At 70.5% G+C, this 55,652-nt stretch carries 57 protein-coding genes and 1 riboswitch (2 of these 58 only partly in view); of the genes, 26 read left to right on the top strand and 31 right to left on the bottom strand.

Annotated elements, in window-relative coordinates; translation table 11 throughout:
• On the bottom strand, positions 1-97 hold the start of the coding sequence (locus ACM26Y_RS08765) for a hypothetical protein (RefSeq protein ID WP_416063229.1). It extends 1,178 nt beyond the left edge of the window; 97 of the gene's 1,275 nt are visible here — the first part of the coding sequence; it begins with the start codon at positions 95-97; the stop codon falls past the left edge of the window.
• A gap of 211 nt (positions 98-308) precedes the next feature.
• Between ACM26Y_RS08765 and ACM26Y_RS08770 the strand changes: the two genes are divergently transcribed.
• Positions 309-803, top strand: a complete 495-nt coding sequence (locus tag ACM26Y_RS08770) for a MarR family winged helix-turn-helix transcriptional regulator (protein WP_416063230.1) — start codon at positions 309-311, stop codon at positions 801-803.
• Positions 796-2,586, top strand: coding sequence for an AMP-dependent synthetase/ligase (locus ACM26Y_RS08775; protein ID WP_289381211.1), 1,791 nt, complete (start codon positions 796-798; stop codon positions 2,584-2,586). The genes ACM26Y_RS08770 and ACM26Y_RS08775 overlap by 8 nt, the downstream gene beginning before the upstream one ends.
• A 43-nt stretch (positions 2,587-2,629) precedes the next feature.
• On the opposite strand, the gene malQ is transcribed toward ACM26Y_RS08775, so the two are convergent.
• The 3 genes from malQ to ACM26Y_RS08790 are packed head-to-tail and all read right to left on the bottom strand — an operon-like array spanning position 2,630 to position 7,233.
• Positions 2,630-4,756 carry a 4-alpha-glucanotransferase gene (gene malQ, locus ACM26Y_RS08780; RefSeq protein WP_416063231.1) on the bottom strand — a complete coding sequence of 709 codons (2,127 nt, stop codon included), beginning with the start codon at positions 4,754-4,756 and terminating at the stop codon, positions 2,630-2,632.
• Positions 4,757-4,804: 48 nt separating this feature from the next.
• Positions 4,805-5,470, bottom strand: a complete 666-nt coding sequence (locus ACM26Y_RS08785; protein ID WP_416063232.1) for a response regulator — start codon at positions 5,468-5,470, stop codon at positions 4,805-4,807.
• Entirely contained in the window at positions 5,467-7,233 is a 1,767-nt protein-coding gene (locus ACM26Y_RS08790; protein ID WP_416063233.1) for a sensor histidine kinase, read from the bottom strand. Before ACM26Y_RS08790 ends, ACM26Y_RS08785 begins: the two co-directional genes overlap by 4 nt.
• A gap of 147 nt (positions 7,234-7,380) precedes the next feature.
• Between ACM26Y_RS08790 and ACM26Y_RS08795 the strand changes: the two genes are divergently transcribed.
• From ACM26Y_RS08795 to ACM26Y_RS08815, 5 genes are all read left to right on the top strand, one after another.
• Positions 7,381-9,048, top strand: coding sequence for a protein kinase domain-containing protein (locus ACM26Y_RS08795; protein WP_416063234.1), 1,668 nt, complete (start codon positions 7,381-7,383; stop codon positions 9,046-9,048).
• 355 nt (positions 9,049-9,403) lie between these two features.
• On the top strand, positions 9,404-9,877 hold the full coding sequence (locus tag ACM26Y_RS08800; RefSeq protein WP_416063235.1) for a hypothetical protein: 474 nt from the start codon (positions 9,404-9,406) through the stop codon (positions 9,875-9,877).
• 266 nt (positions 9,878-10,143) lie between these two features.
• Positions 10,144-10,335: a hypothetical protein gene (locus ACM26Y_RS08805; protein WP_416063236.1), complete on the top strand. Its 192-nt coding sequence runs from the start codon at positions 10,144-10,146 to the stop codon at positions 10,333-10,335.
• An 88-nt stretch (positions 10,336-10,423) separates the two neighbouring features.
• Positions 10,424-10,636: a hypothetical protein gene (locus tag ACM26Y_RS08810; RefSeq protein WP_416063643.1), complete on the top strand. Its 213-nt coding sequence runs from the start codon at positions 10,424-10,426 to the stop codon at positions 10,634-10,636.
• A 90-nt stretch (positions 10,637-10,726) separates the two neighbouring features.
• Complete coding sequence (locus ACM26Y_RS08815; protein ID WP_416063237.1) at positions 10,727-11,251, top strand: cold-shock protein; 525 nt, start codon at positions 10,727-10,729, stop codon at positions 11,249-11,251.
• Between the two features lie 318 nt (positions 11,252-11,569).
• On the opposite strand, the gene ACM26Y_RS08820 is transcribed toward ACM26Y_RS08815, so the two are convergent.
• Positions 11,570-12,952 (bottom strand): T3SS (YopN, CesT) and YbjN peptide-binding chaperone 1, encoded by a 1,383-nt coding sequence (locus ACM26Y_RS08820; RefSeq protein ID WP_416063238.1) that lies wholly within the window; start codon positions 12,950-12,952, stop codon positions 11,570-11,572.
• Between the two features lie 151 nt (positions 12,953-13,103).
• Positions 13,104-14,099 (bottom strand): alpha/beta hydrolase, encoded by a 996-nt coding sequence (locus tag ACM26Y_RS08825; protein WP_416063239.1) that lies wholly within the window; start codon positions 14,097-14,099, stop codon positions 13,104-13,106.
• A 284-nt stretch (positions 14,100-14,383) separates the two neighbouring features.
• Between ACM26Y_RS08825 and ACM26Y_RS08830 the strand changes: the two genes are divergently transcribed.
• Positions 14,384-15,766, top strand: a complete 1,383-nt coding sequence (locus ACM26Y_RS08830; RefSeq protein WP_416063240.1) for a WS/DGAT/MGAT family O-acyltransferase — start codon at positions 14,384-14,386, stop codon at positions 15,764-15,766.
• A 5-nt stretch (positions 15,767-15,771) separates the two neighbouring features.
• Here the strand turns inward: ACM26Y_RS08830 and ACM26Y_RS08835 are convergent, their stop codons facing one another.
• From ACM26Y_RS08835 to ACM26Y_RS08850, 4 genes are all read right to left on the bottom strand, one after another.
• Entirely contained in the window at positions 15,772-16,584 is an 813-nt protein-coding gene (locus ACM26Y_RS08835; RefSeq protein WP_416063241.1) for an ABC transporter ATP-binding protein, read from the bottom strand.
• Entirely contained in the window at positions 16,581-17,375 is a 795-nt protein-coding gene (locus ACM26Y_RS08840) for an ABC transporter permease (RefSeq protein WP_416063242.1), read from the bottom strand. The genes ACM26Y_RS08835 and ACM26Y_RS08840 overlap by 4 nt, the downstream gene beginning before the upstream one ends.
• Positions 17,356-18,384, bottom strand: a complete 1,029-nt coding sequence (locus tag ACM26Y_RS08845) for an ABC transporter substrate-binding protein (protein WP_289380236.1) — start codon at positions 18,382-18,384, stop codon at positions 17,356-17,358. Before ACM26Y_RS08845 ends, ACM26Y_RS08840 begins: the two co-directional genes overlap by 20 nt.
• Complete coding sequence (locus ACM26Y_RS08850; protein WP_289380234.1) at positions 18,381-19,100, bottom strand: TenA family protein; 720 nt, start codon at positions 19,098-19,100, stop codon at positions 18,381-18,383. The genes ACM26Y_RS08845 and ACM26Y_RS08850 overlap by 4 nt, the downstream gene beginning before the upstream one ends.
• Positions 19,093-19,191, bottom strand: a riboswitch (TPP riboswitch). Its footprint overlaps the gene before it by 8 nt.
• 112 nt (positions 19,192-19,303) lie before the next feature.
• Here ACM26Y_RS08850 and ACM26Y_RS08855 point away from each other — a divergent pair.
• The 4 genes from ACM26Y_RS08855 to ACM26Y_RS08870 all read left to right on the top strand — a co-directional run bounded on the left by ACM26Y_RS08855 (position 19,304) and on the right by ACM26Y_RS08870 (position 22,705).
• Positions 19,304-20,845: a carboxylesterase/lipase family protein gene (locus ACM26Y_RS08855; protein WP_371384014.1), complete on the top strand. Its 1,542-nt coding sequence runs from the start codon at positions 19,304-19,306 to the stop codon at positions 20,843-20,845.
• Between the two features lie 124 nt (positions 20,846-20,969).
• Complete coding sequence (locus ACM26Y_RS08860) at positions 20,970-21,704, top strand: FadR/GntR family transcriptional regulator (RefSeq protein WP_416063644.1); 735 nt, start codon at positions 20,970-20,972, stop codon at positions 21,702-21,704.
• Positions 21,701-22,372: a sterol desaturase family protein gene (locus ACM26Y_RS08865; RefSeq protein ID WP_416063243.1), complete on the top strand. Its 672-nt coding sequence runs from the start codon at positions 21,701-21,703 to the stop codon at positions 22,370-22,372. The genes ACM26Y_RS08860 and ACM26Y_RS08865 overlap by 4 nt, the downstream gene beginning before the upstream one ends.
• Positions 22,373-22,495: 123 nt before the next feature.
• Positions 22,496-22,705, top strand: coding sequence for a DUF2945 domain-containing protein (locus tag ACM26Y_RS08870; RefSeq protein ID WP_416063244.1), 210 nt, complete (start codon positions 22,496-22,498; stop codon positions 22,703-22,705).
• Positions 22,706-22,831: 126 nt separating this feature from the next.
• Here ACM26Y_RS08870 and ACM26Y_RS08875 read toward each other — a convergent pair whose 3' ends face one another.
• The 3 genes from ACM26Y_RS08875 to ACM26Y_RS08885 form a co-directional block, all read right to left on the bottom strand.
• Positions 22,832-23,908: an ABC transporter ATP-binding protein gene (locus ACM26Y_RS08875; RefSeq protein ID WP_416063245.1), complete on the bottom strand. Its 1,077-nt coding sequence runs from the start codon at positions 23,906-23,908 to the stop codon at positions 22,832-22,834.
• Positions 23,909-23,983: 75 nt separating this feature from the next.
• Positions 23,984-24,913 carry a glycoside hydrolase family 68 protein gene (locus tag ACM26Y_RS08880; RefSeq protein WP_416063246.1) on the bottom strand — a complete coding sequence of 310 codons (930 nt, stop codon included), beginning with the start codon at positions 24,911-24,913 and terminating at the stop codon, positions 23,984-23,986.
• A complete protein-coding gene (locus ACM26Y_RS08885; protein WP_416063247.1) occupies positions 24,910-26,034 on the bottom strand; it encodes a LacI family DNA-binding transcriptional regulator in 1,125 nt (374 codons plus the stop codon). The genes ACM26Y_RS08880 and ACM26Y_RS08885 overlap by 4 nt, the downstream gene beginning before the upstream one ends.
• A 102-nt stretch (positions 26,035-26,136) precedes the next feature.
• Between ACM26Y_RS08885 and ACM26Y_RS08890 the strand changes: the two genes are divergently transcribed.
• The 5 genes from ACM26Y_RS08890 to ACM26Y_RS08910 are packed head-to-tail and all read left to right on the top strand — an operon-like array spanning position 26,137 to position 30,954.
• Positions 26,137-26,505, top strand: a complete 369-nt coding sequence (locus ACM26Y_RS08890; protein ID WP_416063248.1) for a hypothetical protein — start codon at positions 26,137-26,139, stop codon at positions 26,503-26,505.
• Positions 26,445-27,485, top strand: coding sequence for an extracellular solute-binding protein (locus tag ACM26Y_RS08895; RefSeq protein ID WP_416063249.1), 1,041 nt, complete (start codon positions 26,445-26,447; stop codon positions 27,483-27,485). The genes ACM26Y_RS08890 and ACM26Y_RS08895 overlap by 61 nt, the downstream gene beginning before the upstream one ends.
• The gene (locus ACM26Y_RS08900; protein WP_003935186.1) at positions 27,482-28,429 is read left to right on the top strand and encodes a carbohydrate ABC transporter permease; all 948 of its coding nucleotides are present in this window, start codon (positions 27,482-27,484) and stop codon (positions 28,427-28,429) included. The genes ACM26Y_RS08895 and ACM26Y_RS08900 overlap by 4 nt, the downstream gene beginning before the upstream one ends.
• A 2-nt stretch (positions 28,430-28,431) precedes the next feature.
• On the top strand, positions 28,432-29,256 hold the full coding sequence (locus tag ACM26Y_RS08905) for a carbohydrate ABC transporter permease (RefSeq protein WP_054374513.1): 825 nt from the start codon (positions 28,432-28,434) through the stop codon (positions 29,254-29,256).
• 48 nt (positions 29,257-29,304) lie between these two features.
• Positions 29,305-30,954: a glycoside hydrolase family 13 protein gene (locus tag ACM26Y_RS08910; RefSeq protein WP_416063250.1), complete on the top strand. Its 1,650-nt coding sequence runs from the start codon at positions 29,305-29,307 to the stop codon at positions 30,952-30,954.
• Between the two features lie 77 nt (positions 30,955-31,031).
• On the opposite strand, the gene ACM26Y_RS08915 is transcribed toward ACM26Y_RS08910, so the two are convergent.
• Entirely contained in the window at positions 31,032-31,682 is a 651-nt protein-coding gene (locus ACM26Y_RS08915) for a hypothetical protein (protein WP_416063251.1), read from the bottom strand.
• Between the two features lie 447 nt (positions 31,683-32,129).
• Here ACM26Y_RS08915 and ACM26Y_RS08920 point away from each other — a divergent pair, with 447 nt between their 5' ends.
• The gene (locus tag ACM26Y_RS08920) at positions 32,130-33,260 is read left to right on the top strand and encodes a hypothetical protein (protein ID WP_416063252.1); all 1,131 of its coding nucleotides are present in this window, start codon (positions 32,130-32,132) and stop codon (positions 33,258-33,260) included.
• A 17-nt stretch (positions 33,261-33,277) separates the two neighbouring features.
• On the top strand, positions 33,278-36,112 hold the full coding sequence (locus ACM26Y_RS08925; protein ID WP_416063253.1) for an FtsW/RodA/SpoVE family cell cycle protein: 2,835 nt from the start codon (positions 33,278-33,280) through the stop codon (positions 36,110-36,112).
• Here the strand turns inward: ACM26Y_RS08925 and ACM26Y_RS08930 are convergent, their stop codons facing one another.
• From ACM26Y_RS08930 to ACM26Y_RS08940, 3 genes are all read right to left on the bottom strand, one after another.
• On the bottom strand, positions 36,113-37,102 hold the full coding sequence (locus ACM26Y_RS08930; protein WP_040781454.1) for a rod shape-determining protein: 990 nt from the start codon (positions 37,100-37,102) through the stop codon (positions 36,113-36,115).
• A 167-nt stretch (positions 37,103-37,269) separates the two neighbouring features.
• Positions 37,270-37,548, bottom strand: a complete 279-nt coding sequence (locus tag ACM26Y_RS08935; protein ID WP_003935193.1) for a GNAT family N-acetyltransferase — start codon at positions 37,546-37,548, stop codon at positions 37,270-37,272.
• Between the two features lie 162 nt (positions 37,549-37,710).
• Entirely contained in the window at positions 37,711-38,232 is a 522-nt protein-coding gene (locus ACM26Y_RS08940; RefSeq protein ID WP_416063254.1) for a hypothetical protein, read from the bottom strand.
• 128 nt (positions 38,233-38,360) lie between these two features.
• Here ACM26Y_RS08940 and ACM26Y_RS08945 point away from each other — a divergent pair, with 128 nt between their 5' ends.
• Positions 38,361-38,678, top strand: coding sequence for a hypothetical protein (locus ACM26Y_RS08945; protein WP_054374522.1), 318 nt, complete (start codon positions 38,361-38,363; stop codon positions 38,676-38,678).
• Between the two features lie 16 nt (positions 38,679-38,694).
• On the opposite strand, the gene ACM26Y_RS08950 is transcribed toward ACM26Y_RS08945, so the two are convergent.
• Genes ACM26Y_RS08950 through ACM26Y_RS08975 form a run of 6 tightly spaced genes read right to left on the bottom strand, consistent with a single transcriptional unit; the run spans position 38,695 to position 41,951 of the window.
• Positions 38,695-39,318 carry a Type 1 glutamine amidotransferase-like domain-containing protein gene (locus ACM26Y_RS08950; protein WP_054374525.1) on the bottom strand — a complete coding sequence of 208 codons (624 nt, stop codon included), beginning with the start codon at positions 39,316-39,318 and terminating at the stop codon, positions 38,695-38,697.
• An 11-nt stretch (positions 39,319-39,329) separates the two neighbouring features.
• Entirely contained in the window at positions 39,330-40,202 is an 873-nt protein-coding gene (locus ACM26Y_RS08955; protein ID WP_416063255.1) for a maleylpyruvate isomerase family mycothiol-dependent enzyme, read from the bottom strand.
• Entirely contained in the window at positions 40,199-40,639 is a 441-nt protein-coding gene (locus tag ACM26Y_RS08960) for an HIT family protein (RefSeq protein ID WP_003935198.1), read from the bottom strand. Before ACM26Y_RS08960 ends, ACM26Y_RS08955 begins: the two co-directional genes overlap by 4 nt.
• A gap of 4 nt (positions 40,640-40,643) precedes the next feature.
• Positions 40,644-41,414 carry an NAD-dependent deacylase gene (locus tag ACM26Y_RS08965; RefSeq protein ID WP_416063256.1) on the bottom strand — a complete coding sequence of 257 codons (771 nt, stop codon included), beginning with the start codon at positions 41,412-41,414 and terminating at the stop codon, positions 40,644-40,646.
• A 4-nt stretch (positions 41,415-41,418) separates the two neighbouring features.
• Positions 41,419-41,589 (bottom strand): hypothetical protein, encoded by a 171-nt coding sequence (locus tag ACM26Y_RS08970; protein WP_003935200.1) that lies wholly within the window; start codon positions 41,587-41,589, stop codon positions 41,419-41,421.
• The gene (locus ACM26Y_RS08975) at positions 41,586-41,951 is read right to left on the bottom strand and encodes a DUF488 domain-containing protein (protein WP_003935201.1); all 366 of its coding nucleotides are present in this window, start codon (positions 41,949-41,951) and stop codon (positions 41,586-41,588) included. The genes ACM26Y_RS08970 and ACM26Y_RS08975 overlap by 4 nt, the downstream gene beginning before the upstream one ends.
• Positions 41,952-42,228: 277 nt before the next feature.
• Between ACM26Y_RS08975 and ACM26Y_RS08980 the strand changes: the two genes are divergently transcribed.
• From ACM26Y_RS08980 to ACM26Y_RS08995, 4 genes are all read left to right on the top strand, one after another.
• Entirely contained in the window at positions 42,229-43,323 is a 1,095-nt protein-coding gene (locus ACM26Y_RS08980) for a Re/Si-specific NAD(P)(+) transhydrogenase subunit alpha (protein ID WP_416063257.1), read from the top strand.
• Positions 43,324-43,668: an NAD(P) transhydrogenase subunit alpha gene (locus ACM26Y_RS08985; protein ID WP_289378465.1), complete on the top strand. Its 345-nt coding sequence runs from the start codon at positions 43,324-43,326 to the stop codon at positions 43,666-43,668.
• Complete coding sequence (locus tag ACM26Y_RS08990) at positions 43,665-45,095, top strand: NAD(P)(+) transhydrogenase (Re/Si-specific) subunit beta (protein ID WP_416063258.1); 1,431 nt, start codon at positions 43,665-43,667, stop codon at positions 45,093-45,095. Before ACM26Y_RS08985 ends, ACM26Y_RS08990 begins: the two co-directional genes overlap by 4 nt.
• A gap of 159 nt (positions 45,096-45,254) precedes the next feature.
• Positions 45,255-45,878: an NADPH-dependent FMN reductase gene (locus ACM26Y_RS08995; protein ID WP_416063259.1), complete on the top strand. Its 624-nt coding sequence runs from the start codon at positions 45,255-45,257 to the stop codon at positions 45,876-45,878.
• Here ACM26Y_RS08995 and ACM26Y_RS09000 read toward each other — a convergent pair.
• The 4 genes from ACM26Y_RS09000 to pdhA all read right to left on the bottom strand — a co-directional run bounded on the left by ACM26Y_RS09000 (position 45,875) and on the right by pdhA (position 50,449).
• Positions 45,875-46,981, bottom strand: coding sequence for an MFS transporter (locus ACM26Y_RS09000; RefSeq protein ID WP_416063645.1), 1,107 nt, complete (start codon positions 46,979-46,981; stop codon positions 45,875-45,877). The two genes, ACM26Y_RS08995 and ACM26Y_RS09000, sit on opposite strands and share 4 nt — an antisense overlap.
• Positions 46,982-47,077: 96 nt before the next feature.
• Positions 47,078-48,355, bottom strand: coding sequence for a dihydrolipoamide acetyltransferase family protein (locus ACM26Y_RS09005; protein ID WP_416063260.1), 1,278 nt, complete (start codon positions 48,353-48,355; stop codon positions 47,078-47,080).
• 10 nt (positions 48,356-48,365) lie between these two features.
• Complete coding sequence (locus ACM26Y_RS09010) at positions 48,366-49,349, bottom strand: alpha-ketoacid dehydrogenase subunit beta (RefSeq protein ID WP_054375112.1); 984 nt, start codon at positions 49,347-49,349, stop codon at positions 48,366-48,368.
• Complete coding sequence (gene pdhA / locus ACM26Y_RS09015) at positions 49,346-50,449, bottom strand: pyruvate dehydrogenase (acetyl-transferring) E1 component subunit alpha (protein ID WP_416063261.1); 1,104 nt, start codon at positions 50,447-50,449, stop codon at positions 49,346-49,348. Before pdhA ends, ACM26Y_RS09010 begins: the two co-directional genes overlap by 4 nt.
• 167 nt (positions 50,450-50,616) lie before the next feature.
• Here pdhA and ACM26Y_RS09020 point away from each other — a divergent pair, with 167 nt between their 5' ends.
• Positions 50,617-51,087, top strand: a complete 471-nt coding sequence (locus ACM26Y_RS09020; protein WP_003935210.1) for an Lrp/AsnC family transcriptional regulator — start codon at positions 50,617-50,619, stop codon at positions 51,085-51,087.
• A gap of 91 nt (positions 51,088-51,178) precedes the next feature.
• Here ACM26Y_RS09020 and ACM26Y_RS09025 read toward each other — a convergent pair whose 3' ends face one another.
• The 3 genes from ACM26Y_RS09025 to ACM26Y_RS09035 all read right to left on the bottom strand — a co-directional run bounded on the left by ACM26Y_RS09025 (position 51,179) and on the right by ACM26Y_RS09035 (position 54,105).
• Complete coding sequence (locus tag ACM26Y_RS09025; protein ID WP_289380770.1) at positions 51,179-52,351, bottom strand: thiolase family protein; 1,173 nt, start codon at positions 52,349-52,351, stop codon at positions 51,179-51,181.
• Between the two features lie 93 nt (positions 52,352-52,444).
• The gene (locus ACM26Y_RS09030) at positions 52,445-52,921 is read right to left on the bottom strand and encodes an acyl-CoA thioesterase (RefSeq protein WP_416063262.1); all 477 of its coding nucleotides are present in this window, start codon (positions 52,919-52,921) and stop codon (positions 52,445-52,447) included.
• Positions 52,918-54,105, bottom strand: a complete 1,188-nt coding sequence (locus ACM26Y_RS09035) for a benzoate/H(+) symporter BenE family transporter (protein ID WP_416063263.1) — start codon at positions 54,103-54,105, stop codon at positions 52,918-52,920. The genes ACM26Y_RS09030 and ACM26Y_RS09035 overlap by 4 nt, the downstream gene beginning before the upstream one ends.
• Positions 54,106-54,184: 79 nt before the next feature.
• On the opposite strand from ACM26Y_RS09035, the gene ACM26Y_RS09040 reads away from it, so the two are divergent.
• The gene (locus ACM26Y_RS09040) at positions 54,185-55,021 is read left to right on the top strand and encodes a sulfurtransferase (RefSeq protein ID WP_416063264.1); all 837 of its coding nucleotides are present in this window, start codon (positions 54,185-54,187) and stop codon (positions 55,019-55,021) included.
• A 10-nt stretch (positions 55,022-55,031) separates the two neighbouring features.
• Here ACM26Y_RS09040 and ACM26Y_RS09045 read toward each other — a convergent pair whose 3' ends face one another.
• Positions 55,032-55,652 carry the 3' portion of a shikimate 5-dehydrogenase gene (locus ACM26Y_RS09045; RefSeq protein ID WP_416063265.1) on the bottom strand. The gene runs 204 nt beyond the window's last position, so only the last 621 of its 825 coding nucleotides appear in the window; its start codon lies beyond the right edge, outside the window — the gene reads right to left on this strand; its stop codon occupies positions 55,032-55,034.

Here is a 55,652-nt window from a genome sequence, read left to right on the forward strand (position 1 = left end):
CCGGCGTCGCCAGGGCGTGCGCTGCCGCGAGCAGGCCGACGAGCACGGTGGTCACGCGACGGCCGCGTCCGGCCGTCGAAGGAGCGCGTACGGCCATGGGAACTCCTCAGTCGAGGGAGAATCCTGTCGCATCATCTGTACCCGACACGGGCCGGCTGCACCGGCGGTTCGGGCGGATTCGCGGTGGACGGTGCGGCTCGTCGACGGAGCCGGCGACGTAGTGCGGGATCCGGTCGTCGAGTCGTCTGTGCGGCGCCGCGGGTAGAGGCGATTGGGGTGTCGAGCGGCACAGGGCTTACAGTTGCGTTGTGCAACACAAACGGGAGGTTGCGGCGCAGTCCGCAGCGACCGGTGTATCCGAGGTCTACGACGAGTTCGTGTACCTGGTTCGCCATCTCACAGCGGGGGAGCGCGCCCATGACGACGTGCTGTCCCTTGCGCAGCATTCGATGCTCGGATTCATCGACCGCAACCTGGGCTGCCGAGCCACCGACATCTCGGATGCGTTCAGCGTGAATCGGTCGACCGTCTCCCGTCAGCTGCGCAGCTGCATCGACGCCGGCTGGGTCCAGGCCGAGGCCGGACCCACCCGGCTCGGCCATCCCCTCCGGCTCACCGACCGGGGCCGCGAGATCCTCGCCCGCACCGTCGCCGGGCGCCACGACGAGATCCGCGCGGCGCTGACCGGCTGGGACCGGGACGACATCGATCGGTTCGTCGACATGCTGCGCCGATTCCGCCAGGGAGTGGAACACCGGTCCACTGCCCGCCCCGACCACAACGAGGGAGACGCTCGTGCGTGAGTACACCACCCCCGCCCAGTTCACCGTCGGCGACGACGAATCGGTCGTCCGCACGGTCTTCACGCACGCGGAGAAGACCCCGCACCGCGTGATGTACTCCCGCCCGGAGGGCGAGGACTGGGTCGCCGTGACCGCACGGCAGTTCGCCGAGCAGGTCTCGGGGGTCGCCAAGGGTCTCATCGCGGCGGGTGTGCAGCCCGGCGACCGGGTCGCCCTGCTCTCGGCCACCCGGTACGAGTGGGCGTTGTTCGACTACGCCATCTGGGCCGCCGGTGCCGCCACCGTGCCGATCTACGACTCCTCGTCCACCGAGCAGATCCGCTGGATCCTGCAGGATTCCGAGGCCGGCATCGCCGTCGTCGAGACCGCGCGCCACGAAGCGCTGTTCGTCGACATGCCGGACACGCTGCGTCGCACCCTGCGGATCGACGGGGGTGCGGTGGACACGCTGATCGCCGAGGGCGCCGCCGTCGACGACGCGACCCTGCAGGCCCGCCTCGACGGCATCCGCGCCGACGACCTCGCCTCGCTCGTGTACACCTCGGGTACCACCGGCCGGCCCAAGGGCTGCATGCTCACCCATCGCAACTTCTACAGCGAGGTCCGCGGCATCCTCACCGCCTCGATCGGTGAGGTCGCCAAGCCGGGCAGTCGGGTCCTGACCTTCCTGCCGCTCGCGCATGTGCTGGCCCGGGCCGTGTCGCTGGCCGTCTTCGAAGGCGGTGCGGCGCAGGCACACTGGTCGGACTTCGGCACCATCTCCGCCCAGTTCGAGCGGTACGCCCCCAACACGATCCTCGGCGTGCCGCGCGTCTTCGAGAAGGTGCGCGACGCCGCGGCCCGCAAGGCCGCGGCCGGCGGCCGATTCAACGCGGCGATCTTCGCGTTCGCGGAGGAGACCGCCATCGCCTACAGTGAGTCGCTCGACCACGGCGGTCCGTCGTTCGCCCTCAAGGCCAAGCGCAACATGGCCGACAAGCTCGTCTACGCCAAGCTGCGGCAGGCGATGGGCGGCGAGTGCTGGTTCGCGATCTCCGGTGGCGGTGCCCTGAGCCCCCGCCTCGGCCACTTCTTCCGCGGCGTCGGGGTCCCGATCTACGAGGGCTACGGCCTGACCGAGAGCACCGCCGCGCACAGTGTGAACGTTCCCGGTGCCCAGAAGATCGGCACCGTCGGACAACCGATGGGCGGCAACAGCACCCGCATCGCCGACGACGGCGAGATCGAGCTGCGCGGCGGGGTCGTGTTCCGGGGCTACTGGCGCAACGAGAAGGCCACCGCCGAGGCCTTCCACGACGGCTGGTTCCGCACCGGCGATCTCGGCGAGATCGACGACGACGGCTATGTGCGTATCACCGGCCGCAAGAAGGACCTCATCATCACCGCCGGCGGCAAGAACGTCTCCCCGGGTCCGCTCGAGGACCGGATGCGCTCGCACACCCTCGTCTCGCAGGCCGTGGTCGTCGGCGACGGACGCAGCTACATCACCGCGCTGCTCACCGTCGACCCCGAGGTGCTCGACAACTGGAAGGCCGAGAACGGCAAGCCCCCCACGGCCACCATCGCCGACCTGCGCCGCGACCCGGCCCTGCACGATGCGCTGCAGTCCATCGTCGACGACGCCAACTCGATGGTCTCGCACGCCGAGGCCATCAAGAAGTTCGTCGTCCTCGACCGGGACCTCACCGAGGAGACCGGTGAGCTGACGCCGACGCTGAAGATCAAGCGCAACGTCGTGACCGAGCGTTTCGCGGCCGACATCGAGAGCATGTACGCGAAGTGACGCGCGGCCGGCTGCCGGGTTCCCGGCAGCCGGCCCGAGGCGTTCAGGCCTTGTCGGCGGACGGCTCCGGGGCTGCCGCGTCGAGCAGGGCCGCGAACCGCTCGTTGCCGGGCAGGTCCTCGAGCAGCACGGTCCGGCCGTTCTCGTCGGCCAGCGGGATCCGCCAGTTCGGGTACTCGTCGGACGTGCCCGGCTGATTCTGGCTGCGTCGCTCCCCGACGGCGTCGGCCAGCGACACCCCGATCAGCGCCGACGGGCTCGCGGCGACGAACCGGTGCAGTGCCTCGACGGTGCGCTGCTCGTCGGCATCCGCGTCGAGCAGCCCGCGCTCGCGCAGCACCGCCAGCACGGCGTCGCGTTCGGCGGCCGCATCGGCGGCCTCGGTCTCCAGGTCCCGCTCCAGCAGACCCAGCTCGGAGCGCAGCGTGATGTGTTCTCCGGCAAGGAAACCCGCCGTCGGCGGCAGGTCGTGCGTGGTGACCGATGTCAGGCACAGCCGGCGGTAGCTCTCCGGTGGCCGCGGATCGTTGCCGTCGCGCTCGAACCACAGGATCGACGTCCCGGCGATGCCGCGGCGCGACAGGTACTCCTGCACCCAGCTCTCGAACACGCCGAGGTCCTCGCCGATCAGCACGGCGCCTGCCCGGTGCGCCTCGAGTGCCAGGATCCCGATGAAGGCGTCGTGGTCGTACTTGACGTACGTGCCCTGATCGGGCGTGCAGCCCTCGGGAATCCACCAGGTGCGGAACAGGCCCAGGATGTGGTCCACGCGCAGACCCCCCGCGTGGCGCAGCGCGGTGCGCACCACGTCGCGGTAGGGGCGGTAGCCGAGCTCGGCGAGCCGGACCGGATGCCAGGGCGGCTGGGTCCAGTCCTGGCCCTGCCGGTTGAAGTCGTCCGGCGGTGCCCCGACGGTCATATCGCGGATCAGCGCGTCGCCGAGCGTCCAGGCATCCGCACCGTCGGGCCGGACACCCACCGCCAGGTCGTGGACGATCCCGATGTCCATGCCGGCCGCGCGCGCCGTCGCCTGCGCCTCGGCGAGCTGCTCGTCGCACAGCCACTGCAACCAGCAGTGGAACTCGATGCGCTCGGCCAGCTTGGTCCGCTGCCGCGTGACGTACGGCTCGTCCGGGGTGGCCGCCGACGTCTGCCAGCGGGTGCTGCGCTCACCGAACTTCTCGCTGAGGGCGCACCACAACGCGAAGTCGGTCAGCGCGTCGCCACCGGCGGCACGGAACGCGTCGAACTGCGCCTGCCGCGCCGGGCTGCGCGGCACCCGGAACACGTGCCCGAGCACCTCCAGCTTGGCCCGGTACGCGGTGTCGCGGTCGATGCGCTTGTCCTTGCGGTTCGACTTGGCGAACTTCCCGGTGTACGCCTCGAGCGTCTTGCGGTGCTTGCGCGGCAGGAACGCCGCCTCCCGGATGTTCTCCACGCGCAGGTAGATCGGGTGCACGAACCGCCGTGAACTCGGCAGGTACGGCGACGGCTCGAGCGGCGGCTCCGGTTCGCCCGCGTGGACGGGATTGACGAGCACGAAGTCGCCCCCGTGCACGGAGGCGGTGATCGCCGCGAGGTCCGCGAGGTCCGCGAAGTCGCCGACGCCCCACGACCGCTTCGACCGCACCGAGTACAACTGCGTGGCCAGGCCGCGGCGGCGTCGCTCGAGGAGCCGGTCGGCGGTGGCGAGCCGGGCGGGGGTCACCACCAGGGTGGCTTCGGCCTCGGTGTCTTTGCTGCGGGCGTGCAGGGTGTGCCACCCGAGCGGAAGGTCCGGGACGGCGAACGTCGCGCGGCCGACGAGCCGGCCGTCGACCTTCCGGGGATCGACCCACACGTCCCGCTGCGCGACCTCGACGACGTCGCCGTCCTCGGTGCGCACCTGCACCTGCACCGGGTCACCGTGGGGCACGTGCACCGGGAAGGTGTGTTCCTCGCCCTGCACGACCACCAGCACGGGCGGCAGCATCCGCCGCCACGGCCGATTCGGCACATCCAGCAGGGCGGCGTCGATCTCCGCCTCGGTGCCGGCGGGCACCCCGAGGGAGACCAGGACCCGGCGCAGCGTGTCGTTGCTCGCGTAGTGGTCCTGCTGATCCCACCCCACGTACGTGGTGGCGATCCCGAATTGCTCGGCCAGTTCCCGCAGCTTCACCGTCGATGTCACGACACCCGATCATGCCAGGTCGCGGACCGCCCGGCAGACCTGCCGGGATCAGCTGCGGACGGTGGGGCCGAGGTAGGCGAGCACGGCCCGGACACGCTGGTGGTCGTCGGGTTCGGGTGGCAGGCCGAGCTTGTCGAAGACGGCGCGCACGAGCACGTCGACGGAGCGTTCCCCGAGGGACAGGGCGGCTCCGATCATCCGGTTCGAACAGCCTTCGACCATGAGGGTCAGGACCTCCCGCTCCCGGGAGGACAGGTCGTCGAGGGCCACCCGGTCGCGGTGCGGCCGCGAGATCAACCGGCCGGCCACGTCGGGATCGAGTGCCGTTCCACCCGCCGCGACGCGGTGCAGCGAGCCGAGGAACCCGTCGATGTCGGAGAGGCGGTCCTTGAGCAGATATCCCAGACCGGCGGTCCCGCCGGCGAAGACGTTCATGACGTTCTCGGTTTCCACGTACTGGGACAGCAGCAGCACGGCGGTACCCGGGAAACACCGCCGAACGGTGAGGGCGGCGTCGATCCCTTCCGTGGTGTGGGTGGGCGGCATCCGGATGTCGACGACGGCGAGGTCCGGGTGGTGCTCTCCGACCAGTTGCAGCAGACCCTGCCCGTCCGCGGCCTGGCCGACCACCTCGATCCCCTCGTCGCGCAGCAGGCCGGCGATGCCCTCGCGGAGCACCGCGGAGTCGTCGGCGAGCACCACCCGCAGGTTCATGACGGCTCCCCGGGTTCCCCGGCGGTGAGGGGAAGGGACAGCGTCAGGGTTGTGCCGCCCCCCGTGGGACTGTGCACATCGAGCACCCCACCGAGAGCCGCGGCCCGGTCGCTCAGCCCGCTCAAGCCGCCGCCGGCGGTCAACGTCGCACCGCCGCACCCGTCGTCGGTGACGACCATCCGCAGCATGTCGCCGTCCCGGCGGAGGTCGATCCCGATGTGGGTGGCGCCGGAGTGCTTGGTGGCGTTGGCAACCGCTTCCGCGGCGATGAAGTAGGCGGCGAGTTCGACCGAGGCGGGAGCCCGCCCGGTCAGGGTGTCGACGATCTCCACCGGCAGCGGAGCGCGCTCGGCCAGAGCGGTCAGCGCGGCGGCGAGACCGTGTTCCTGCAGCACCGGCGGATAGACGCCCCGGGCCAGTTCCCGCAGCTCCACCAGCGCCGAGTCCAGTTCGGCCGTGCCCTCGGTGAGCAACTCCTGCTTGCGCTCCGGCTGGGACGTCCGCTGCGCACGCCGCAACAGGATCGTCGCAGCGACCAGGCGTTGCTGCGCACCGTCGTGCAGGTTGCGTTCGAGCCGCCGCCGCTGCGCGTCCCCGGCGGCGACGATCCGCTCCCGGGACCTGCGGACCTCGGCGAGCTGAGCCTGCAACTCGGACTGGAGCCGCTGGTTGTCCAGCGCGAGGGTCGCCGCGCTGCGCACCGCCGCGAGCAGTTGCGGCTGATGCCGCAGCGACCGGTCGTACACGAGCGCCCCGACCGGGACGCCGTCGCGTTCCAGGACGGTCGCCGCCCGGGGGGCGTCGCCGTCCGGCAGGCGCTGCGGGTCCCCGTGCGCGTCGAGGTACTGGTTCGACTGCGGCGACCACGACCACAGGACCAGCCCGGGGTCGCGCAGCGCCTTGCGCAGCGCGTGGACGAACTCCTCCCCGAGCGGGGCCGCACCGACCTCGATCATCACGTCGCTGACCGCGCCGCGGGCGACCCGGTAGCGCCACAACCCCACCAGCACCGCGATCGGAAACAGCGCCGTCGCCAGGTAGCCCACGTAGGCCGTCCCCACGTTCCCCATACCCGACGACTGCGCGGTGAACAGTCCTGTTCCGATGACCGTGGCGAACCCGAGAATCCCGGCGACCCACAGGGGCGCGAACGCGGCCCGATAGGCCGGAGATCCCGCCCGCCACCGGGCCAGCAGCACACCGATCACGACCACACTGACGCCGGCGGCCACCGCACCGAACACCAGCTGCAGGACCCGGAAGATCGCCGGGTCGTCCCGGACCAGCAGGAGGTTGGGCGCGGTGAACCATTCGGTGCCGATCATCACGGACGGGTTGTAGAACATCAGGTCGAGCAGCACCGAGACCAGGAAGAACACATAGCAGCCACCCACGAACCACCGTTCCCACCGCCGGGTCAGTCGCCCCGTCGGAAAGCCCAGCAGTATGTGGATCAACACCGGCAGGTACATCACCGTCAGCGCCGCCCCGAGGGTGAAGACCACCGGATTGCGGGCCGCGGCGCCGCCCTTCACCAGCCACAACACCCCGGCCAGCACCATCAGCCGTCCCGTGTTGTCGTCCGGTCGGCTCTGCCACGCGACGATGCCCGCCGCGACGAAGGCGACACCGACCGCGAGGAACGCCACCAGCTCCACCGGTCCCGCGGGCGGACCTCCCGGCCAATCGACCGACACCAGCACCACCCCGACAACCAGCAGGGTGGTCACGGCGACGACCGCCGGCAATGTTCGACGACTCACGACGAGGCCTCCGATCCTCGCTCTCAGCATCCCGCTCCGGGCCCCGGCCGACCACCGTGCTGGCACTGTTCGACCATCCGTGATTCCGCCTCGGTTCCGCCGACGATCCCCGAGGGGTTGAATAGAGGAGACGGGCCGCTTCGGGAGGTGGTGGCGGTGAGCGGAAACGGGGCTCCCGGGCCGGGTTCGGTGTTTGCCGGGTACACCATCGAGCGGCTGCTCGGCGCGGGCGGCATGGGGGCGATCTACCTGGCGCAGCACCCGCACCTGCCGCGCAAGGTGGCCCTCAAACTGCTCCATCCGGTCCTGACCGCCGACGACAGTGTCCGGGCCCGCTTCGAACTCGAGGCCGACCACGCTGCGCGGCTCGAGCACGCCAACATCGTCCAGGTCTACGACCGCGGCTGCGAGGACGGCCGGCTCTGGATCGCGATGCAGTACGTCCCCGGCACCAACGCCGCCGCGCTGCTCCGGCAGGGCCCCGTCCCGCCCGAGCGGGCAGTGCACATCGTCTGCGAGATCGGCAAGGCCCTCGACTACGCCCACCAGGCCGGGGTGCTGCACCGGGATGTGAAGCCGACGAACATTCTGCTGGCCGAGCCCGCCGGTCCGGGCGAGCCGGAACGGGTCCTGCTCACCGACTTCGGCATCGCCAAGGCCCTCGACGAGGCGAGCGGGCTCACCCGCACGGGGACGTTCGTCGGCAGTCTGCAGAACGCCGCACCCGAGCAGTTCGACACCACCGTCGCGCTCGACCGCCGCACCGACATCTACTCGCTCGGCTGCACCCTCTACCACCTGCTCACCGGCCGGCCCCCGTACTCCGGCGACACCCTGCCCAAGCTGTGGCACGGACACGTCCGCAGCCCGATACCCCGGCCGAGCGAGGCCCGGCCCGACCTGCCGAAAGCGTTCGACGCCGTCGTCGCGCGCGCCCTCGCCAAGGACCGCAACGACCGCTACGGGACCTGCCGGGAACTCACCGCCGCCGCCCGCGCTGCCCTCACCGGAGAGACCACGACCACCGCCCCCGCCCCGGTTCCCACCGCGGCGGGTGACGACACCCTGGCCCGCACGGTGGCGGTGGACGCCGCCGCGGAACCGACCCGGGTCGCCGCACCGCGGCGCGCCGCACGGCGCGGCGACAGCGCGGCACCGCTGCGGGTGGTGCTCGCCGACGACTCCGTGCTCCTGCGCGAGGGCATCTCCCGGCTACTGAGCGACGAGGGAATCGACGTCGTAGGCGAGGCCGGTGACGCTGCCGCCCTGCTCGCTCTCGTCGCCGACGAACGTCCCGACATCGCCGTCGTCGACATCCGGATGCCCCCGACCCATACGACCGAGGGAATTGTCGCCGCCGCGACCATCCGTGCCGACCACCCCGACACCGCGGTGGTCCTGCTGTCGCAGTACGTGGAAACCGACCACGTCATGAACCTGATCGCCGACGGGGCCGCCGGCCTGGGCTATCTGCTCAAGGATCGGGTCGCCGACATCGACGAGTTCGTCGACACCCTGCACCGGGTCGCCGAGGGCGGTTCGGCCATCGACCCCAGCGTGGTGAGCCGACTGGTGACCCGGCCGCACCGCGACAGCCGTCCCATCGACACGCTGTCCACCCGCGAACGCGAGGTCCTCGCTCTCATGGCCGAGGGCCGCTCGAACCGGGCGATCGGGGCGGCCCTGTTCCTCGGGGAACGCACCGTCGAGGCGCACGTCAGGGCGATCTTCCTCAAGCTGGGGCTGCACCCCGAACCCGAAGACCACAGGCGTGTCCTGGCCGTGCTGAAGCACCTCGAGGCGACCACGCCCTGAGCCGTCCCGGACGCCATGTCGGGCGCGCGCCGCCCGTTCGCGGCACGCTGTCCTGGGTGTACTGGCGAAGCGTCAGGAAAGTGAGGCCGAGTCGCGCAGAAGGTCGTAGGTGCAAGATCAGGGCTGAGGTCGACTACCGTCGTGCCGGCCATGACGAGCAGGCAAGCATCGGGTCACAACTGAACTTCTTCGACAAGCTGGGGCCCGGCACCTCATCGACCAGGAGCCTATGGGGAATCCGATCGGCACCCTCGCTGACCCATGAGCGTCAGCGAGGAAATCATGATCTGGCATGCTCTGCGGGAAGGCCGGTGCACGACCCCAATCGGCCCTACCGAGCAGGATCGAGGACTCTGTGAAGACACTCATGGGCCGAGCAATCGCATCCGTCTTTGCGGCTTCGGCCGTGGCCGTGTTCACTGCGGGGCCTGCTGCCGCAGCACCGGACGACGTCACGCTGACGGCCGCCGCCCGCGGCCAGACTGTGACAGCAACGATCACTAACAACACTGGGGCGGACATCGGGTGTGCGGTGATCGGCATGCCCCCGGGTCTGCACCCTGAACACGATCCGATCGCCTTTTCTGTGGGGTTCGTCGACAACGAATTCGAGCCGGTAACGATCAGCCCGGGAACTCATGCGATTGCCTTCCAACGTGTCCCGGAAGGTGACTACGTGGTCGACTGGGGTTGCACGGACAATGTGCGTGAGGTGTGGGGAACGCCGCTCATGTACAGCCTCAGTGCGACCGCGGAACCGGTCTCGGTCACCGTTGTTGCAGAAGACTGCTTCGGTTCGGCATGCCTGCCGCCCGCATTCGGCCTCTGACGGCAGCCACCGGCCATCGACTGAGCCGAGGTCGCCACCGTACTCGGCTGCAGGGCCGCTGCTGACCCGCAGGCGATGATCTTGCTGGTGTTCTGCGAATAGTTGTGACCTGCGGATTCTGCTTTCGTACTTGGCCGATGTGAAGATCGAGCCGGTCGACACGTCCGCGGCAGGGCTTCGTATCCGCATTTGCGCGGTGTCTGAGGACGCTTCGGGTTCACCGAGTTCCTACTGTGCGGCTCAACGACGGAGAGACTTTCGCGGCCATGCTCTACGAAGAAGTTCGGACGATGGGGTTTCGTGGCAGCTACACCACCGTCCGGACCAATCTTCGCCTGCTGCGGCAGGCCGGGGTCGCACCGGTGACAAGGCCGCTCCCGAAGTTCCCACAGATCACCTTCTGGATGCTGCGCCGCCCCGACGGCCTGAAAGATCGGACTCAATCAGGTCTTGGCTGACTGCAAGCATCTCGAGGCCACCGCCATTCATGTCACCGCCTTCGCGCATATGCTCACCGAATACCGCGGCGAGACGCTCAACGCGTGGATGGCTGCGGTCCGCGCCGATGATCTGCCACACTTGCAACGCTTCGTCCGAGGCCTGGAAACCGACCACGATGTGGGGCGCAACGGTCTGACCTTGCCCTACAGTTCCGGCGCGGTCGAAGGTGACGTCAACCGCATTGAGACGCTCAAGCGGCAGGTGCACGGCCGGGCTGGCTTCCACCTGCTCCGCAAGCGAATCTTGCTCAGTCACTGACACGACCAGGAACGTTCGGTAGCGAGGGATGTGAGAAATACTGAGCTGGTGGCGAGTCGAGGAGTGGTCCGCAGTTGGGATCTCGAGCGCATGCAAGGTGTCATCGACAGTGACGATGTCCCCGGTGGCTGTCTCGTGCGGTTCGCTGCGGTAGCGGTCGACGGGTTTCCCGCACTGCACCAGGGCGATCACGTCGAATTCGAGTGGCACCTGCTCGATCAGCCGAAATTGGGTTACGCCTACGAATGCACCCGGGCGTGGCCCGCCGGGCAGCACCCTGTTGCGCGAGGAGGGCGGCCGTTCCGCTCCGGACTGTGGAGGATGCGCGCCGACGGCACCGCCGAGAAGGTGACGATCGAGTCGTCCGAACAGGCTCTGCCCACACCGAAGTCCGACGGACAGACGACCGGCACCGTACGAATGTGGAACGACGAAGAAGGGTGGGGAGTGATCGATTCTCCTCAGACCCCTGGCGGGTGCTGGGCGCACTTCAGTCACATTGTCGCCGAAGGGTTCCGGACGTTAGAAGTAGGTGCCACCGTCAGCCTCGACTGGCAACAGGTCACCAACCAGGACGGCTATCGGTACTGCGCCACCCGTGTTGAGCAACGGTGACCACTCAGAATTTCAACCACTGCACTCTTCGGGGCCGCTGGTGTACGGCCATCACGTAAAGCGGGTAAGAACCAGCCTCCATATGCTGCCCCCGAACGGCGCCGGGTTGCAGGCTCGGTGTCTGTTGGCTGCGTTCGGCCCGTATGCGAACGGCTGCGGTAGCGGCATGGTGGTTGAGCCGCCGTTGTCCGAGTTGGATCGCCGTGTCGGTGGCGGATCCGGGACATGCGACGCCTGACCTCGCTCCGGGCACGGCGGCGCGGATCGCCGCGTCGGCAGCCATCCGTCCCGCGGCAGCGGCACGCCCGCCCGAGGTGCTCAGTCGGAGAGTTCGTCGAACAGCGTGGGCTCGTCCGGGTTCTCGAACAGCTCGGTCTGCTCGGGAGGGGACGACCGGCGCCGGCGCCGGCGCTTCCCGGTGCTGCCGGCCGGGGGCACGAGCAGCCGCATCGCTGCGGTGAGCGAGCGGCAGGTCGATTCCCATTCCCGCGCCTTCGCCTCGGCCCGCGCGGTACCGGCGTCGTCCCCCGCCGCGGCGCGGCCCATCGCCTCGGCCTGCCAGCACACCTGCGCGTCCACACTCAGCCGCAGGAAACGCAGCAACTGGTCCGGTTCGTCGTCGGCCATGCGGGCCACCGTGCGGGGCTCGACCGACACCTCTCCGTCGAGATGGAGGTCGCGCAGTGCCAGCAGCGTCAACGGAAGATCCGCCTCGGACTCGGTCGTCCACGGCGGCAGCTCGTCCGCGGGCGGCGGCACACAGTCGTGGTCGGTCTCGTGCAGCAGCTCGCCGCCGAGGCTGGTGCCGAACCCCTCGTCCAGCCCCTCGAGGAACTGCGCGACCAGGTCGAGTGTGGCCAGCAGGTGGGCCGGCACGAACGGCGACGCGGGCAGGTGCGCCGCCACCGCGACCCGGTCCTCGACCAGCACGAACTTCAGGTGCGGCCACCGCCGGTTGAGGTCGGCGACGACCTCGGCGGCGCGGGTACGTCCGGTGATGTGGTGGACGATCGGGGCGAACACGTCGACGGTGCGCTCGTGCGGCCCGACGCCGACGAACACGAGCATCCCCGCGACCCGAACCGCCAGATCGCCGTCCTCGTCCCACAGCGGGACGTCGCCGATCCGCTCGCGCAGCGTCGACTCGATCAGCTCGCGGACATGGTCCTCGCCCGCCGTCTCGACGGCGAGGGGGAGCGCAGCCTGCGGCGGGATCTCCTCGGCCGGCGGGGGCAGTTCGAAGTCGGCCCGTCCGGTGCCGAACGTCTCGGTGCGCAGGAACAGCGGATGCGGCACCCCCCACACCCGGCGCAGCGCCGTCACCGCGACGGCCGCGAGCTGGTCGGCCCACGCCGCGGGCCGGTCCATCCAGTAGGCGGGCGACCCGCCGTCCTCCGGGTCTTCGGGTCCCCGGGACGGTTCGCGCCAGCCCAGCTCGGCGAGCAGCGCCTCGTCGCCCGGCCGGAGACGACGATCGGGGTCGAGGTGGGCATTGGACGGCACCTCGCACCGGACCTGGCCCTCACCCCACGCGTAGAACTGCACGCACGGTCCGGCGGGGCCGGTGTCCTCCTCGACGAGCGGTTCGAGGACCAGCCCGTCGCCGTCGCGCATCGATGCCACATGGTCGGCGAGACGTGCCCGGAATTCGCTCCAGGACCGGTCGACGTCGCGGTCGAATCGGCTCTCGGTGTCGGTCACGATCCACCCCCTTTCCGCGGTCGCGGGACCGTGTGAAGACACTAGCCGGGGGGACCGACAGGCGCCGCGCGGGCAGCATCGCGCGGTTGCGGGGCCCGGGACGTCCGGCCACTCGGGGGGTCGTAGTCGGCGCCCCCCTCCGGCCGACCCGTCAGTCCAGGCTGCGGACGAACACCCCGATCGAAGCGACGGCCCGTCCCGCCTCGGGCACGATGCCCGCCGCGGCCTGGAACACGTGCACCTGCCGCTCCCACACCTGCAGTTCGCAGTGCACGCCCGCGCTCGCGAGACGTTCGGCCATCAGCTCGGCGTCGACGTACGTCATCTCCTCCGAACCGGTCTGGATGAGGGTGGGGGGCATCGCGGTCAGGTCGGCGTCGACCGGCGACACCGCACGCGGGCCCGACCCACCGGCGGCGGCGTCGATGCGGGCGATCACGTCGGCCAGGGCCGGAACGGCGCGGCGCGGGAACAGGGCGCACCGATACGAATTGGGATGCGCGAGCTTGCCGCGAGTGTCGAGGTCGGTCAGCGGCGAGAGCGCCACGTTGCCGGCCGGACGGCCGAGACCGAGCCGCAGCGCCGCGAGCGTCACCTGGAAGGTGAGGAATCCGCCCGCCGAGTCGCCGGCCACCACGATGCGCTCCGCCGGGTAGCCGTGCGCCATCAACCACCGCAGCCCCTCGATGCCGTCCTCGACCGCGCTCTCGATCGGGTGCCCCGGCAGCATGCGGTAGGCGACGCTGAGCACGGGAGCCCCGGCCGCCGACGAGATGCGGGAGACCATCTGCCGGTGGGTGGCCAGCCCGCACACCAGGAACGCCCCGCCGTGCAGGTACAGGATCGCGGTGGCGCCGTCGGCACCCGGGGCGGCGAGGAACTCGGCGCGGCAGGACGGCAGCCGCACCGGATGCCGGTGCGTGCCGGGGACCGGCTTGAGGGGGAACGCGAGCCGGTCGACCACGCCCGTCGGCCAGGGCAGGTGCGGGGCACGCGCCCACGCGTCGATGACCGGCTTGACGGTGCTGCGCACCGAGAACGTCAGGGCCTGCGACGGCATGCTCACCCCGGCGATCTCACGCCGCAGCACCGGCCGCGGCACGGGCGGATACGACAACGAAGGATGGTTCGACGCGGTGCTCGTCATCGGGGCCTCCTCGTCCTCGTCCGCTCGGGCGGAGCTGCTCTCGTCGTCGGCTCCGGCTCGTCCTCCGCGGCCCTTCCGCCGTGGCTTTCGCAACGTTCGTCCGGGTCGGTTGATCGACAGTACGACGACGATCCGCCGGGGCGAAGCACCGTGACTCGATGGAGACCGGACATCGAGGTTTTCGCAGGTCGCGGGCCTTTCTGTTACCGATTCGGTACGGCATGCGCGGGGCCGACGTACGATCCATCCCAGCATGCGACGGCGGACGAAAGGGGGCAGTCCCCGTGGGGTACATGCCGGTGACGGACTCGATGTTCCTGCTCGCCGAGTCGCGGGAGCGCCCGATGCACTTCGGTTCGCTGGAACTGTTCACCCCGCCGCCCGACGCCGGTCCGGGGTACGTCACCGACCTCTACAACCGGCTCGTCGCCGACGCGCACGTCGACGAGCTGTTCCGCAAGCGACCGGCCGATCCGGTGTCGAGTCTCGGCTACACCTGGTGGACCGTCGACGACGAGATCGATCTCGAGTACCACGTCCGGCACTCGGCGTTGCCGGCACCGGGGCGGATCCGCGAACTGTTCACCCTCGTCTCCCGCCTGCACAGTGGGCTGCTCGACCGGCACCGGCCCCTGTGGGAAGCGCACGTGATCGAAGGGCTCGCCGACGGCCGGTTCGCCGTCTACACGAAGATGCACCACGCGCTGCTCGACGGGGTCTCCGGGCTGCGGCTGCTGCAACGCACCTACACCGCCGACCCGAGCGTGCGCGACTTCCCGGCGCCGTGGCACCTGCCGCCCCGCCCCCGATCCGGGAACGGATCCGGGACCGCAGAGCGGACGTCGACCATTGGTACGGTGCGCTCCGTGGCCGGCGACGTGATCGGCGCGGCGCCCGTTGCGCTGCGGATCGCGCGGACCGTGCTCGGCGGCCGCCGCGTCGCACTGCCGTACGAGGCCCCGCGGTCGATGTTCAACGTCCCGATCGACGGCACGCGACGTTTCGCGGCGCAGTCCTGGAGCCGCGCACGCATCACTCGGGTGCGGCGCGCGGCCGGCGTGTCGAGCAACGACGTCGTCGTCGCCATGTGCGCCGGGGCCATCCGCGCGTACCTCCTCGAACGGCAGGCGCTGCCCGAGACCCCGCTCATCGCGATGGTCCCGGTGTCGCTACGCGCGAAGGACACCCCCGAATCGGGCTCGGGCGGCAACAGCGTCGGGGTCACGCTGTGCAACCTCGGCACCCATCTCGAGGACCCGCTCACCCGGCTGTCGACGGTCAGCGACTCGATGGCGGAGGGCAAAACCCTGTTCGGCGGCATGACACCGCTGCAGGCGACGGTGTGGTCGGCGCTCAACATCGCCGGACTCGCGCTGGCGCCCATCTCGGGCGCGGTCGCCCTGGCGCCGCCACCGTTCAACCTCATCATCTCCAACGTGCCGGGACCGCGGGAACCGGTGTACCGCGGCGGATCCCGGCTCGACGGGATCTACCCGGTATCGGTCGTGCTCAGCGGTCAGGCACTCAACATCACGCTGACCAACACCGCGGACACCGTCGACTTCGGCGTCGTCGGGTGCCGCCGCACCGTCCCCGCGCTGCAGCGACTGCTCGGGCATCTCGAGGACGCCCTCGCGGAACTCGAACTTGCACTCGATATTTCGTGAGGGCATCAGTCCCGCAGCGACGAGCCGCGCGAGTCCTGCGGTGTCGAGTCGCACGAGTCCTGCGGTGTCGAGCCGCGCGCCCCCGTGCTGTGCAGGACGTCGACGAGTTCCCCCTCGAGCGCCACGAACTCCGGTGACGTCAGCGTGTCCAGACCGCGGGGACGCGGCAGCGGCACCGACACCTCGTGGCACACCCGCGCCGGGCGGGGGGTGAGCACCAGCACCCGATCCGACAGCAGCAGCGCCTCCCGCACGTCGTGGGTGATCATCAGCACCGTCCAGCGGTCCCGCTGCCACACCTGCTGCAACCACAACTGCATCTCGGTGCGGGTCAGCGAATCCAGCGCGCCGAACGGTTCGTCCAGCAGCAGCACGTCGCGGCCCTGCAGCACCGTCCGCGCGAGCGCCGCGCGCTGCCGCATCCCACCCGAGAGCTGCCGCGGGGCGGCATCCTCGAAACCGGCGAGACCGAAGGCGGGGAACAACTTCCGTGCCCGGTCCCGCGCCTCACCGCGGGGTGTGCCCTGGACCTCGAGGCCGAGCGCGCAGTTGTCGAGCACACTGCGCCACGGAAACAGCAGATCCTTCTGCGGCATCAGCGCGGCCCGTCCCGGTGCGGCCGGCCGCCCGGCGACCGTGACGGCGCCGGTGTCGGGCACGTCGAGGCCGGCGATCAACCCGAACAGGGTGGACTTGCCGCAGCCGCTCGGACCGATGAGCGAGACGAACTCGCCCTCGGCCACCGCGAACTCGGCGCCGTCGAGCACGGTGCGCCCACCGAACGCCTTGTGCACGCCGGTGACGGCGACGGCGTTCACCGGGGGCTCCTCGTCGCCAGCGCCCACGGCGCCACCACCCGCTCCGCGGCGTAGGTGAGCAGGTACAGCGCGAGTGAGAGCATCGCGGTGACGAGCACCGCCGCCAGCACCAGATCGGTCCGGAACGAGTTCTTCTGGGTGCTCATGTAGATCCCGAGTCCCGACGTGGCGCCGACGTACTCGGCGAAGACCGCACCGACCACGGCGTAGGTGATCCCGATGCGCAGCGCCGTGAAGAATCGGGGCAGCGCCGAGGGGAGCCGCACGTATCGGAACTCCTGACGGCGCGAGGCACCCATGCTGCGCAGCAACGCGCCCGCCTCCCGGTCCGCGGCGGCGAAGCCCTCGATCAGGCCGATCGCCATGGGGAAGAACGTGGCGAGCGCGATCACCAGGATCTTCGGCAGCAGCCCGAAGCCGAACCAGATGATCATCAGCGGCGCGATCGCGATGATCGGCAGGGTCTGCGACACCACGAACAACGGCACCAGGGCGCGGCGCAGCCACGGCGAGAAGTCCACGACGATCGCCAGGGCCCAGGCGACCGCCAGGGACACCGCGAAGCCGACGAGCGTGACCTGCAGGGTCGACCAGGCGTGACCGGCGATGTCGGCGCGGTGCGCCCACCCCTGCCCGAGGACCCGGGCGGGGGAGGGCAGCACCTGCGGGCGGATGCCGCTGACCGCCACGTACAGCTGCCAACCGAGGGCCAGCGCGGCGACGGTCACCGCGGCCGGGGCGACGCGCCGCAGCCAGGGGTTCCGGGTCGGGTCAGGGCGTGAGGTAGTCATCGGTGAAGTAGGTCGACCAGTCCGGCTCGGTGGTCAACGGTGCGCCGTCGGGACCGGCGAGCAGGCCCTTCTCGAACAGGAACCGGGAGTACCCGGTCCATCGCTCGAGGGTGAGGGTGCCGACACGGCCGTTCTCGTCGCGCATGTAATCGGCCGACAGCATCCGCTGACTCTCGTAGACGAGTTCCTCGTCGGAGAACGCCCCCGGGTTGGCCTCGATCAGGGCGCGCGCGCCGCGGTCGGGATCCTGCGCGGCGATCTCGTAGCCGCGCTGGACGGCCTGCACGAACGCGCGGGCCTGGTCCGGGTGTTCGGCCAGCCAGTCCTCGTTGCCGTCGATCACGATCGCGTAGGCGTCGGGGAACCCGTAGTCGGTGTAGCGGAAGTACCGCATCGGCAGCCCGCGGTGCTCGGCCTCGATGCCCTCCCACGCCAGGTAGGAGACGGTGAAGTCGGCGGTGCCGGAGTACACGGCCTCGTAGGCGGAGGTGCCGAGGGTGACGGAGGTGAAGTCGCCGCGCCCGCCGTCGTTGCGGATCACCTGGGCGAGCGTCTCCTCGTCGCCCGGGTCGCCGAAGCCGGCGTAGGTGCGGGAGTCGAGGTCCGCGGGCCGGGTCAGGTCGGCGCGGTCGGCCTTGACGGCGATGCCGGTCGCCCAGTGCTGCAGCGGCGCGAGCACCGAGACGGTGCGCGAGCCGGCCGCCCGGGAGAACGTCGCCTGCGCCTGCGTGGAGATGCCGAACTCGGCGTTGCCGGCATCGACGAGGGTGTCCGGGGTGGTGTTGTTGTAGGGCAGGAACTCGACGTCGAGACCGGCGTCGGCGAACAGGCCCTCCTGCTGGGCGACGTACAGGCCGGTGTGGTTGGTGTTCGGCGTCCAGTCCAGGGCGAATCGGATGGTGTCACCGGAATCGTCGCTGTTCCCGGCGCAGGACGCGGTGAGCAGCAGCGCGGCGGTGACGGCGGCCAGGACGGTGAACCGGCGGCGCAGCCGAGGGAGCGTGGTCATGAGGCCGGCCACTCCTGGGTGTTGAGCGCGGTGTCCCAGAACAGCAGCTCGTAGCGCGTGGCGATGGTGAACGCCTCGGCCATGGCGTCGCGCTCGACGTCGGTGGCGGCCGCCGCCGCGGCGTCGACGAGGTCGCGGGCGCCGGCGACCGCGGCGTGGAACTCGGGCGCGTCGTAGGTGGTGACCCACTGGGCGTAGGGGTGGGCGGGATCCGCGGCGAGCACGTCGGCGGCGCGGACGGCGAGATCGCGGCCGACCTCGGCGTAGATCCAGAAACAGGGGAGTACCGCGGCGGCGCCGACTGGATACGGGTCGGTGGCGACGGTGGCGGTGAGATAGGAGACGTAACCGAGGCAGGCGGGCGAGTGCGCGGGGGCGCCCTCGGCAGGCGGCAGGACCCCGCCGGTGAGCAGCCCCCGGTGCAGGGCGGATTCCTCGGTGGCGGCCGTGGCCGCGCTGTTCGCCCAGAACGCGGCGGTGCCCGGGTCCGGGGCCTTCGCCGCGAGGAGGGCGAGTGCCTTGGCGTACCCGGCGAGGTACAGGGCGTCCTGCTCGATGTAGAAGCGGAACGCGTCGAGCGGCAGCGTCCCGTCGCCGAGGCGGCGCAGGAACTCGAGGTCGTCGATGGACTCGCGCAGGACCTTGGTCCGGTCCCACAGCAGATCGGTGAAGCGGTCGGTCCCTGCCGGGACCGACGCGCGGGCAGGCATGGTCATGCCAGGACATCCCTTCGTCAGCATTACCTGATCAGGTTCGACGGGTGTGATCTCAGCCCCGCGCATGTGCGGAGCACCCCGTGTCTACGGAGCCGACGATAGCACTCGGCGCAGACTGCCTCCGTCGCCCGGGTCGGCGGGGTCCGCATGCAACCTGTCTGTTGTTGGTACCTTGGCCCCAGACCGTTCGTTCGGGAGGGACCGTGGACGCCGAGACGCTCATCGTCGGCTGCAAGTACGGCGACGTACGCGGCTACCGCGACGGCTCCGTCTACACGTGGAAGGGCGTCCCGTACGCCGCGCCGACGTCCGGTGACCTCCGGTTCCGCGCCCCCGAACCGCCGGAGCCGTGGACCGACGTGCTCGACGCGCGGCGCTTCGGGCCCATCGCGCCGCAGGGACGCAACAACCCGATCCCCATCGATCCGGGGCTGACGATCGGTGAGGACTGCCTCTCGCTGAACATCTGGGCGCCGGAGCCGGACGGGGAGCCGCGGCCGGTGATGGTGTGGATCCACGGCGGTGCCTACGTCCTCGGCTACTCGGGGCAGCGGATCTACGACGGACGGTTGCTCGCCGAGCGCGGCGACGTCGTCGTGGTGACGGTCAACTATCGGCTCGGTGCGCTCGGCTTCCTCGACTTCTCGTCGTTCTCCACCGCCGGAACTACCTTCGAATCCAATGTGGGACTGCGGGATCAGATCGCCGCCCTCGAGTGGGTACGCGACTGCATCTCCGCGTTCGGGGGCGACCCCGACCGGGTCACCGTGTTCGGCGAGTCGTCGGGCGGTGGGTCGCTGACCACCCTGATGACCGTGCCCCGCGCGGAGGGGCTGTTCCACCGGGCCATCGCGCAGAGTCCGCCGGCGACGTCGGCGTACGGGTCCGAGCGGGCCGCCCGGGTCGCCGAGCGGTTCCTCGAGATCCTCGACCTCACCCCGGCGCGGGTGTGGGCGCTGCGGGACATGCCGCACGAGACGCTGACCGACGCGGGCGACGTGCTCGTCGGGGAGATTCCCACGAAGTTCCCCGGCACGCTCGCGATGGCGCCCGTGGTCGACCGCGACCTGGTGCCGAAGTACCCGGTGGCGGCGTTCCAGAAGGGGCTCGCGCACCGGATCCCCCTGATCATCGGCTCCAACAAGGACGAGCCGTCGATCTTCCGCTTCATGAAGTCCCCGTTGATGCCGGTGAGCGATGCCTCCGTGCAGGCGATGCTCGACGCGCTCGCCGAGGATCACCCGGAATTGCCGCCGGACCGCATCGCGGAGATCATCTCCGCGTATCCGGATGTCACGAAAACGTCGGGGGCAATGGCTCTTTCGCGCGACGCCGGGTTCCGGATGCCGGTGGTGTGGATCGCCGACGCGCACAGCGCCCACTCGCCGACGTGGGTGTACCGGTTCGACCATGCGACCCCGATGCTCAAGGCGGCGCGGATCGGTGCCGGTCACGCCACCGAACTGCCGTACGTCTTCGGCAATTTCGGGACGCTCGATCGTGACCCTACGTTCTGGCTCGGTGGCCGCAAGGCTGCGACGACGATCTCGGGCCGGATCCAGCGTCGCTGGCTCGCCTTCGCGCACCACGGCGTGCCGGCCGCCCTGGACGGATCCCGGCACTGGGCGCCGTACGACACCGACAAGCGCATGACCCTGCTGATCGACAACACCGACACCCTCGTCCCGGACCCCGACAAGGTGCTGCGTGAGGTGTGGGGCGACCAGGTGATGGGCTTCAGCTGACCACTCCGGGTGGCCGAATGTCACATTCCGTCGGTCTGACCGATGGAATGTGACATTCGGCCGCAAAGGGAACTGGTCTTACCACTTGACCTCTGTCCGGACGGTGGCCTACGGTCGGGTCGTGATGTTCGAGCCGATCACCCGCAAGTCCGCCTCCGGTGAGGTGTACGACCAGATCGCCGCCCGCGTGCTCGGCGGCGATCTCGCCGCCGGGGCGTCGTTGCCGAGTGAGCGCCACCTCGCCGAGGCCTTCGGAGTGTCGAGGCCCGCTGTCCGCGAAGCTATTTCCCGGCTCGCACACGCCGGCCTGGTGGAGGTGCGTCAAGGGGAGGCCACCTCGGTACGGGACTTCCGCACCCAGGCCGGGCCGGAACTGCTCCCGCGACTGCTCGTGCGCGACGGGCGACCCGACTGGGACGTCGTCCGCAGCGTCCTCGAAGCCCGGCAACTCATCGGCCGCCAGGTCGCCCGGCTCGCGGCCGCCCGCGCGACCGAAGAGACGGAACTCCGACTGCGCGAGTCCGTGGCACGTCTCGCCGCGGGGGACGACCCCGTCGCATTGCAGGTCGCCGCCCTCGGATTCTGGGAACACGTCGTCGACGCCGCCGACTCCCTCGCGTTCCGGCTGATCTTCAACAGCCTGCGCAACGCGTACGAGCCGGCCATGACCGCGATGGCCGGGGTGCTGATCGCCGAGGTCGGACGCGCCGACCTCTACGAACGGCTCGCCGGCGCCATCGTCGCGCGCGACCAGGACGGCGCCGAACGCAGTGCCGGCGAACTGCTCGACCTGGGCACGTCGGCCCTGACCACCGCCATCGAGCACGCCGAACACGGAGATGCGAGGAACCGGACATGAGCACGAATCGGACCGAAGGGCGGGGCCGTCGCGCCTCGATGGGCCTGCGGGACGCCGCCGCCGAGTTCGTGCGGCACCCGTCGCCGTGGATGATCGGCGCAATGCTCGCCGCCGCGGTCGTCGCACGGGTCCTCGTCGGCGACTGGCAGGTCACGGACGCGTTGGTCCCACTGGTCGCCCTGCTGGTGTTCCCGCTGGTGGAGTGGGTCATCCACGTCGGCATCCTGCACTGGCGGCCACGCCGGGTCGGTCGGCTGACGCTCGATTCGCTGCTGGCCCGCAAGCACCGCGAACACCACAGCGACCCGCGCGACGTGCCGCTGGTCTTCATCCCCTGGCAGACCCTGGCGTGGCTGTTGCCGGTGCTCGTCCTCGTCGCGTGGCTCGTCTTCCCCAGGCCCGGACTGGGACTGACGTTCCTCGTGACCCTCGGTGTCCTGGGCTCGATCTACGAGTGGACGCACTACCTCATCCACACGGACTACCGACCCGGCTCGCGGCCCTACCGCGCGGTGTGGCGTCATCATCGGCACCACCATTTCAAGAACGAGCACTACTGGTTCACCGTCACCACCGCCGGCACCGCCGACCGGATTCTCGGCACCGAACCGGACCCGGCGACGGTCGAGACCTCGCCGACCGCCCGGAACCTGCACGCGACCCGGTGATCCGGTGCCCGAACCGCGCTCGCGGGGAGGTCGCCGGCGAGCGGCGGTGGCCTTGCGATGCCGTCGCCGAAACCGTGCACCGGGTAGCATCTCCGGAACCAGCATCCAGACCAGGGAGGGGCTGTGGCGACTGACTTCTCCGTCGGCGACCATGTCCGATGGAACTCCGAAGCCGGATACGTCGAGGGCGTCATCGTCAAGAAGCACACCGAGGACGTGGAGTTCAAAGGACGTACTCGGCGGTGCTCCGAAAGTCACCCTCAGTACGAGATCAAGAGCGACAAGACCGATCACATCGCGATGCACAAGGGCGACGCGCTGACCAAGCTGTAGCGCCCGAGTCTCGATGGTCACTCGCATCCCGATGGTCGGTCACTCGAGACGAGATGAGCATCATCGACGGTGAGCAGCCTGTCGAAGGTGGCGACAGCGCGGTGCCGAGCTTGCTCGCTGCGGCGCCTACTGCGACAGTCGTGCGCCGCCGGGAGTGGTGGCAAAGACGTGGACGTGCGACGGGTCGATGCGCACGTGCACGACCTGCCCCTTCGCCGGTGGGTTTCGCCAGTCGACCCTGGCCACAATCGGTTCGTGCCGTGCGCCCACCCGGATGCGCCCGAAGACGAACGCTTCCGAACCGAGTTCCTCGACCACGTCGATCTCGAGTTCGAGTCCGTCGTCGGCGAGTTCGACGTGCTCGGGCCGGATCCCGAACACCACCTCACGTCCGGCCGCCGACAGCGTGGCCCGCGGCACCGGAATCACCTGATCGCCGAAGCTGATCCCCCCGTCGGTGACGGGCACGGTGAACAGGTTCATCGAGGGCGAGCCCATGAAACCGGCAACGAAGACGTTTGTCGGCCGCCGGTACAACTCGCGCGGGCTCGCGCACTGCTGCAGGACGCCGCCCCGGAGCACCGCGACCCGGTCGCCCATCGTCATCGCCTCGACCTGGTCGTGCGTGACGTAGACGGTCGTCGTGCCCAGCTGGCGCTGCAACTTGGCGATCTGCGTCCGGGTCTGCACCCGCAGCTTCGCGTCGAGATTCGACAGCGGCTCGTCCATGAGGAACACCTGCGGCTGGCGGACGATGGCGCGGCCCATGGCAACTCGCTGCCGCTGGCCGCCCGACAACGCCTTCGGCTTACGGTCCAGATACGCGCCGAGGTCGAGCATGTCGGCGGCCTCGCTCACACGGCGTCGGATCTCGGCCTTGTGGGTACCGGCGAGTTTCAGTGCGAAGCCCATGTTCTCTGCGACGCTCATGTGCGGGTAGAGGGCGTAGTTCTGGAACACCATTGCGATGTCGCGTTCCTTGGGCTCGGCGTGCGTGACGTCGCGGCCGCCGATGGTGATGCGACCGCCGTCGACGTCCTCGAGACCGGCGAGCATGCGTAGCGAGGTCGACTTACCGCAACCGGACGGGCCGACCAGGACGAGGAATTCGCCGTCCTCGATGTGCAGGTCGAGCCGGTCCACCGCGGGGCTGTCCGAACCGGGGAACAGCCGGGTCGCGTGGTCGTACGTGATGGTTGCCATGAGAAAAGTGAGTCCCTCCACCGGCAGGAACGTGCCGGACGATCCGAGTGAGTGAGGTGAGTGGTGCGGGTGGTGTCAGTGCGTGGTTGTCGAACTGGCGGTGTCGATGAGCGGCACGCGGCTCGAGGACGAGATGGTGCCGAATTGCGGTCCGTGGCCGTTGTCGAAGCCCCACGTCGTCCAGGTGCCGTCTCGTGTCCGCCGCATCTGCACCGCGTACAGGTCGGTGGTGTCGACGTTCGCCGCCTCGGTGATCTTCCACGGCCCGAGCAGGGACTGCCCTTCGGCGATCCAGGTCCCGGACTGGTGTTCGGCGTGAACGCTGGTGTTCTTGGGTGCGCAGGAGAACACCAGGATCGGTTTCCCGTCGACGACGTGCGTTTGCAGGACTTCCATCTCGCCGAATCCGGCGGGCGTCGAGAGTGGGGGTCGGACGTGCCAGCTGCTCAGGTCCTCGCTGGTGGCGTGGCCGACGACGGCGCGGCCCTCGGGATCGCCGGAGTTGGCGCGGGCGGTGATCAGCATGTGCCACCAACCGGCGTGTTCGAAGACGTAGGGGTCGCGCCAGGCCTCGTCCGGCCAGCTTCCCTCGCCGAGGCGTTCGTACCAGCGGCCGTCGGCCTCGAGGACGAGGTCGGGGTCCTTGGTCCAGGTGAGCAGGTCCGAGGAGGTGGCGCGGCCGATGCGTTGTGTGAGGCCGTTCTCGGCCCGGCTGACGCCGGTGTAGAACATGCTCCAGAGTCCGTCGGTGTCGCGGACGACGGAGCCGGTCCAGGTCGCGAGGTCGTCGAAAGCGGGGGCGTCGGAGGGCGCCAACGCGTCGGCGGTCAGGGTCCATTGCGCGCCGTCCCGTGACGTCGCGTGTCCGATGGTGGCACGGTAGTGGCGGCGTTCGCGGTCCTGCAGGGCGCGCGAGGCGCGGAGGAAGAACAGGTGGTAGTCGGTGCCGTCGTCGGCCATCCAACTGTCCCAGACCCAGTGGTCGGGAAGGGCGAGTCGCATCATGTCTCCTGGGGATGTTCGGCCGCCGGGCGGTCGTGTTCTCGGCGCGAAGGGCCGTCCGAGGTCGCCGCAGGCGGGCGCCTCCGGTCCGGTGCCGGGCCGGTGCTGGCGCGGACGGTGAGTGTGACCGGGGCCGTGACGGAGGTGGGTACGCCACCGTCCGCAGTGGGGCCGGGATTCAGCGTGTCCAAGACCAGGCGGGCGGCGATCTCGCCCTGCTCGCGGACGGATTGGTGCACCGTGGTCAGGTCGGTGAGTGCGGCGAGGGGATGATCGTCGATTCCGACCACGGAGACGTCGTCGGGTATCCGCAGGCCCCTGCGGCGCAGGGTTCTGATCGCGCCGAGGGCGAGTTCGTCGCTGTGCGCGAACACAGCCGTGGGGGCGTGCTCCGGGTTCGCGTCGAGAATGTCGGCCATCGCCGAGGCGGCGTGGAGGCCGCCCCAGTCGACGTCGCGGATGAGAGTGTGATCGACCGCGATCCCGGCTTCGGTCAGGGCATCGACGTACGCCGCCGAGCGGCCGGAGCGGGCCGGCCAGCCGGGCTGGTCCGGGTCGTGGGCGGCGATCATGGCGATACGCCGGTGGCCCAGTTCCAGAAGGTGATCGACGGCCAGGCGGCCCGCGCGGTAGTCGTCGATGCACACGTAGGGGTAGTCGGCGTTCTGGCCGCCGGCGGCGATGATGCTGACGCCCATCAACGCGAGTCGTTCCTGTTCGTGCTGGTCGACCGGGAATGCGACCACCACGACGGCGTCGACCTTTCGTCGGGCGGGCAGCCGGGTGAAGAAGTCGTGGCGGTCGTCGGCGTCGCCGACCTGGTACAGCAACAGGTCGAAGTGGGCCGCGGAGAGTACCGTCTCGATGCCGCTCACCATCTCACCGAAGAACCAGCGCTCGAGGTGGGGGACCGCCAGCGCCACCCGTCGGGTCGGGCCGCCGGCGAGGCGGACCGCATCCGGGGAGACGACGTAGTCGAGACGGCGGGCGGTGGCGAGGACCTTCGCCTTCGTCGCCGCCGAGACGCCGTACGAGTCGTTGAGGGCGCGTGAGGCCGTGGTCAGCGAAACCCCGGCCTCCCGGGCGACGTCGCTGAGGCTCAACGAAGCAGGTCGATTGGACACAAGCCCGATGGTAGACCGATCTCCCTTGATTTCGGAAGCGCTTCCGACATACGCTTCGGAAGCGCTTCCGAAATGTGATGCGCATCTCAATGCGGAGGAGTTATGAACTCACACCACTCGACCCCGGCCCGGTGGGCGCGCAGATTCGCAGCCCTCGCCGGCGCCGCGGTCCTGCCGACGGTGGTGGCGTGCGCGCCGCCGGGCAGCGGCAACACCGCGACCGTACCGACTGATCCGGGGCCAGTGAGCATCGATCTCGGCACCGATCCGATCGAGTTGACCCTGTACGACGGTGCAGGGTTGAAGAAGATCGACGAGGCTCTGATCGCGGCGTTCACCGAGCGCCATCCGAACGTGACCATCACCCCGCGCTACGACCCCGACGACGTGCAGGCCGTCAACGCCCCCGGGTGCTCGCGTCGGAGAATCCGCCGGACATCGCGCGGATCATCGCACTGCCCGCCGCGGTAGCCAACCGCCAGCTCACGGAACTCGATCCGTGGGCCGACGCCTACGGCTGGAACGCGCTACCGCCGGGACAGATGGCCATGTACCGGGTCGATGCGAACGGGGTCCGCGGCACCGGCCCGCAATACACGATGGCCAGTGGGTTCACAGTAACCGGCTTCTACTACAACAAGGAGCTCGCCGACCGGATCGGGATGGCCGAGCCTCCCGCTACCGTCGCGGAGTTCGAACAGACCCTGGCGTCGGCGAAAGCTGCCGGACTCGTCCCGATCATGGCCGGCAACAAGAGCTCGCAGGTCACCTTCCTGGTCCAGATGATGCTGAACACCGCCCTCGGCCCGGAAGCGGTCGACGACTGGGTCTTCAACGCGCCCGGCGCCACCCTCGACACTCCCGCCGGGGTCGACGCGGCCGCGGTGGTGGCCGACTGGGCAGCGAAGGGCTACCTCCCCGCGGACACCAACGGCACCGACGCCACCGCCGCCGCCGGGCGGTTCGCCGCGGGCGAGGCCCTGTTCTATGTCTCCGGGAACTGGGATGCCGCGACCCTGCAGGCCAAGATGGGCGAGAACGTCGGCTTCACCCTTCCGCCCGTGCCCGCCGGGTCACCCGTGGCGGCCATGTCCGACCCGGTGTCGAACTTCGCGATTCCCTCGGGCTCGGACGACAAGAACGCCGCCGCGGCCTTCCTGGACTTCCTCCGCTCCGACGCCGGCCGGCAGGTCGTGGTCGACGCCGGCTTCGCCCCGTCCGGTACCGGCCCGGTCCCGGCCACCGCACCCGGATCGCTGGGCGCCGAGATCCAGGCGGCCTTCGACGAACTGGTCGCCGCCGACGGCCAGGTCCAATTCGTGCAGAACGCCACCAACGGCATGTCCGGCACCTGGCTGCCGCAGGTCCAGATGCTCGTCGCCGGCCGCACCACACCCGGCGAGATGATGGCCGCCGTCCAATCCGCATACGAGCAGGACCTGCTGAGATGACCTCTACCGCACACGCCCCCCAGGCATCCCCCACGCAGGCGTTTCCGCATCGCGCCGCTACCCGGCCGGGGCGGGGCCGCCGCGCCAGGCGAGCCCTGACCGGGTGGCTGTTCGTCCTGCCCGCCGCGGCGATGTACACCGTCTTCGTCCTCCGGCCGCTGCTGGCCACCCTCTGGTACTCCCTCTACAACTGGGACGGCATCTCCGTCGGCAGCTGGGTGGGGCTCGGCAACTACCGCCGCGTGCTCACCGACCCGCAGTTGCTGTCCTCGATCGGGCACGCGTTCTTCCTCATCTTGTTCTTCACCGTTCTTCCGGTGATCGGCGGCCTTCTCGTCGCCGCCATGCTCCAGGAGATCCGCATCCGCGGCCTCGGTACCCTCGCCCGCACGTTGCTGTTCCTGCCGCAGATCATTCCCGGCGCGGCCGCGGCGGTCGCCTGGGTGTGGATGTTCTCGACCGACGGCACCGTGAACCAACTGCTCTCGGCCGTCGGCCTGGGTGGGCTCACCCGCTCCTGGCTCGGCGACTTCGACTGGGCCCTGCCCGCCGTCGGTGTCATCGGCACGTGGCTCGGCCTCGGATTCTGCACCATCCTGCTGATGGCCGGCATCGGGAAGATCGACGTCTCGATCTACGAGGCCGCCCGGCTCGACGGCGCCGGCTTCTTCAGCACCTTCCGGTGCGTCACCGTTCCCGCCCTGCGGGCCGAGATCGGGGTCTGCGTCACCGTCACCATCATCGCCGCCCTGGCCAGCTTCGACATCGTGTTCATGTCGACCCAGGGCGGACCCGGCTACGCGACCACCGTGCCCGGCGTCCAGATCTACCAACTCGGCTTCACCGAATCCCGGGTCGGTCTCGCCAGCGCCCTCGCTGTCGTCCTCACCGTCCTGATCCTGCTGGTCGTCCTGCCGATCCAGCGCTTCTTCAGAGAGACTTGATCATGAAAACCTCGGTTCGCCAACGAATTCCCGGACTCGTCCTGCTGCTCGGCACCATGATCTTCTCGATCCTGCCGCTGCTGAGCATGTTGTCGGCGGCACTTCAGCCGCAGGGCACCGTCCCGCTTGGGCTGTCATGGCCGTCGAACCCGCAGTGGCACAACTTCGTCGACGCCTGGCGCGTCGCGGAGGTGACACCGCTGATGGTCTCGAGCATCATCCTCGTCGCCGGCGTCGTTCCGGTCGCAGCGCTGTTCGCCGCGATGGCCGGCTACGGGCTCGGGCAGTTGCACGTGCCCGGAGGCACCGTCGTCTTCCTGCTCCTGCTCCTGGGATTGACCCTCCCGAAGGAAGCGACGATCGTGCCGCTCTACTACCAGCTGCGCGAGATGAACCTGCTCGACACCCGCCTCGGGCTCATCCTGGTCCTCATCGGCACGTTCACGCCCTTCGCCGTCTTCTGGATGCGAGCCCACTTCTTGTCCATGCCGAAAGAGCTCACCGAGGCTGCGGCCCTGGACGGGGCGGGCCCCTGGCAGGCCTTCCGTCACATACAGATCCCGCTCGCGGTTCCGGCGCTGGCCTCGCTGTGCCTGCTGCTGTTCCTGTGGACCTGGAACACCTTCCTGCAGGCAATCGTCCTCATCGACGACCCCGGTAAGCGGACCATGGCGGGCGCACTGCAGAACTTCGTCGGCCAATACTCCACCGACGTCGTCCTTCTCAACGCCGGATCCCTGCTGATCATGGCACCGACCATCGTGGTGTTCCTGCTGTTCCAGCGCCACTTCGTCAAGGCGATGATCGCCGGCGCCGTCAAGGGCTGACCCGTGCCGCCCACACAACCCCGCCCACACCGTCCCCAGGGGGAGACCATGCCCACATCACGTCAGTGGTGGCACGACGCCGTCATCTACCAGGTGTATCTGCGCAGCTTCGCAGACGGCACCGGTGACGGCATCGGCGACCTCGCAGGGCTCGCCGAGCGCCTGCCGTATCTCGTCGACCTCGGCGTCGACGCCGTCTGGATCACCCCCTGGTATCCGTCCCCGATGGCGGACGGCGGCTACGACGTCGCCGACTTCCGCGACATCGATCCGCTCTTCGGCACTCTCGACGACGCGGACACCCTGCTGGCCGCCGCCCACGCCGCCGGACTCCGCGTCATCATCGACCTGCCCGCCAACCACACCTCCGACAGCCACCCCTGGTTTCGGGAGGCCTTGCGCAGCGCCCCCGGTTCGCGAGAGCGCGCCAGGTACTTCTTCCGCCCCGGCCGCGGTGACACGGGCGAACTTCCGCCGAACGACTGGATCAGCGCCTTCGGCGGGCCGGCCTGGACCCGCACCACCCGAGACGACGGACAGGCGGGCCAGTGGTATCTGCACCTGTTCGCACCCGAACAACCCGACCTCGACTGGACCAACCCCGAGGTCCGCACCGAATTCGCCGACGTTCTGCGCTTCTGGTTCGATCGCGGCGTCGACGGCATACGCATCGACGCCGTGTCGGCAATGGCCAAGGTTCCCGGACTGCCGGATGCCGGCCACGCACCGGGAGCCCGGTTCGAATCGAGCACGTGGGTCGACAATCCGCACTGGGATGTCGACGAACTTCACGACATCCTGCGCGAGTTTCGCGCCATCGCCGACGAATACGGCCCCGATCGCATGTTCGTCGCCGAGGCGATCGTCCGCAGCCCCGAGCGCCTGGCCCGCTATGTGCGCCCCGGCGAGTTGCACACCGCCTTCAACTTCGACTTCCCGAGAGCCGGCTGGGATCCGACAGCGCTGCGCGAGGCCATCGACCGCAGCCGCGAGGCCCTCCGCGAGGTCGGTGCGCCGACCACCTGGGTGCTTTCGAGCCACGACGAAACCCGGCACCTCACCCGATTCGGGCGCGCCGAAACCAGCACCCTGCCGATGACCCTGACCGCCGCCACCGACTCCGATCTCACCCTCGGCACCCGGCGCGCGCGCGCCGCGGTCCTGCTCATGCTCGGTCTGCCGGGCGGTGCCTACCTCTACCAGGGCGAGGAGCTCGGCCTCGAGGAGGTCACCGACCTCCCTACGGAACTGCTGCAGGACCCGACCTGGGAACGGTCCGGGCACACCATCCGTGGCCGCGACGGATGCCGGGTCCCGCTGCCCTGGAGCGGCGACCACCCACCCTTCGGATTCGCCACCGACGACGTCCGGCCGTGGCTACCCCAACCCGCCAGCTGGAAGTCGAAGACCGTCGTCGCCTTGTCCGACGCCCCCGATTCGATGCTCACCCTCTACCGCACCGCACTCCGGCTCCGACGCACACTGCCCGCCCTGCGCGACGACTCCTTCTCCTGGCAGCCGTCGCCCCCCGATACCCTCGCCTTCGACCGCGGGACGGCGTTCCGGTGCGTTGTGAATCTGTCCCACCACCCGATTGCGATCGACCCGGACACAACCGTCCTGCTCGCCTCCACCGACCTGAACGATGCACGTTCTCTGCCACCGGACACCGCCGCCTGGTTGCGCACCAGCCGGTAGGGCGGTGGCGCACTCACTCCACCCCGTCCCCGCTCGATCGGCCCGGCTCCGGCGTCCCGCCCACAGCGACGGCACCCTCAACGCTTCTCCGGACGCCGTGACCTGCGCTGCGCCGTGACGTTCTCGGCGGCGCCGATGGTGGGGGCGAGCCGCCACAATCCGGCTGCGGCGAGAAGGTGCCACAGTGCGTGGCCCTGAAGCGCACTGCTCGGCCGGCAGAGCGATGTCCGGTCGCCGAGGGTGCCGAGCAAGGCACCCGACGCGAGAAGAAGTGCCGCGACGATCGTCGACCGTCGCAGGTGCGGGCGGATGCGGGCGCGGTCGAGGGCCAGTCCGACGGCGACGACGGCCAGCAATGCCTGTACGACGGTGGAGACCGACGGCCCGGCGGCCACGACGGGAACCATCAGGAACGGAACGACGCGCCACCGCCACGGTGACAGCCGAGTGCCGAACCGGTCCGAAGCGGCGTCTACGGCGACGAAGGCGAGCAGCGTCGCGAGAGGGAGGTCGTGTGCGTACGCCTGCCACGGCGGGTTCGGTCCGTGCGCGACGAGCGACCCGGCGCCGACCGCGACGACGAGCAGACCGTAGGTGACGCTCGCCGTGTCCCGGCGCGCGAGGACCGCGACACCGGCCACTACGAAGGCCAGGCTGCTGACGGTGGCCGCGGGCTGGCCGACGAGGCCTGTGCCTCGATACAGCTCGCAGGCGTTCGCCAGCATCATGGCTCGAGATTAGCCGCTGCAGGCCGGTCGCAGATGTGCGCCGCGGAACCGGGGATGGGATGCCGCCACCGGTGAAGGGAAGCGACGCGGTGCCCGTTTCGAGAGGGCTGCGCGGATCGGGCATGTCCGCGCGGCAGACGGTCGCTCGGACATACAGCCCGCATGCAGCCGGTGAACGAGACGGACCGGGTCTCGGATGAGTAAACGGCATGTCCGCCAGCGCGAGTCGGAGTTGAATGGATACCCCAGGGGTAGTGGAACTCGACACCAACCAATCCGAAGTCATGGTTCACCGTCGCCCGTCCCGGTTGCGACCTGTGCGGGCGGCGCAGCGGTTCGGGGTGCACGATGAGCGAAGCAGTGACAGAGCTCCGGGGGAGAGGGCGCGAGCCTGTCGAGCCCCGATGGGAACCCTCCCTACTCGACGACGAGACTCCTGGCGACGGTGTGCCGCTCCGGCGTCTGCTCGCGGTGGCCACGTTGACCCGAGCGCAGGCTGCACTGCTCGTCGACGATCTGATCTGCCGGCTCGAACGCCGTCGGCACCGCTGTCCGAGCCGGCTGCGGGACGACGCGGTGACGGTGTCCGAGACCGGACGGCTCACGATCGCATGGAACGAGAGCGCGACGGACGGGCACGCAGCGGACGAGTCGGCGGCGAGACTGCTCCGCGGCATCGTGACGAGCTGCCGCTGTCCGGAGTGGGCCGAACAGGTGAACGAATCGATCGACGAAGCAACAGATCTCGCGGACCTGATGCACCGGGTCCGGCACACGATCGCAGCGGGCCGCGACCCGGCCGAGGAGTCCCGGGTGCGGAGCCAGCTCGCCGCACTCGTCGCGGTGATGACGGAACGTCCCTTTCCGGACGGCCCGGCGGTGGCGCGGGCGGACGCGCCGCGGAGTCCGGACCGAGGGGCCGGAACGTCTCTCGCCCCGGCCGGCTGGTATCCGCCGGTGCGCAGTGGGTGGCATCGCCGGCGGAGACGACCGTCGCGACGGCAGGGGGTGCTCGGCCTCGTCGCGATCCTGATTCTCGTCGGGACGCTGTGGGTGGCGCCGCGGGCGTGGGAGGAGTTGCGCCGCGGCTGGGACGCCGTCCTGAACCCGGTGGATACGGGGGAGCCGAACCGGATCGAGCCGGTCTCGCCTCCGCCGCCCGAACCTGAGGGCGGTCAGGACGGGTCGGCAGTGGGCGCGGGCACGACGGCGCCCGGGCCGGTCCAGGTCGGCGCCCCGGCAAGCGCGGGTCCGATCAAGCTGGTCACCGCCACCTTCGCCAACGGTGGATGCGCGCCCGGACGCATGTGCGCCGTCCGGGTGGACGTACACCTCGACTCCACGGCAAGTGCCGGCACCGTGACCTGGGCGCTGAACGTCTACGACAGATGTTCCGGCGCGGTCGGCACGAGCGCCGAGGTCTCGCTGGCCGCCCAGCCGGGCGAGGAGGAGGTGTACGGAATCAGCTGGGCGGATCTGCCACCCGGTAGGGCGCTGGCTGTCGCCGCGGTGACCAGCGCCCCGGCGGCAGCCGCCTCGGAGCCACTGTCGGTGCCCGCCGAGAACGCGACCTGCTGAGACGGCGAGGAGGGGACATGGCCGAGCGCCGGCGGGAATCCGATCCCTGGATCGTCACCGCGGCCGTGGTACTCGTGGTGCTCGGTCTGCTGAATCTCACCGCGATCGGGATGACGTCGAATGCCGTTCGGCACGCATTGTTCGCGGCAGTCGGTCTCGTCCTGATGCGCGTCGTTTCCCGCCTGCGGGCGACTGATCTGCGGGCATTCGGATGGGCGGTGCTCGCCGCGGCGACCGTGCTGTTGGCCGCCGTGCCGCTCGCCGGCGTCGCGACCAAAGGCGCTCAACGCTGGCTGGACTTCGGCGTGTTCACCGTCCAGCCCGCCGAACTCGCCAAACTCGCTGTCGTGCTGGTCCCGGCCGGCATATTGGCCGGTGGCTTCACCCTCGGCCGGTTCGCGGCAGCCCTGACGGCCACCGGGGTACCGATTGCGCTCGTCGCGCTGCAACCGGACCTGTCGACTGCCCTGGTGCTCGTCGCGACGGTCATGGTCATGCTCATCCTGGCCAGGGTGCCGCTGCTGCCCCTGCTTCCGTTGTTCGCGGTGGGAGTCGCGTCGCTGCCGCTCGCCGTTCTCGTCCTCCGCCCCTATCAACTCGAACGCGTGCACGTGTTCCTGTCGAGCAACGTCGACCCGAGTGGGGCGGGTTGGGCCGCGCTGCAGGCGGATATCGCCATCGGCAGCGGCGGATGGTGGGGTCTGGCGCGAGACCCCCTCTACGAGGTGAGAGCCGACTATCTCCCCGAATCGGAACACGATCTCGCCTTCGCGAGCGTCGTGTACGGATGGGGACTGTTCGCCGGCCTGGCAGTCGTGGTCGCCACCACGGTGATCGTGTGGCGGGCGGTGCTCGCCGCCCGCACCGCCCGGACCCGCGAGGCGGCGCTGGTCGCGGCGGGAATCGGCGCGACGTTCGGGATCCACGCCCTGGTATCGATCGGTGCGAGTCTGTCCCTGATCCCGCACACCGGCATGCCGATTCCGCTGTTCAGCTACGGGGGAACGGCCGCCCTCGTCGCATTCGTTGCTGTCGGACTGGTACTCGCGGTGCGCAGAGACGGCGTCGCGCGGCCGCTCTGGCGTCCGGAACCGAGACGGCGCCGCCGCCTACGAGGGGTGTCGGCAGGGGCGGTCGGGCTGACAGCCGCGCTCGTCGCGATGTCGATGGTCACCTGGCAGCTGCAACACGTCCGCGGTGCGGAGCTCCGCACCGCGGGTGAGGCGCAGATGATGCGCTGTATCCGGCTGCCCGCCGAGCGCGGTCTCATCGTCGACCGCAACGGCGTGCCGCTCGCGCTGAACGCCGCCGAGTACGCCGTTGCCGTCCTGCCCCAGGTGTTCGGCGAGAACGATCCGGGCTCGCGCAGCCGACTCGCGGCGCTGATCGGCCTCTCCCCGGACGAACTGGCCGAGGTGATGAGTGGACGTTCCGAAGGGGAACCGCAGGTCCTCGTCGGCAGGGTCGCACCCGAACAGGCTCGGCAGGTCGTGAACGAACGTTTTCCCGGGGTCCTCGTCGCTCCGTCCGGCCGCAGGACCTACCCGTACGGGGCGATGCTCGCGTCGGTACTCGGCCATGTCGGGGTCGCCGATCAGCAGGACATGGAGCGCTGGCCGCATCTGGCGCTCGGATCACGGGTCGGCAAGGCCGGAATCGAGAAGCAGTACGACGCGTTGCTGCGCGGCACCGACGGCAGGCAGTGCATGTACGTCGATCCGACCGGACGTCCGGTCGCCCCCGGCACGCGGGTGGATCCGATACGGGGACACGACCTGCGGTTGCACCTCGACATCGGCCTGCAGGACCTGGCGACCACTGCGTTGACCGGAGCCGTCCGCACCAGCGGCGGCGACCTGGGGGCCGCGATCGTGATGGACGCCCGCACCGGAGCGGTACGGGCCATGGCCAGCGTGCCCGGATTCGACAACAACGCCTACGGCCCGCCGGCCGACCTCGTCGCCCTCGCGGCGCAGGCCCAGTCGTCCGGGCCGGGGGCGATGGTCAACCACGTCGCCCAGACCGCCGCACCGCCCGGGTCGACGTTCAAGATCGTCACCGCCGCCGCGAACGCCGAGAACCCGGTTCTGGCACCGGAGACCGTGATCGCCACGGGCGCGGCCTACACCTACGGTGGGCACACCTTCCGGAACTGGCAGCCCATGGGGCCGCACGACCTGCTGCAGGCCATCCAGTGGTCCGACAACGTCTACTTCTACCGCCTGGCCGAACTCCTCGGGCCCGAGCGGATCGCCGCGGTCGCCGAGCAACTCGGCGTGGGGCAGCGATCGGGAATCGACCTGCCGGGCGAGGCCGAAGGGTTCCTCGGCACGCCGGAGTCGGTGGCACGTATCGGCGCCACCTGGTATCCGGGCTCGACGCTGCTGATGGGCATCGGCCAGGGCACCGTCAGCGCGACCCCGCTGCAGGTGGCGTGCTGGACGACGGGCATCGCCACCGGTGCGATGGTCACCCCTCGGCTCGCAGCGGCGTACGGGTCGGAGGACGACATTCCGATTCCCACGGCGGAGCCGCGCCGGCTGCCCTTCGCCGACCACCTCGATCCCGTACGGGCGGGGATGCGGGCGTCGGCGTCGGCCGGTACGGCCGGGCAGCTGGCCGATCTGCCGGTGCAGGCGGGCGCCAAGACCGGCACGGCGGAGGACCCGTCCGCGCCCGGGAAGGGTCTGAACGCCTGGTTCTCCGCGGTCGCACCCATGGACGCACCCGAGATCGTGGTGTCGGTGCTGGTCCGCGGCGGCGGGTTCGGGTCGGCGACCGCCGGGCCGGTGGTCGAGAAACTCCTCCGGTGGTACTTTCCGTCACCTCCGGTCCCGGAGCCGAACCGGTGATCAGCTGCTGTACGCCGCCACCACCTCGGGGTGCTCCAGGCAGGCCTTGGCGCCTTCCGCGACACAGGTGAGGGGACGTTCCGCGGTCTTCACCGGGAATCCGAAGGACTCCTCGAGCAGCTGCGACAGACCGCGCAGCATCGCCCCGCCACCGATGGCGAGCAGCCCCTCCGACATCACGTCGCCGATGGCCTGGGCGGGGAGGTCCTCGAGGCAATCGGTCAGGGTCTGCACGATCCCCGTCGTCGTCGGCCGCAACGCCTCCACGATCTCCTCGATCTCGAGCGTGACCAGCCGGGCGCGGCCGGTGACGGCATCGCGTCCCTCGACGACGAGGGCCTGCCCGTCGGGCGTTCCGGGGGTGCCCACCTTCGCCCGCTCGGCGGTGAGCTCGCCGACGACGATCTTGTGCTCCGCGCGGAGGTACTGGTACAGCGCGGTGGTCAGTTCGTCCCCGGCGAGTCGGCAACTGCGATGGGAGAGAATGCCGCCGAAACAGATCGCGGTGACTTCCGAAGTGCCGCCGCCGATGTCCACGACGAGGTGGGCACGTGCTTCGAGCGGGTTGATCCCGCAGCCCAGGGCGCCGGCGACCGGCTCCGGTACCAGGCCGACCTTGCGAAGACCGGCCTCGTGCCCGACTTCGAGCACCGCGCGACGCTCGAGGGGCGTGGCCCCTGCGGGAACCGAGATCACGCCGTTCGGTCGTAGACCGTAGGACCTGTGCGGGGCGACCCGCTTGATGACGGCCGTGACGAAGGTGCGGGCCGACTCCAGATCCACGATCACGCCGTCGCGTATCGGGCGAACCGGGGTGATGCCGACCGGGGTGCGGCCGACCAGCTCACGCGCATCCTGACCGATCGCAAGCGCGCGATGCGGGTCCTTCTCGCGCACCAGCAGGAACGACGGCTCGTTGAAGACGACGCCGTCTTCGGGGGTGGCGACGACTGTGTTGGCAGTTCCGAGATCGATTCCGAGTCCACCCATGTCGGCCTCCGAAAGGGTTCGAACCGAGACCGTTTCGATGTTACGCAGCACCGGCTCCGCAGGGGCGGATATGACGAGTCACCGACGAGGCCGTTCGTTCGCCGCCGACCGTGTCCGAGCCCGACACCGCCGACGTCCGGAACACGCGTCCCGGGATCTGCTGCGGATCAGTTGCGGTATTCGGGGTTCGCGTCGAGGAACTTCGCGACGTACCAGCACGAGGCCGCGATCTTGCGGCCCTCCGAGCGGGTCTCGTCGAGGGCGTGGCGGACCACCTCGGCGGCGAATCCGTGGCCGCGGAACTGAGGCTGGGTGACGGTGTGGTCGAAGTCGCGCACCCCGTCCGAGTCGGTGTAGTCGGCGAACGCGGCGAGCGTGTCGCCGGTGTACAACGCGAACCTGGACTGGTCGGGGTGGTGTTCGATGCGGTGCTCGTCGTTGGTCACACCATCGACCCTACCGGCCTGCGCGGGGGCCGTGGGATCTGCCCGAGTCGGTAATGGGGCCGGCGTGGGATGCGATGTTCTCGTTGTGGACCTGTGTCGAGGGCGGGCCGGTGTGAGCGGTGACGTGGTGGTGACGCGATGCAGGCGACGGTGGAGACGGGGTCAGGCGGTGACCTGGCCGGCCGGGGGGTGCGCCGCGCGGACGGCGTCGACGAACGCGGTCTTGCGCGCCAGGTAGCGGTCGCGGAACTCGTCGAGATCGTCGGTCCCGTCGCTCGAGACGGCGGTGAGGTACCCGAAGAGGGCGACTGCGGCGGTGAGCACCGGCTCGGGGGCGGACAGCCGCATCTCGTTGACGATCGCGTCGAGGTCGACGATGCCGCGGGCGACGGAACGCAGATGCAGATCGTCGGACTGCAGGGCTTCGGCGAGGTCGGCCTCGGCGAGAGCCGAGTGGTCCGCCTCGAACAGGTGGTTGTAGACGGTGTCGGCGGCATGCAGGAAGCGGACCTGCAACGCGCGATCGGCCGCCCGCAGGGGAGCGGCTGCTGCGACGGCCCGCCGCGACGGTCGCGCGCCGATCCGGGTGGCGAAGACGCCGAGCAGGACGCCGGCCACGAGTCCCACCGGTACGGCCCACCAGGGCGCCGCACCGCTCGTGAGCAGGTCGGTCAGGGTCTCCACCGTAGGAATGCTAACAGCGGAAGTCACATCAGTCGCACCAGTCACTCTGTTACCGAATCGTTCCGCCGGTGCGATCGGGTGGTTGTGGCAGGTCACTAACGTCAACGGTCGTTCGAAGGAGGTGCCGTATGACCGCATCCGTGCTGTCGGACGCACGACTCGTGCGCGCCCTGTCCGACGAATTCCTTTCGCGGCGGGTCGATTACAAGGCTCTGGAGAGCCTTCACCGCGGGAACGTGGCGGACTGGGCCGCGGCGGCGAGCCGGTTCGCGGCGCTGTCGGACGAGGAGGAACGGCAACTCGCCCTGCGCTGGGAGGGCAATCCCCGCGAACTGCTCGACATCCTGCTCGCACGCGCCGACGAGGTCACCGCCCGCCGGTGCCGCACGGCCTGGGTCTCCCTCGACCGGTTCGCGCCGTTCGTCCGCGCGAGCAGCGGCCCGTGAGCGGCGGCGCGCAGTCTCACGCCTCGTCCACGACGATCACCTGGTCGTCGTCGAGTGCCCGGAAGGGCAGCCGCTGCTGCGTGAGATATTCCAGCGTGCGCGCGACGCCCGCGTCGGCCAGGGCCGAGTCCCCGGCATGCGGGACGATCGCGTAGTCCACCCACCCCAGACCGTCCCAGCGGGCCGGAACCCCGCAGACGACGTCCACCTCGCCGGGATCGTCGGAGAATTCGAGGCCGCGCAGGGACGGCGTCACCAGGCAGGCCCCCGCGCTGTACCCCGCGTAGGCCAGCCGACCGGACCGGACCAGGTCCGTGAGGATCTCGTCGCCACCGCACAGCGCGAGCCGCATCCGCAGCACGAACGTGTTGCCGCCGCGCACCCACAGTGCCCCGAACCGCGACAGCACCGCCCGCAGCGACTCGGGCGAGCCGGCGTGGTCCCGCAGGTCCACCTCGACGGGTTCGTATCCCAGTGCGCGCAGCGGCGCGAGCTCGCTCGCCACCGCCGAGTCCCGGGCCCGGGACGGCCACGCGTCGGCCGCGTTGGCGATCACCGCGATCGGGCACGGGCCTCGGGTGACCCCGAGCAGCAACCCGGGATCCGCGCCGAACCGGTAGGACGACAGGAACAGCCGCACGGAGTCGCCGATCAGATGACGAAGGCGAGGTTGTCCACGATCCGCCGGCCGACCGTCGTGTCGCCGCCGAGGGTGATCTCGTCGAGGCGGTCGAACGCGTGCACGCGGCCGCCGGCGAGCCGCACGAACAGCCGCGAATCCATCGCCACGGTGCTCGTCGCCGGACCGGACAGGGCCGGCACGACCGAGGCCCGGCCATCCACCTCGACGTGAACGGTGCGGGCGAGGGGTCCGCTCAGCTCGAGCGTGATCCGTGCCCCGGCGGGAGCCTTACCGAGCTTGCCGACAGCGAACGCGAGGGCCCCGAAGATCTCCGCGGACGCGAGTTCGGCTCGCGCGCCGCCCTCGTCGCCCGGGACGCCGAGCGCGTCGCGGAGGTCGAGCTCGTGCATCCAGCAGTCGAAGATGCGGATCCGCATGAACCGGCCGTAGGTCGCCTGGCCCGCCGGCGTCATCGCCGGTGCCTCGAAGTCCTCCTGGGTCATGGCCGCGAGCTGCTCCCGGCGACGGGCGACGATCTCCCGGTAGCGGGCCAGCACCTCGTCACCCGGTGTGCCACGCAGGAACTCGATCCAGCGTTCGTTGAATGCGCCGATCTCGTTGCGGACATGGCCGAGGGCGTGCACGTCGATCGCGACGTGCGGCGTCTCGATGCCGGCGAGCATCGACTCGGTCCCGATCAGGTGCGCCGTGATGTCCTTGACCGTCCATCCGGGCAGGGTCGTGGGCGTGTACCAGGTGTCCCCGTGGACGTCGGCGAGCAACCCGTCGATGGCGGCGAACTGCTCGAGGAGCAGCGTGCGGATCGGTTCGACCGGAAACTCCGGCGCTCCGTCGGGGTCCGGCGTGGTGCTGCCAGGTGCCGAGCTGTTTCCGTGGGTCACAGTGCGTCCTCCGCTTCGAGACGGGCCAGGCCGGCGCGGATCGCCGCGCCGGTGGCCTCCGGGTCGTGGGGTCGGCGCCGCAGCAGTCCTGCCGCAAGGCGCAGCTTGTCGCCGCGCCGTCGCGGCAGCACGTGCAGATGCGCGTGGAAGACGGTCTGGAACGCGGACCGACCGTCGTTGAACACCAGGTTGGCACCGTCGGCGGCGAGATCCGAGCGTTGCACGCCCCGGGCGATGCGCTGCCCGGCGCGGAACAACGCGGCGCCGTGCCCGGGATCGAGATCGTCGAGCCGGGGTGCGTGAACCCGCGGCACCACCAGGGTGTGGCCCCGGGCGATGGGCCGGATGTCGAGAAAGGCCAGCACGTCGTCGTCCTCGTACACCCGCACGGCCGGGGCGTCGCCCCGGACTATGGCGCAGAACACGCAGGAGTTCACCCGCTCACTGTAGGCGTGGCGTCCGTTCCGCGGCGACCGCTGCGACGAGTTGCGGCAGGCCCACCGCCGCGGTGGTGCGCCACACCTCGTCCACCTGATCGGACAGGCCGGTCTGGTCGGGGTTGACCTCTACGACGGGGATGCCGTGCTGCCGAGCCAGCGAGGGCAGGCCGGCCGCGGGGTACACGATCCCCGACGTGCCCACCACGAACACCAGGTCGGCGGTGAGCACGGCTGCGGTGGCGGCCTCCCACGGCCCGGTCGGCAGGGGCTCGCCGAACCACACCACGCCGGGCCGCACGTCGCCGCCGCACGCGCCGCAGTCCGGCGGATCGAGGCGAGCGACCGGCTCGGCGGGGGCCTCCGGAAGGTCGGCGGGGGTGCCGCAGTCGGCGCACCGCGGCGAGAACAGGCTGCCGTGCAGGTGTGAGAGCACGGGACTGCCGGCGCGCTCGTGCAGGTCGTCGACGTTCTGGGTGACTATCGACAGTTCCACGGTCCGTCCCCAGTCGGCCAGCGCACGATGGCCGGCGTTCGGCCGCACTCGCCGGATCAGGGCCACGCGCCACTGGTACCAGGCCCACACGGAAGCACGGTCGCGGTCCCAGGCCTCCGGGGTCGCCAGGTCGGCCGGGTCGAAGTGTTCCCACAGGCCGGTCTGTGCGTCACGGAACGTGGGCACGCCGCTCTCGGCGGACATCCCGGCGCCCGTGAGCACGGCGATCCGTCGTGCGCGCCGAGCCAGACGGAGGATCCGAGGAGGGGGAGTGGTCATCGGGTCAGGGTAGGGGGCCGGGTCCGGACTCGTCCGTGCCCTCGGCATCGTGGCGGAACACGGCGCCACAGCGCGGGCACGGCGCCTCCGGTTCCTCGAGGAAGAAGCCGCAGTCGGGACAGACCCGGTGCATCCAGCACACCGGGTCGCCGCCGAGGTCGGGCACGTCGTTCACCGCGCACCCCGCATCCGTTCCGCGAGGACGGCGGCGCCGCTGTGCTCGACGTCGCGGGTCGCGGTGAGCAGGACGATCGACCGGCCGTCGGCCAGAGTGTCGACGCGCGCGAGCGCGGCCCGCGCGTCCGGGCCGTCCAGTTCGGCGAGGTACCGGTCCCGGAACTCGGTGAACTGCGACGCGTCGTGCGAGTACCACTTGCGCAGCCCGGTCGACGGCGCCAGGTCCTTGGCCCAGTCGTCGTGATGGAACGCGTCCTTGCGCAGGCCCCGCGGCCACAGCCGGTCGACGAACACCCGGAACGCCTGCTCGTCGCCCGGATGGTCGTACACGCGCTCGACGACGACGCTGCGACGTGCCATGGACTCGTGCCTCCTTCCTCACGGCCGATACGGCAGAATTGTGAAGTGAACTACCTCACATTCTGGCATCGACTCACTGTTCGGACTCGATTCAGACGAAACCGAACGGTTGCGCCCCTGATCGGGGCGCGGTACGTCTGACTGGGCTCATCGCCCATAGTGCACGGCCCGAGTCGGCCGCTCGTCGCACATGACCCGCCGCTCATCGCGGTGAGGTGCCGATTCAACGCAGGAGTCGAAAACTTTGGAAACCGGGGATAGGGATACGGGACGTGCGGTGACAGCGCGCCCCACCGTCGGCGTCGTTCGGGAAACGGGCGACGGCGAGCGGCGGGTCGCGCTGGTGCCGATGATCGTGCCGTCGTTGATCAAGAAGGGCCTCGACGTGGTCGTCGAGGCCGGGGCCGGGCTCGGTGCGCTGATCCCGGACGAGGCCTATGTCGAGGCCGGGGCCCGGATCGGGGACGGGTGGTCGGCGGACGTGGTGCTCAAGGTGGCGCCGCCGTCGGACGCGGAGGTCGCGCGGATGCGGTCGGGGCAGACCCTGATCGGGTTCCTCGCCCCCCGCAATGCGCAGAACCAGATCGGCGCCCTGGCCGCGGCCGGGGTGCAGGCGTTCGCCGTCGAGTCGATCCCGCGGATCTCCCGCGCGCAGGTGATGGACGCGCTGTCGTCGCAGGCGAACGTCGCCGGGTACAAGGCGGTGCTGGTCGCCGCGTCGGAGTCCACCCGGTTCTTCCCGATGCTCACCACCGCCGCGGGCACGGTCAAGCCCGCCACGGTGCTGGTGCTCGGTGTGGGGGTGGCCGGGCTGCAGGCGCTGGCCACGGCCAAGCGCCTCGGTGGGCGCACCACCGGGTACGACGTGCGGCCGGAGGTCGCCGATCAGGTCCGTTCGGTCGGGGCGCAGTGGCTCGATCTCGGGATCGACGCGGCCGGGGAGGGCGGGTACGCCCGCGAACTCACCGAGGACGAACGCGCGCAGCAGCAGGCGGCGCTCGAGGAGGCCATCAAGGGCTTCGACGTGGTGATCACCACCGCGCTGGTGCCGGGCCGGCCGGCGCCGCGGCTGGTGACCGCCGCCGCAGTGGAGGGCATGAAGCCGGGCTCGGTGGTGGTGGATCTGGCCGGGGAGACCGGCGGCAACTGCGAGCTGACCGAGCCGGGGCAGACGGTGGTCAAGCATGCGGTGACGATCTGCTCGCCGCTGAACCTGCCGGCGACCATGCCCGAGCACGCCTCGCAGCTGTATTCGAAGAACGTCGTGGCCCTGCTCGAGTTGATGCTCGACGAGGACGGCGGGCTCGCGCCGGACTTCTCGGACGAGATCCTCGCCGGCGCGTGCGTCACCCGCTCGAAGGAGAACGTCTAGATGTATACGGAATTGTTGGCGAACATCGCGATCCTGGTGCTGGCCGGGTTCGTGGGCTTCGCCGTGATCTCCAAGGTGCCCAACACGCTGCACACCCCGCTGATGTCGGGCACCAACGCCATCCACGGCATCGTGGTGCTCGGTGCGCTGGTGGTGTTCGGGCATCTGCCCGCCGACGCCCCGTGGAGCATCAAGGTCATCCTGTTCGTGGCGCTGGTGTTCGGCACGCTCAACGTCGTCGGCGGATTCGTCGTCACCGACCGCATGCTGGGCATGTTCAAACCGAAGAAGACGGTGACGCCGCAGGCCGCGCCGGTGGTGGAGAAGGGAGCCGACGCGAAATGAGCTACCTCGTCTCCGTCCTGTACATCGTCGCGTTCGCGATGTTCATCTACGGTCTGATGGGCCTGACCGGCCCGAAGACCGCGGTGCGCGGCAACTACATCGCCGCCGCCGGCATGGCCGTCGCGGTGGTGGCGGTGCTGATCGACATCCGCGACACCGACAACTGGATCTGGATCGTCGCCGGCCTGGCCGTCGGTGTGGTGCTCGGGGTGCCGCCGGCGCTGCGCACGAAGATGACCGCGATGCCGCAGCTGGTGGCGTTGTTCAACGGTGTCGGCGGCGGCACCGTCGCGCTGATCGCCTGGGCCGAGTTCCTCGACTCGGACGGGTTCACCACCCTCGACGAGGCGCCGACGGTGCACGTGGTGGTCGGCTCGCTGTTCGCCGCGATCGTCGGCTCGGTCTCGTTCTGGGGCTCGCTGGTGGCGTTCGCCAAGCTGCAGGAGCTGCTGAACAAGAACCTCGAACGCCGCCTGGTCGGCGCGGCCAAGGCCTTCCAGGTCGCGAACATCGTGCTCGCGCTGGCCTCGATCGCGATCGCGGTGTACATCGGCCTGAACGCTGACCCGGCGAACGACCCGACGTCGGCGGTGTGGATCGTGGCGCTGCTGGTGGTGGCCGGGCTGATGGGTCTGTTCGTGGTGCTGCCGATCGGCGGCGCGGACATGCCCGTGGTGATCTCGCTGCTCAACGCCCTGACCGGTCTGTCGGCGGCGGCGGCGGGTCTGGCGCTGAACAACCAGGCGATGATCGTCGCCGGCATGATCGTCGGCGCCTCGGGTTCGATCCTGACCAACCTGATGGCCAAGGCGATGAACCGGTCCATCCCGGCGATCGTGTTCGGCTCGTTCGGCGGCGACGGCGGCGCCGGTGCGGGTCCGGCCGGGGCGGGCGGCACCGTCAAGGCCACCTCCGCCTCGGATGCGGCGATCCAGATGGCCTACGCCAACCAGGTCATCGTGGTGCCCGGGTACGGGCTGGCCGTGGCGCAGGCGCAGCACGCGGTCAAGGAGATGGCGGCGCTGCTCGAGGACAAGGGGGTGGAGGTCAAGTACGCCATCCACCCGGTCGCCGGCCGGATGCCCGGGCACATGAACGTCCTGCTCGCCGAGGCCGAGGTGCCCTACGAGGCCCTGAAGGAGATGGACGACATCAACGGGGAGTTCTCCCGCACCGACGTCACCATCGTCATCGGCGCCAACGACGTCACCAACCCCGCCGCCCGGCAGGATTCGTCCTCGCCGATCTACGGCATGCCCATCCTCAACGTCGACCAGTCCAAGTCGGTCATCGTGCTCAAGCGCTCGATGTCCTCCGGCTACGCCGGCATCGACAACCCGCTGTTCACCGCCGACCAGACCTCCATGCTGTTCGGCGACGCGAAGAAGATGGTCTCCGAGGTCACCGAGGAACTCAAGGCGCTGTAAAACTCGAGGCGCTGTAAAAACTCGAGGCGCTGTAAGCAGATCGGCGCGCCCGGGGCGTCCGCACGGAAACACCGTGCGGGCGCCCCGCTCGTGTGCGACCGTCGCAAGTGGCAGGCGGGCCGTGCCCGGCCCGTCGCACCGACGGAAAGGACGCGTCCTGTGACCGAGCACCCTGTGACCGAGCCTTCGGGGACCGAACCCCCCCGGACCGGCACCGACAGGACCTACAAGGTCGGCTACTTCGTCGGGAGCCTGTCGTCCACCTCGATCAACCGGATCCTGGCGAAGGCACTGATCCGGCTCGCGCCGTCCGACCTGGACTTCGTCGAGATCCCTATCCGGGACCTGCCGCTCTACAGCCCCGACTACGACGCGAACTACCCGCCGGAGGGGACGGCGCTCAAGGACGCGATCGGCGCCGTGGATGCCGTGCTGTTCGTCTCACCCGAGTACAACCGGTCGATTCCCGGGGCCTTGAAGAACGCCATCGACTGGGCATCGCGGCCGTGGGGGCAGAACTCGTTCGATCACATCCCGGCGGCCGTGATCGGCGCGTCCATCGGCGCGATCGGCACCGCCGTCGGGCAGCAGAGCCTGCGCGCCGTGCTGAGCTTCTGCAACGCGCGGCAGATGACGTCGCCCGAGGCGTACATCCACTACACGCCCGAGGTCTTCGGCGACGACGGAACCGTGCACAACGCCGGCACCGAGGACTTCCTCCGCAACTACATGCGGGAGTTCCGCGACCACGTCGTGAGGGTGCTGACCGTGCTGCCGCGTTAGCCGACCGATTCGTCCACCCGCTCGAGCGTGCGCCGGCTCCGCTCACCGACGGAGCCGGCGAGGGCGGCGGCAGCGAGCACGCACGCCAGCGGCACCGTCATCGCGACGGTCAGCGACGTCGCCTCCGACAGCCACCCGATGGTGGCGGGTCCGGCCAGGAAACCGATGTACCCCATGCCGACGACGCGGGACATGTTGCGGCCCGGGGCGCCGGCGTCGATGTTCCCGGCGGCGCTGAAGATCTGCGGCACGGCGCCGGACAGGCCCAGCCCGAACAGCGCCCACCCGGCGAGCGTCACCGGCAGCCACGGGGAGGCGATGACGGTGCCCATCCCGAGCGCCGCCAGCAGCGTGCCGTACCGGACGACGGCGACGGCGCCGATGCGGGCGCTGACCCGGTCCGCGACGAAGCGCCCGAGCGTCATCGTCGCGGAGAACGCGCCGAAGGCCAGCGCCGCGACCGCGTCCGGACTGCCCAGGTGGTCCTTGACCTGCAGGGCGCTCCAGTCGTTGGCGACGCCTTCGCTGAGCATCAGCATGAACGCGAGCCCGCCGAGCAGCAGCACCCGGCGGGAGTATCCCCCGCGCGGGCCGGACCCGCGCGGGTGCTCGACCCGGGGTACGCGCACGAGGTGCGGCGCCGCGACCGCGACGACGAGCATGCCGACGAGGCCGGCGCCGCCGAGGGCCACGGCCGGGGCGAGCCCGGCGGCCAGCGTGCCCGCCCCCACCAGGGACCCGACCACCCCGCCCACCGAGAACAACCCGTGGAAGGCGGCCATGATCGGCCGCCGGTAGCGTTGCTCGACCGCCACGGCCTGCGAGTTCATCGACACGTCCAGGGCGCCGTTGGCGAATCCGAACACCGCGAGCGCGGCGCCCAGCTGCCAGGCCGCGCCGGCCAGGCCGGGGCCGACGGTCGCCGCCGCCAGCAGGACGGCCGCGGCGACGGTGGTGCGGTCGCTGCCGAACCGATCCGCGAGCGGGCCGGTGGCCTGCATCCCTGCGATCGCGCCCGCCGCGAGAACCAGCAGCAGGGAACCCAGCGTGGCATGGTCGATGCCGACGCGTTGCTCGATCGCGGGGATGTGCACCACCCACATCGCGAGCAGGAACCCGTTGACACCGAAGGTCGCGAACACGGCCGCACGGGCACGGCGAAGATCCGGAGCGTTCACGTGTCCCGACGCTACCGCCGGTCAGATGCCGGCGAGCAGTTCCGGCACCGGGTCGGTGAGGATCGCCCCGATCCCGGCAAGCGCTCGCGCCGCCTGCTCACCGTCGACGAGACGGTGGTCGAACGACAGCGACAGCGTCGTGACCTGCCGGACGGCGAGCTCGCCGTCCACCACCCACGGACGCGGGCCGATCGCACCGAGCGCGAGGATGGCGGTCTCACCGGGGTTGAGGATGGGGGTGCCGGTGTCGACCCCGAACACGCCCACGTTGGTGATCGACACCGTGCCGCCGGTGAGCTCCGCCGGGGTGGCGCGGCCGGAGCGGGCGGTCTCCGCCGCCCGGGCGATGGCGTCGGCGAGCTCCGGCAGCGACAGGCGGTCGGCGTCGCGGATCACCGGCACCATCAGTCCCGCCTCGGTGGCGGTGGCGATGCCCAGGTTGACGTAGTGACGGGTGACGATCTCCTGGTGATCCTCGTCCCACGCCGCGTTGAGGATCGGTTGGTGTGCGAGCACCCGGAGCAGCGCCTTGGCCACCACGGTGAGCGGCGTCGGGTGCCGCCCTTCGAAGGCGGGCGCGCCGCGGAACCGGGCGACGAGCTCGACCGTCGCGGTGACGTCGCAGGTGAGGAACACGGTGACGTGCGGGGCGGTGAAGGCACTGCGCGCCACCGCGGCGGCGGTGCGCTTGCGGATCCCGTGGATCGGGGTACGGGTCTCGCGCGCCGGCTCGGCCGACGTCGGCTGTGCGTCGCGAACTTCCGCAGCCCGGCGCACGTCGGGCACGGTGACGACGCCACCCGCACCGGTGCCGGTCACCTCGGTGAGATCCACGCCGAGCGCCCGGGCCTCGCGGCGGGCCGACGGCTTGGCGTCCGGCCGGTGCCGCTCCCCGGTCGGCGGCTGCGGGGGCTGCGCCGCCGCGGCGCGTGCCGCGCGCCTGCTGGCCGGGGCGGCGCCCGGACCGTAGCCGACGAGCACCTGCACGGGCTCGCCACCGTCGCCCGGTTCCGCCGCGCCGGGGACGGCGAACCGGATCAGGGGGTTTCCGACAGGCACGCTGTCGCCGGGCTCGGCGAGCAGTTCGGCGACCGTCCCGGCGTACGGGGACGGCAGTTCCACGGTCGCCTTGGCGGTCTCGACCTCGGCGATCACCTGGTTGAGCTCGACCCGGTCACCGACCGCCACCGTCCACGACACCAGTTCCGCCTCGGTCAGGCCCTCCCCGAGGTCCGGCAGCCGGAACACCTCGCTGCGTCCGGTCGCCACGTCGCCGCGTTCACTCACGCTCTGTCCCATGTCCCGGTCCTCACGCCGCGAGGCTGCGGTCGACGGCGTCGAGGATGCGGTCCGGGTCGGGCAGGTGGTGCGCCTCGAGTTTCGCCGGGGGATAAGGGATGTCGAATCCGCCGACCCGCAGCACCGGCGCCTCGAGCTGGTAGAAGCAGCGTTCCGAGAGCCGGGCGGCGATCTCGGCGCCGATGCCGCAGAACACCGGTGCCTCCTGCACGACGACCAGGCGCCCGGTGCGCCGCACCGACGCCTCGACGGTGTCGAAGTCGACGGGCGAGACGGACCGCAGGTCGATCACCTCCACCGAATGCCCCTCGGTCTCGGCGATCTGCGCGGCCTGCAGGGCGGTCGCGACCATCGAGCCGAAGGTCACGACGGTGACGTCCGTGCCCGCGCGGGTGACGCGGGCCCGGTCCAGCGGCAGGTCCGGCTCGGCGTCGAGATCGACCTCGGCGCGGTCCCAGTACCGGCGCTTGGGCTCGAGGAAGATCACCGGATCGTCGAGGGCGACGGCCTGCTGGATCATCGTGTAGGCGTCGGCCGGGTTGCTCGGGCTGACGACCCGCAGTCCGGCGGTGTGCGCGAAATACGCCTCGGGTGACTCGGAATGGTGTTCGACCGCCCCGATCCCGCCGCCGTAGGGGATGCGGATGGTCAGGGGAGCGGTGACCTTCCCGGCGGTGCGGTAGTGGATCTTGGCGACCTGCGAGACGATCTGGTCGAACGCGGGGTAGACGAAGCCGTCGAACTGGATCTCGCACACCGGCCGGTAGCCGCGCAGCGCCATGCCGAAAGCCGTTCCCACGATTCCGGATTCGGCGAGGGGGGTGTCGATGACGCGGTTGTCGCCGAAGTCCTTCTGCAGGGTGTCGGTGACCCGGAAGACCCCGCCGAGCCGGCCGACGTCCTCGCCCATGATCACCACCTTGCGGTCGTGTTCGAGGGCCCGGCGCAGGCCGGCCCCGAGGGCGGCGCCGAGGGCCAGGGTGGTGGTGGTCATGACAGCGCCTCCTCGTGGGTCGCCTTCTCGAAACCGGCGAGGTAGTCGCGGTAGCGGCTGCGTTCCTCGGCGATCGTCGGGTGGTCGGTGGCGTAGACGTGGTCGAACATGCTCAGCGGCTCCGGATCCGGGGCGCCGAGGGTGCCGGCGCGCAGCCGGGCCGCGGCCTCGTCCGCGGTTGCGCCGACCTCGTTGAAGAACCCGTCGTCGGCGTGGCCCTCGCGCTCGAGCAGCCGGTGGAACCGGTCGATCGGATCCCGCATCCGCCACAGTTCCGCCTCGGCAGGGGTGCGGTAACGGGTGGGGTCGTCGGAGGTGGTGTGCGGGCCCATCCGGTAGGTGACAGCCTCGACGAACGACGGGCCGCTGCCCTCCCGGGCGTGCCGGGTGGCCTGACGGGTGACGGCGAGCACCGCCAGCGCGTCGTTGCCGTCGACCTGCACCGCCGGCATCCCGTAGCCGGCGGCGCGCTGCGCGATCGGGACGGGACTGTGCGAGTGGACGGGGTTGCTGATCGCCCAGTGGTTGTTCTGACAGAAGAAGACCACGCCCACCCCCCATGCGACGGCGAAGCCGAGCGCCTCGGCGATGTCGCCCTGACTCGTCGCGCCGTCGCCGAAGTAGACGACGGTGGCGATCTCGGCGCCGTCGAAATGGGCGCCCATCGCGTAACCGGTGGCGTGCAGCCCCTGGGAGCCGACGACGATCGCGGGGTTGGTCATGTTCACAGTGGCCGGGTCCCAGCCGGAGTGGGCGCACCCCCGCCACAACCGGGTCATGTCGGCGGGATCGACGCCGCGGCACCAGGCCACGCCGTGCTCGCGGTAGCTGGTGAACACGTAGTCGTCGCGGTGCAGGGCGTGCGCGGAGCCGACCTGAGCGGCCTCCTGGCCGAGCAGTGGTGCCCACAGTCCGAGTTCGCCCTGCCGTTGCAGCGCGGTGGCCTCGGCATCGAGGCGCCGGACGACGACCATGTCGCGGTAGAGGGCCCGGAGTTCGTCGGGCCCGACGTCGGCGACGAGCGCGGAGTACTCGGGATTGTGGACCCGTCGGCCGTCGGGCTGGATCAGCTGGACCGGGTAGGTAATCTTGTCGACCACCGTGCACCACCTCGCTATGGCGGGACCGGTCGCCCTCGTGAGGCGTTCCGGACAAACCTGTGTTGTACATCACATGATCCACGCGGGGTGCAGGTGCGCAATCGATCGCAGTGTGATTGTGCAACAAGCACGGTTTCGGGGGGTCGCGCGCTGTCATACTGCGAAATATGACCAGTCTCGATGCCACCGACGCCCGGATGCTGCTCGAGCTCGCGCGGACTCCGCGGGCGACCGGAGTGGAGTTGTCCCAGCGTCTGGGGCTGTCCCGCAACACGGTGCAGGCGCGGCTCGCGCGGTGGGATGCGGAGGGGGTTCTCGGCTCGTTCGAGCGCCGGGTGGATCCGCGGGCGCTCGGATACCCGCTGGCCGCGTTCGTCGCGACCCGGGTCGATCAGCACCGGCTCGACTCCGTCGTCGCGGCGCTCGGGCAGATCCCGGAGGTCACGGAGGTGTACGGCATGACAGGGCAGACGGACCTGTCGGTGAAGGTGGTCGCGCGGGACGCCGACGATCTCTACCGGCTGGCCGGGCAGATCCTCGAGATCCCCGGTGTCGAGCGCACCAACATGGCGCTGGTGATGCGCGAACTGGTGGGTCCGCGCACGGCGCCGCTGCTCGAGCGGCTCGCACAGCGTTGAAGCGCCCTCTGCACAGCGCTGAGGCGTCTTCTTCTGCACAGCGCTGAGGCGCCTTCCGGGACCGGACCCGGAAGGCGCCTCGTCGTGGGGACTAGAGGATCTCGTAGATCGTGGCGTTGGCGGTGCCCCCGCCCTCGCACATGGTCTGCAGACCGTAGCGGCCGCCGGTGTGGCGCAGGTGATGGATGAGCGTCGCGGCGAGCCGGCCGCCCGAGGCGCCGAGGGGGTGGCCGAGGGCGATCGCGCCGCCCAGGGGGTTCAGCTTCTCGCTCGGCGCGCCGGTCTCGCGCTGCCACGCGAGCGGCACGGAGGCGAAGGCCTCGTTGACCTCGAACGCGTCGATGTCGTCGAGCGAGAGTCCCGACCGCTTCAGCGCCAGGGCGGTGGCCGGGATGGGGCCGGTGAGCATCTTGACCGGATCGTCGCCGGTGACGACGGCGGTGTGCACGCGCGCGAGCGGCGTCAGCCCCAGCGCCTTCGCCTTCTCCGACGTGGTGATCAGCAGCCCGGAGGCGCCGTCGGAGATCTGCGACGCGTTGCCGGCGGTGACCACGCCGTTCTCCCGGAAGGGTGCCTTCAGGCCGGCGAGCTTGTCGACGGTGGAGCCGCGCCGGATGCCCTCGTCGGAGTCGATCACTGTGCCGTCCGCCAGGGTGTAGGGCGCGATCTCGTCCGCGAACCGGCCCTCGTCCTGGGCCCGGGCGGCACGCTCGTGCGAGCGGACGGAGTATTCGTCGAGTTCGGTGCGCGAGATGCCCCACTGCTCGGCGATCATCTCGGCCCCGACACCCTGGTTGAAGCGGCCGTTGAAGCCGGGCGCGGTGAGCTCGTCGGCGTACCGTTCGCGCGCCGGGCCGCCCATCTGCCCGGTGCCTTCGGGCGCGGAGGAGCCGAGCGGGACCGCCGACATGATCTCCACGCCGCCGGCGACGACGAGGTCGGCCTGGCCGGAGATCACCGCCGCGGCCGCCGTCGAGACGGCCTGCTGGGACGATCCGCACTGCCGGTCGATGGTGAAGCCGGGCACCGACTCCGGCCAGCCCGCGCCGAGCACCGCCATGCGGCCGACGTTCCCGGACTGCATGCCCACGGACTGCACGGTGCCCCAGTGCACGTCGTCGACGAGGCTGGGGTCGATACCGGTGCGCTCGGCGAGGGCGCGCAGGACGTGGGCGGACAGCTCGACGGCATGAACGCCGGACAGGCCACCGCCCCGCTTGCCGATGGGGGTGCGGACGGCTTCGACGATGACTGCATCGCGCATCTTCGGATCACTCTCTGTCGGGGACGTGCGGATGCCCCGGAGTCTAATCCGGTAGATGAATATGATGCCAAGCGGATGCTTGGTGGGTGGGAGCTACTCCGCCGGCGGCGTCACCAGCTGCGCGACCGCCTTCTTGATCTCCTTGGGGATCGCCACGGGACGTCGCGTGCGGGCGTCGACGTACACGTGCGCGAACCGGCCGGTCGCAGCCGCCTGCAGACCGCCCTCGCCGTCCTCCCGGAAGATCGCCAGCGAATAGGTCACGCTGCTGCTTCCCAGCCGCTCCACCGCCAGGCCCACGCGCAGCCGGTCCGGGAACGACAGCTCCGCCAGGTACCGGCACGACGTCTCCGCGACCACACCGATCGCGTCGAGCTCCCGGATGTCGACCCCGGTCGTGGCCATCAGCCAGCCGTTGACGGCGGAGTCGAAGTACGAGTAATAGGTGACGTTGTTGACGTGGCCGTAGTGGTCGTTGTCCGCCCACCGGGTCTGCATCGGCCACAGGACCGGAAACCGGGCGGGAACGGGTGGGTCGGCGGCGGGCGTCGTCGGCTGGCGGTTCGTCACCGTCCTGACGATAGTCCCACGCGGACGGCAAGTCCGACCATCAACGCCCAGAATGCCGATCCGATACCGAACAGGCTCCAACCGGACGCCGCGACCAGGAACGTCACGACCGCCGCTTCGCGTTCCGGCGCGTCGCGCAGAGCCGAGGCCAGCGCCCCGCCGAGCGTCGCGAGCAGGGCCAACCCGGCCACCGCCTCGACCACACCGTCCGGCGCCGTGGCCACGATCGTCGCGAGCCCGGTCGAGCACAGCGCCAGTGCGAGGTAGGACCAGCCCGCGCACCACGCGACCCGCCATCGGCGCGCCGGGTCGGGCTCGGCCTCGGGTGCCGCCGCCAGCGCGGCGCTGATCGCGGCGAGATTGACGGCGTGCCCACCGGCCGGCGCGCCCACGACGGTGCCGAGCCCCGTGACCGTCATCGCCGCCCGCCACGGCGTGGCGTAACCGAACGAGTCGAGCACGGCCGTGCCCGGGATGTTCTGCGACGCCATCGTCACGATGTAGAGGGGAAGAGCGATGCCGAGCAACGCCTGCCAGGTCCACGTCGGGGCCGTGAGCTCGATCGCCGGCAGCAGCTCCCGCGCCGCCGGCGCGGATCCCGAGCGCAGCAGATGGATCGCGATCACCACGGCCGCGGTCCCGAATGCTCCCGGCACCGCCCAGCGTGGCCGCAGCCGCTGCAGCACCAGCCACGTCGCCACCACCGGCAGGATCGCGGCCGGGGAGTCGATCACGCCTTCGACCGGGGCGAGGCAGAGAGGCACGAGTATCCCGGCGAGCATGGCCTGCGCCAGCGATGCCGGGATCGCCGCGATCAGCGCGCCGAGGCGCGGCCACAGCCCCGTCAGGACGATCGCGGCCCCCACGACGACGAACGCGCCCACCGCCGCCGGCCATCCGCCCGCCACCACGCCGGTGCCCGCGAGCAGCGCGGCGCCCGGCGTGGACCACGCGAGCGTGATCGGCGTGCGGAACCGTCGTGCGAGCCACAGGATGCCCAGGCCCTGCGTCAGGCAGAGCGCCAGCAGCCCCGACGCCGCCTGCGACGGCGACGCCCCCACCGCCTGCAACCCCGTCAGCACCACCGCGAACGAACTGGTGAACCCGACGAGAGCGGTGACGACGCCTGCCCCGAGCGGCCGGGTGAGCGAGTCGGGACGGCTGGGTGCGGGAGCATCGGACACGGGCGGCAATTCTGCCGCAGCGGGACGGTCTTGCCCGCGCCACCCGGCACCGCCCGCGCCGGCATGCCAGGATCGGGGCATGGTTGCCGATCCCGTGCTGATGACCGTGGACGAGCTGGCCGACCTCGTCGAGGCGGGCACGCCTCCGGTGCTGCTCGACGTCCGATGGTCGCTCGACGACCCGGACGGCGAGGACCGCTACCGGGAAGGCCACATTCCCGGGGCGGTGTACGTCGATCTCGCCACCGAACTGGCCGATCCGGGATCGCCCGACCGCGGCCGGCACCCGCTGCCCGACGTCGCCCGGCTGCAGGACCATGCCCGCCGGTGGGGGATCGACAACGGCGACACCGTCGTCGTCTACGACGACACGGGGGGCCTCGCCGCCGCCCGCGCCTGGTGGCTGCTGCGCTGGGCGGGTCTGAAGGACGTGCGCCTGCTCGACGGCGGCCTGCCGCTGTGGACGGCGACGGGCCGTGGTCTGGCGGCGGGCCCCGGCGAATTCGTCGAGGCCGGCTCGGTCACGCTGCGCGGCGGCTACCTGCCCACCGTCGACATCGACGAGGCCGGGCAGTTCCCGTCGCGGGGAACGCTGCTCGACGCCCGTGCCGCCGCGCGCTACCGCGGTGACGAGGAGCCGGTCGATCCGCGCGCCGGGCACATCCCCGGCGCGGTCAGCGCCCCCGCCACGGACAACCTCCGGGCGGACGGCACGTTCCGATCCGCCGAGGAACTCGCCGCACGATTCACCGCACTGTGCGGGGACCGTCCCGTCGCCGTGTACTGCGGCTCCGGGGTCACCGCGACCCACGACATCGCGGCCCTGGCCGTGGCGGGTATCGAGGCCGCCCTGTTCCCGGGGTCGTGGTCGCAGTGGTGCCAGGACCCGGCCCGGGAGGTCTCAACCGGGGCGTGACGACCGAGGGTCACCCCTCCGCGCGGGAGAACTCCGAGGCGCGGCGCACCTGCTCGGGCGTCGGAGTCACCCCGGTGTACAGCGCGAACTGCTGGGCCGCCTGCAGAGCGATGACCTCGGCGCCGGTGATCACCGGCAGTCCGTGCGCGCGGGCCGCACGGATCAGTGGTGTCTCCGGGGGCATCGCCACGACGTCGAACACCGTCGACGCGGCGGCCACCGCGGCCTCGGGAAACGGCAGTTGCTCCGATTCGCGACCACCGGTCATGCCGACCGGGGTGGCATTGACGAGCAACCCCGGCGTGCGTCCGTCGAGTTCGGCACGCCAGTCGAACCCGTACTGCCGCGCCAGGGCGGCTCCCGTCTCCTCGTTGCGGGCGATCACCGACACGTCGCGGAACCCGCTGTCGCGCAGAGCCGCCACGACGGCCTTGGCCATCCCGCCGCTGCCCGCGACGGCCGCCGGCATCGCCGGGTCGACCTCGTGCTCGCGCAGCAGGTCCACCACCGCCTGGTAGTCGGTGTTGTAGGCGTGCAGCACGCCGTCCTCGTTCACGATCGTGTTCACCGACTCGATGGCGCGCGCCGAGTCGTGGAGCTCGTCGATCAGCGGAATCACGGCCTCCTTGAA

This window comes from Rhodococcus indonesiensis, assembly GCF_047782815.1.
GTDB lineage: Bacteria > Actinomycetota > Actinomycetes > Mycobacteriales > Mycobacteriaceae > Rhodococcus > Rhodococcus indonesiensis.

What these genes read in the sequence shown, in the direction of transcription:
- ACM26Y_RS08785 (WP_416063232.1), bottom strand. Translation starts at nt 5,470, where the DNA reads ATGAACCTGCGGGTGGTGCTCGCCGACGACTCCGCGGTGCTCCGCGAG.
- ACM26Y_RS08805 (WP_416063236.1), top strand. Translation starts at nt 10,144, where the DNA reads ATGCTCTACGAAGAAGTTCGGACGATGGGGTTTCGTGGCAGCTACACC.
- ACM26Y_RS08810 (WP_416063643.1), top strand. Translation starts at nt 10,424, where the DNA reads ATGGCTGCGGTCCGCGCCGATGATCTGCCACACTTGCAACGCTTCGTC.
- ACM26Y_RS08815 (WP_416063237.1), top strand. Translation starts at nt 10,727, where the DNA reads ATGCAAGGTGTCATCGACAGTGACGATGTCCCCGGTGGCTGTCTCGTG.
- ACM26Y_RS08825 (WP_416063239.1), bottom strand. Translation starts at nt 14,099, where the DNA reads ATGACGAGCACCGCGTCGAACCATCCTTCGTTGTCGTATCCGCCCGTG.
- ACM26Y_RS08840 (WP_416063242.1), bottom strand. Translation starts at nt 17,375, where the DNA reads ATGACTACCTCACGCCCTGACCCGACCCGGAACCCCTGGCTGCGGCGC.
- ACM26Y_RS08845 (WP_289380236.1), bottom strand. Translation starts at nt 18,384, where the DNA reads ATGACCACGCTCCCTCGGCTGCGCCGCCGGTTCACCGTCCTGGCCGCC.
- ACM26Y_RS08850 (WP_289380234.1), bottom strand. Translation starts at nt 19,100, where the DNA reads ATGACCATGCCTGCCCGCGCGTCGGTCCCGGCAGGGACCGACCGCTTC.
- ACM26Y_RS08860 (WP_416063644.1), top strand. Translation starts at nt 20,970, where the DNA reads ATGTTCGAGCCGATCACCCGCAAGTCCGCCTCCGGTGAGGTGTACGAC.
- ACM26Y_RS08865 (WP_416063243.1), top strand. Translation starts at nt 21,701, where the DNA reads ATGAGCACGAATCGGACCGAAGGGCGGGGCCGTCGCGCCTCGATGGGC.
- ACM26Y_RS08875 (WP_416063245.1), bottom strand. Translation starts at nt 23,908, where the DNA reads ATGGCAACCATCACGTACGACCACGCGACCCGGCTGTTCCCCGGTTCG.
- ACM26Y_RS08880 (WP_416063246.1), bottom strand. Translation starts at nt 24,913, where the DNA reads ATGATGCGACTCGCCCTTCCCGACCACTGGGTCTGGGACAGTTGGATG.
- ACM26Y_RS08890 (WP_416063248.1), top strand. Translation starts at nt 26,137, where the DNA reads ATGAACTCACACCACTCGACCCCGGCCCGGTGGGCGCGCAGATTCGCA.
- ACM26Y_RS08900 (WP_003935186.1), top strand. Translation starts at nt 27,482, where the DNA reads ATGACCTCTACCGCACACGCCCCCCAGGCATCCCCCACGCAGGCGTTT.
- ACM26Y_RS08905 (WP_054374513.1), top strand. Translation starts at nt 28,432, where the DNA reads ATGAAAACCTCGGTTCGCCAACGAATTCCCGGACTCGTCCTGCTGCTC.
- ACM26Y_RS08910 (WP_416063250.1), top strand. Translation starts at nt 29,305, where the DNA reads ATGCCCACATCACGTCAGTGGTGGCACGACGCCGTCATCTACCAGGTG.
- ACM26Y_RS08915 (WP_416063251.1), bottom strand. Translation starts at nt 31,682, where the DNA reads ATGATGCTGGCGAACGCCTGCGAGCTGTATCGAGGCACAGGCCTCGTC.
- ACM26Y_RS08925 (WP_416063253.1), top strand. Translation starts at nt 33,278, where the DNA reads ATGGCCGAGCGCCGGCGGGAATCCGATCCCTGGATCGTCACCGCGGCC.
- ACM26Y_RS08930 (WP_040781454.1), bottom strand. Translation starts at nt 37,102, where the DNA reads ATGGGTGGACTCGGAATCGATCTCGGAACTGCCAACACAGTCGTCGCC.
- ACM26Y_RS08945 (WP_054374522.1), top strand. Translation starts at nt 38,361, where the DNA reads ATGACCGCATCCGTGCTGTCGGACGCACGACTCGTGCGCGCCCTGTCC.
- ACM26Y_RS08965 (WP_416063256.1), bottom strand. Translation starts at nt 41,414, where the DNA reads ATGACCACTCCCCCTCCTCGGATCCTCCGTCTGGCTCGGCGCGCACGA.
- ACM26Y_RS08975 (WP_003935201.1), bottom strand. Translation starts at nt 41,951, where the DNA reads ATGGCACGTCGCAGCGTCGTCGTCGAGCGCGTGTACGACCATCCGGGC.
- ACM26Y_RS08985 (WP_289378465.1), top strand. Translation starts at nt 43,324, where the DNA reads ATGTATACGGAATTGTTGGCGAACATCGCGATCCTGGTGCTGGCCGGG.
- ACM26Y_RS08990 (WP_416063258.1), top strand. Translation starts at nt 43,665, where the DNA reads ATGAGCTACCTCGTCTCCGTCCTGTACATCGTCGCGTTCGCGATGTTC.
- ACM26Y_RS09000 (WP_416063645.1), bottom strand. Translation starts at nt 46,981, where the DNA reads ATGTGGGTGGTGCACATCCCCGCGATCGAGCAACGCGTCGGCATCGAC.
- ACM26Y_RS09005 (WP_416063260.1), bottom strand. Translation starts at nt 48,355, where the DNA reads ATGGGACAGAGCGTGAGTGAACGCGGCGACGTGGCGACCGGACGCAGC.
- ACM26Y_RS09010 (WP_054375112.1), bottom strand. Translation starts at nt 49,349, where the DNA reads ATGACCACCACCACCCTGGCCCTCGGCGCCGCCCTCGGGGCCGGCCTG.
- ACM26Y_RS09020 (WP_003935210.1), top strand. Translation starts at nt 50,617, where the DNA reads ATGACCAGTCTCGATGCCACCGACGCCCGGATGCTGCTCGAGCTCGCG.
- ACM26Y_RS09025 (WP_289380770.1), bottom strand. Translation starts at nt 52,351, where the DNA reads ATGCGCGATGCAGTCATCGTCGAAGCCGTCCGCACCCCCATCGGCAAG.
- ACM26Y_RS09040 (WP_416063264.1), top strand. Translation starts at nt 54,185, where the DNA reads ATGGTTGCCGATCCCGTGCTGATGACCGTGGACGAGCTGGCCGACCTC.